The organism is Methanoregula sp. (assembly GCF_028679125.1).
Classification (GTDB): Archaea; Halobacteriota; Methanomicrobia; order Methanomicrobiales; family Methanospirillaceae; genus Methanoregula.
Window position 1 is genome coordinate 1 of the sequence record NZ_JAJRCG010000015.1, and the last position, 56,482, is coordinate 56,482.

Below are 56,482 nucleotides of genomic sequence, written 5' to 3' on the forward strand. Positions count from 1 at the left end.
CGGTCTTCTCCCTCCGCCATTCTTACTTGATTTTTCGGATCTAAAAAGTCGAAGTGCTGAAGCATCCGCCTTATCCATGGGTCCCTGTGAATCAGAGGTTCATGAAAACTCTTGGGGGCTCCGCGATGCTCCGCCCCCGCCAGAGTGAGCATCCCCAATTAGGAGGAGGCTGACCTGTGAGCAACCGGGGAAATGCTGAACAGGTAATGCAGAGGCATCGCAACCGGGGCGCCATGGCGGCGGGGCGAAGCTCCTGGAGCGTCAGAAAAAAGGGAGAAGATTATTCCAGTGACCGCGGGAAGTCGAGGTCAAACCGCAGACCGCCCGGGTACACAAAGTAATACCGCCAGCCGCAGGCCGGTGAATACACCCAGATCATGATCCGGTCTTTCACCTTCCCTGCCATACCGCGGAGGTAATCCACCTTCCCGGTGAAGAGCTCGCGAAGCTTTGCAGCGCTCGGCACCGGCAGCCGTGATCTCAGGGCAAGAATGAGCAGCGAGCCGCTCTTCTTCATCCCGATGATATTGATCGGGATCTTGGGCTCGCTCAGCCGCACCGGTAGGTACCCGTACGTTAGGAGCAGATCCATTGCTTCATACACAATAGGGTTGTTCCGCGTCCGGCTCGGTTGTACATCCTCTGATGTCACGTCAACCGGGGGATGGACGATAACGTCAGTCTCTGTTCTTTTCCGTACTATCCCTGCGGGTTTCCGGCGTTGTACCGGCACCGTGTTCCTCTGTCCCGAAGTCATTCTACTCACCGGGGAGGGTTTTGTCTTTCCTTTCCGGGAGACACTGCGGGGCCTCCCGGCGATCTTCTGTGTTGTAATTATGGAAATCACGTCCTTTGTCTCACTACATAATCCCACAATACCTGGAGAAGCACAACACGGACACCAGTCAATGCCACATCCAAACACCATGACGCAGATAGAAGAGATCCATCCCGTCATCCCGGCTATTGTCAGTGTGCAGACTTCGTGCGGTACTTGTGATTATTCTCTGGTTTCATAAAAATACTATAAATAATACTATGATGATGGCGGTTAGATAGGGAGTTGTGTCCGACGATGGAGCGGTCATTGTGAGAATCTGATGGTGAGGACTTGGAGATTGGAGGAATGCACTGCGGGAATTGGGAATTGTAGATACCAAGGAAATTCTCATAATCTCTTACAGGAGATAGAAAATCATCAGAAAATCACAGGAATATAATTCAACATCTTTAACGCGGTTGAGAACGACACTCAATTAATGGTAGCACCCGACACAATCCAGCCTCTTGTTGAACGGTACACCTTCCATCGCGATGCATATCTTCGCGGGCAGGAAAAATACAATGAAACCCAGCTCCGCCAAGATTTCACCGATCCGTTCTTCCATGCACTTGGCTGGGACGTGAACAACAACAAGGGACATTCGGAAGCGTATCGTGAGGTGCTGCACGAAGAGCCGGTCCGGATTCGCGGGGGCTATTTACGATTCTTCACACAAGACCTCGCTAAACTCCCCATCCGCACCATCAACTTTGCCGACCCGGCTGACAAAGCCCACCACGATCGCAGGGTTGCGCTCGTCATGCAGATGCTGGAGTTAAATAAAAAGTTGCAGGACACCTCACTCGATTACGACAAGGAGCTGCTCTCCCGGCAGGTTGAGGCTGCAGATGCTTCTATTGATAAATTAGTGTACGAGTTGTACGGGCTGACGCAAGAGGAGATTGGGATTGTGGAAGGCACAGGGAAATGAAAATCTACATGGATGTCTGTTGTTTATGCCGTCCCTTTGATGATCAGGCAATGGGGCGTATTCGTCTCGAAGTAACCGCCATCCAGGAGATCATCCGTTGCTGTGCCATAAAGGAATTCACGTTGGTTACCAGCGAGGCCATAACAGAAGAACTCTCACAAATCCCGGATATCCGGAAACGGCTTCGCGTGGAGAAGATCGTATCCGTGGCAAAGGAACAGGTACTCATTGACGATGCTATCATCTCCCGTATGAAGGAGCTCATCGCACTGGGCGGAGATGCAATGGACTCGCTCCATATTGCCTGTGCAGAACGGGCCGGTGCAATTCTTCTCACCACTGATGATGGTCTGGTAACATTTTTTAAGTTGCACCAGAACATACAGGTACATATAGAAAATCCGGTCACATGGTTAAAGGAGGAAAACAGATGAGCGCCAGAACATTACACCAGATCCAGCAGGAAGGACTTGACGTACTGGTTGAGAAGCTTGGTCCTGACGATGCGATCCGGTTCCTCCATATCTATGAGCCGGGTAGCGGTGACTGGACACAAGACCGGAAAAAAATCCTCAAAAACGATCCGGATAAAATTATCAAAAGCATCATGGCGCGAAGAAAAAAAGTCCCGGCTCCATGAACGCAACTCCTCTTTTTCCTGCGACAATTACCCTCCCTCTTCCCTGCCTTCGCCCCATCAACTTCTCCGATCCGGTTGACAAAGCCCGCCACGATCATTGATGTATCGTTTCTCCCACATGACAGGTAGGGATTCTCCCCTCTCAAAAAATAATAGGGAGGGGGGTCTCCCGCATACCCCCCCTCCCCCTCATCACCATCCCCAACCCCCTTCTCACCATCATCTCCCGACGTAAAACAACATCCAGGAAAGCTTCCGGCAACCCCCCACCCGGAGAAATTTCCGGTCGCAAGGGGGGGTATCAGCCATACCCCCCTGCCCCATGGTGGGGGGGTATGATCGGTTTGAAACGCAAAGGGGTGGGGGGGTCTCATGGATACCCCCCTCCTCAAAAACGGGATGTACGCAATATTGCACGCGTTTTTTGAGCGCAGCCCGGGGCAGAGTTATGGCGGAAGGGGGCGGTATTGTCACCTACTCAAATCCGATCAGGGGGGGTCTGATCCGGCCAAAGAGGGGGAGGGGTATCAACCATACCCCCCCTCCCCCATGGTGGGGGGGTATGATCGGTTTGAAACGCAAAAGGGGTGTGGGGTCTCATGCATACCCCCCTCCGGACAGGAAACCCGGTCGACATGTTTCCTGCCCGGCCCGGGGGATTCGCAGTACCGGGAACCGGGAATAATGAGAACAGGGTTGCCCAAAATGAGAAATACTTTTATCTAAATGAGAAACATATGTTACATTGAAGCCATATGAGAAAGAACACCTACTATGCACTGGTCGCCTGTGTCATTGTTGCCATGGTATTTGCCGTGGGACTCGCGATGACAACGGGCAACCCGTTGATCCCGGCAATCGTCATCATTGCCGGGATCGGTGTCGTCTACGTTGGGAAACAGAAGGTCAGCGACGTGATGCAAGACGACCTCTCAGACACCATCTATGGAAAAGCCGCATCAGGCGCCCTCCTCGTCACCATCGTCCTTGCCACCATCATCTTTGCCGGAACCATGACCTTCTACTTCAACTCCGGGTATGGCGGCGGTTTCCACACGTTCGCCAACGGATCGGTCAGCGTATCGTTCATTCACGATGCAGCGATACCGGGACAGGCAATCTACCACGACACCTACCTAATCGCCGACCCCGCCAATCCTACCGGGACGGATTACTGGGGACTCGACCAGCTCTTCAAAAACGGGCACCAGGCCCTGGAGTTCCCGTGTATATTCGGTATCGGCATGGGCTTCACGGTCGTCCTTCTCGCCGGCCTCTATGCGGCATTTTCTTATTATTACACCAGGAAATATGAGGTATAGGCCTGATGAAGAACAAGATCAAGGTGTACCGGGCAATGCGGAACATGACGCAGGAGGAGCTGGCCCTTCAGCTCCGCGTCACCCGCAGGACGATCAACTCCATCGAGGGGGGGAAGTACAACCCGTCCATCGAGGTTGCCTTCCGGATGGCAAAACTGTTCGCTGTCCCCGTCGAGGAACTGTTCAGCCTCGATGAGGACGAATAACTCTTCTTCCTTTGTTGCCTGACCCTGACCGCCACGGCCGGGGGAACTGAAGATCCCCGTCAGGAGGTGGTGGGATATACGGCAGGCCCGGGTCCCATGGAAGGGATCTTCGGGACCGGCGAGAGGGTGGCTGCCCAGTTCCCGGGATTATTCCGGGAGAGGACACTCAGGTAATAGGTGCCGTTCTCCGGGATGGTGACAATGACAAACGTGTGGGGCGAGAGTTCGCCAAAACCCGGCTGGACAACCGTGTTGTTGGCATCCATGAGTGATGACCCGTTTACGTACTGGAGGAAGTAATAGGGCGAAGCTATGCCGGTCTCGTTCCGCGAAAAGATATATTCACCGCGTTCCAGGTAGAAGACGGGAGTCACCTGCGTTCCCGTGCCCGAGAGATTCACCGGGGCCTTCAGGGGATTGGTGGCGACCAGCGGAGCAACCTCAGCGGTCCACGGGCCGCTGCCGGATATGTTCAGATGGTAGGTATCTTTCGCGGGGGTCTGGTAGGCTACCGATCCTGCATAGGGGCCGCTGGTTGCGAACCGGGTTCCTGCCCCGTATCCCAGCGACTGGTTGGAGAAATACAGTTCCATCGTCTGCGCACCATCAGCCCGGAACGACACGACAATGACCCCCGGATCAAGGGAGAGCGTGGCATTCGGCTTCTCTGAGGAGAGGGTGATCGCCGGTGTCGGGCCAGGGGAGGTCGGTACTGCCGCAGGGGCCGGTGCCTGGGTGCATCCGCAGGCAGCAAGGCAGAGCAGGATAAGGATGAGCAGGATAACGGGAGACTTCATACACGTTTACACGCCCTGATGAAATATCTGTCTTTCCAAATAATTTTCAGATACGGGGGAGCGTGGGATACTGCCCATAGAGTATCCCTGCATCAGAGGCTTCTGACCCCCACGTCCCGCATCACACAATGCATAAATCGCCGGTTCATAACTATACTGCATGGAGATCCGAACAATCAAAAAAGCCCTGCTTCTCTCCCTTATGGTCGCCGGCATCTTTTCTGGGATCGCCGCCCCGGCCCTTGCCCTGGAAGCATCGCATCCCTTCACGGCCGGGGACCTGGTGACCTTCCAGCGGGTCGGTGCACCATCCCCGTCACCGGAGGGATCCTGGATCGTCTTTCCCCTCCGCAGCACCGACCTGGCGGAGAACAGGGGGCAGACAAACCTCTGGATTATCAGGCCCGACGGAACGGGACTTCGCCAGCTGACATTCCCGCCGGGCAATGACTTCGAACCCTGCTGGTCGCCGGACGGTTCCACGGTCTATTATCTCTCGACCCGGTCAGGCAGTTCGCAGGTCTGGAAAATCTCCCGGGAGGGAGGCGATGCCGGGCAGGTCACGGATCTCCCACTGGACCTGTCAGCACTGAAGATCTCCCCTGACGGGAAGAGCCTTGCATTCACGATGGAGGTATTTCCCGGGACCGGTTACAATGCGACAGCAACGCAGCTGAAATCGATCGAATCGCAGAATGCATCAGGAAGAGTGTATGACACGCTCCCGGTCCGGCACTGGGACACGTATGAAGACGGGCGGCGGAACCATATCTTCGTCATGCCCCTGTCGACCGGCAGACCGGTTGATGTCATGCAGGCCATGGATGCCGACAGTCCCTCGGTGCCCTTCGGCGGATCGGAAGAGTATGCGTTCACGCCGGATAACGCCGGGATCGTCTTCTCTGCCGCCGATACCGGGCGGGTGGAGATGTGGAGTACCGAACACAGTCTCTATTATGCCCCGGTCTCCGGTACGGGCCCCGTGGTCAATCTCACACCGTCAAACAGGGCATGGATAACGCAGCCGGTCTTCTCGCCGGATGGCAGCAGTCTTGCGTATCTTGCCATGACCCGTCCGGGCTACGAGTCCGACCGGTACCGCATCATGATCCGGTCATGGCCTGATGGAACTGCCCGCGAAGTTGCAGCATCCTGGGACCACTCACCCTCATCCATCATCTGGTCGGAGGACGGAAAATTCCTCTATGTGACCGCCATGGACCAGGGGAACAGCGCACTGTTTGCGATCGATCCCGTAACCGGTGATGTCAGGACACTGGTCGGCAAAGGCTCTGTCTCTTCGGTCAGTACCGTTGGGAACCGTCTCGTGTACGGGTATGCCAACATGACCGCCCCGGCCGATCTCTTTACGATCGATCCCGATGGAACCCACGCCGTGCAGATTACGCAGGTCAACAGCGAGCGGCTGGCAACGGTGAGGATGGGGGAGTATGAGCAGTTCTCCTTTGTGGGATGGAACAATGAGACCGTGTACGGGTACGTGGTGAAACCCGTGGATTTTGACCCGGCAAAGAAATACCCGGTTGCGTTCCTGATCCATGGCGGCCCCCAGGGGTCATTCCCGGACGACTTCAGTTACCGCTGGAACCCCCAGGTCTATGCGGGACGCGGATATGCGGTGGTGATGATCGATTTCCACGGGTCGGTCGGGTACGGGCAGGCGTTCACCGATTCGATACGGGATGACTATGGTGGAAAACCCTTAGAGGATCTCCAGAAGGGCCTGAATGCAACGCTTGAGACGAATACCTGGATGGACAAAACAAAAGTCTCTGCACTCGGGGCTTCATATGGCGGGTACATGATCAACTGGATCGAAGGGGCCTGGCCCGACCGGTTCGTCTGCCTCGTCTCCCATGACGGCATGTTCGATACCCGGCAATCCTACTATGATACCGATGAACTCTGGTTCGAAGAATGGGATAATAATGGTACCCCGTGGGTGAACCCGGAGGCATATGCCCGGTACAACCCGGCCGATCATGTGGCAGCCTGGAAGACACCCATGCTGGTGATCCAGGGAGGGAAGGATTACCGGGTACCGGAGACCCAAGGGTTTGCAGCGTTTACGGCACTCCAGCGGAGAAACATCCAAAGCAGGCTTCTCTACTTCCCCGAAGAGAACCACTGGGTCTTAAAACCCCAGAACAGTATCCTGTGGCATCACACGGTCCTTGACTGGCTGGACCAGTGGTCCGGGAATACTGTCGCGTCAGGTAATGGAACGTCCGTAACGGTCGGGGCCGTTCCGGCACAGGCCGGTTTTCCGGAGATGCTCCCGACAGTCACAGGGAGCCGGTTTCCGGTTCTAGTCTGATCGTACAGTGACATGATACGAGGTTATTCACAAATCAAAAGGAGAGAGAGAATGCACCCGGCTGTGGCTCACGCCGTTATGCAGAAACAGGCAGTTCCGGGAGATCCGTCCGCAGTATCCCGGAATTAGACGCATCCGCAACAGGTATCTCCAGTCAGTTAAACGTCATCTCACGTTCATTTTTCAAGGATCCTGTACAGACCATGATACGAATAACAGAAATTTTGCTTTTCAATGATAGCCTTATCAGGCCACAACCGAATTCATGCACTATGTCTGCAAACGACAAAGCAAACGGTAAGTATGCAAAGACTCTGGGAGCCAAAGCAACTGCCAGTAACAATCCAACCTGGAAAACCCCATCTCACGTTACCGGCAAATCTCCCCGGATTAAAAAGTAATCTCTTTTCGTGGTCTCCGGGCTAATCCCCGGTAACGTATTTTTCCAGGGGCAGATACGGTTGATCCCGGTTGCTGATCTCCCGGGAACGGATAACAAAAAGGATCAGGTATTCGGGATCGCTGAATGCAGGCGTTACTGCACTCCCTCGAACATCACGCGCCAGAACGGATCTTCATACGGGATAGCCAGCGGCCTTACCGAACCATCGCGCCGCTTCAATACCCGTACCGCGGTTTCGTTCACGACCGTGCCGATGACCGAGGCCGGTATGCCTTCCTGCCCAAGGGCAGCAAGTATCGCATCACGGGATTCTTTGCGGGAGGTGATGAGAAGCGATCCCTCGGCAATCGCCTCAACAGGATCAAGGGAAAATGCCTCGCAGACTGCCCGGACTTCCTCCGGGTAGATGAAAAGCGACTCGTCGATCACCATACCGACCCCGCTGGCATTGGCAATCTCAAAGAGCCCGCCGATCACGCCCCCTTCGGTTGCATCGTGCATGGCGGTAACGCCCCCGGCCTTCATCGCCGTCAGGGCATCCTTCACCACCGACATCTGCGGACCCAGTGCCTGCGCCCGGCGCACAAGCTCCAAAGGAAGCGTCTTTAACAAGTCCGCCTCCCGGAACGTGGACAGGATCGCCGCGGTCTCGATGGCCGGCCCTTTTGTCAGGATAACATCATTGCCCGGCCGTGCCCCGGCTGGGGTCACATACTCCCCTTGTTGCGCAATGGCAAAGACCGTGATTCCGCCGATCGTGGGAGCGACAAATCCCGGGTAATAGCCGGTATGCCCGCCAACGATGGCAATCCCGAGTTCCTGCGCAGCACGGTGGATGGAGTCTACGATGGTCCGGAGATCCTGATCGCTCGTTCCGGGCGGGAGGAGCAGCGAGTAGGTCATATACTGCGGCGGTACCCCCATCACGGCTACATCGCTCGCCCCGATGTGCACCGTATACCAGCCGAACGCTTCAAGGGACTGCTGCGGGGCCGTGAAGATCGGGTCCTCGGCAACGATGAGGACGTTCCCGTTCCCGATATCGATCACCCCGGCATCGATGCCGGTCATGGGAGGGACCAGCACCGATGCGTTCTTGGCTCCCAGTCGCTGCAGGATAAACTCCGAGAAGGTCGCAAGATCGACCTTTCCAATCTTTGGACGTGACGGCTGCATCGTATCGTTGTCCTGTATCGGCTATTATGGGGATTTCCCGGAACCTGCTGGATAGTTCCGTGCGATCTCGCACAGTTCGAGGGATATATCGATAGGACTGCTTCCCAGGATCACGCTCACCGACTCTTTCCCGACCGCCCCGGTCTCGTAGGCGATCTTCGGGACGCGTCCTCCGGCAGCCCGGACCACTTCCGCTACCTTCCAGGGCATGGAAGCTCCCTCAGCCTCGCGGAGCTCTTCAGGTTCGTTGCTGCGATCGATGGCAGAGAAGATCCAGCCCTTCTCCTGACAGTACTGTTCGAGCCAGCGGGACAGGGCAGGGGTATTCGCAAAATCGATCCCTGCACGGATCGAGGGGTCGAACTTCCGTATCTCAAGGATGAAACGCGCCATGTGGCTCGACGCCCCGAACCGGGGCCGTCCTGCGGCACGCGGCATGCCCCCGAGGATCGTGATCCGGCCCTCGATTGCCAGAACGTCGTCCTTTGTCCGGGCATCCGGGAGTGCAAAGACCATGTTCGTCCGTACTTCCGGGATCAACCGGGAGAATTCCCGGCAGGATTCCAGGTTCTCAAGCGCAATCATCATCTGTCCATACGCATCGATCAAAGCTGGGCGCTGGTAGGTCATGGATCAATCCGGATGAACTGTTATGCCGCTCACCATATCACCCTTCTGAAACCGGTAAGCCCTGCCCAATTCCCGTGATGTATATACGATCATCTCCTCAGGCAGGCGCAATGTTTGTCAACGGATAGGATGTCGGTAATAACCCGGATCGCAAAAGAATCTGACATCCGCGAACATTTGCGAGGACACCGTTTCTCGTGCATCCATGACCAATTCTGCCGCAAAATACACGTTCTTTCACCATTCAGGGCCATTTTTACGGATTTCCCGACCTGTAAATACCATACCGCCCGATAAAGGTAGAGAGGATTTTGAAGAACCCCGGAATCTCCGATGATACGTCCATCATATCAGCATGATACTACAAGGGAGAATTCTTTGGGAGTGATCCAGAATCGTCTGTCGTGCATCAATCATTGGCACGACACAGAACAGACCACAACATGGAGTTGACAAAACATGGCAAAAGCATACTTAAAGATCGATATCGAGACCGGAAAAGAGACTGACGTAAAGACTGCACTGAAGAAAGTTACCGGCGTAAAAAGTGCAGAATTTGTCACCGGAACCCACGATCTCATCGCATCCGTTGAAGGGAAGAATTACGAAGAGATCGTCACCAAGACGCTGAGCGAAGTCCGGAAGGTCAAGGGAATCAGGAAGACGGTAACAGACTTTGTCTTTGAATGGGCCTGATCATCCACCTTTTTTCAATTGACCAAAAACGCCCTGATCTCTTCTGGAACAGGACAGGGCAGTCTCAAACACGAGGTCATCCGTGGTTTTTTCAATACGGATGATATCTGAAAGCACACGTCACCACGTTCAATCCCGTACTGCCGGATGATGCGGGATCTGCCATGGCAGAATCCATTCCAGAAGACACGATGGGGTCCTGCTGAAGGATTTTTCCGGGATTACCGCCGGCCACGCAGAAACTATATGCATAGACAACAGTGAATTACTAACACAATTCACGATTGTGAACTCCCCCGGAGTACCGATGAACGGCCCCGGGCAGATACAATAGCGGAGAACGTACCCTTGTCAAAACTTGTATGCCTTGTCTCGGGCGGCATCGACTCGCCGGTTGCTGCGTACATGATGATCCGCCGGGGTGTGGAGATCGTGGCAGTCCACATGGACAACCGCCCGTTCACCGACGACAAGAACCTGGACAAGGCCCTGCTCCTGGTCCGCCACCTGCAGGAAGTGACCAACAGTCCAATCAAGACTTACGTGGTCCCCCACGGACCCAACCATGTCACCTTTGCACGGAACTGCAACCGTCACCTGCACTGCCTCTTCTGCCGGCGGATGATGTTCCGGGTGGCAGAACGGATCGCGGAGCGGGAAGGGGCCGTCGGCATCCTGACCGGGGAGTCGATGGGGCAGGTGGCAAGCCAGACAGTCCAGAACTTAACCGTCGTCACCCAGGTCACGAAGCTGCCGCTCATCCGCCCCCTCATCGGCATGGACAAGCAGGAGATCATCGAGATCGCAAGAAAGATCGGTACATACGAGATCTCCATCCTCCCGGGCCTCTGCTGCACGATCGTCCCGAAACAGCCCTCGACCGCCGCAAAACTTGCTGACGTAATTGGGGAGGAGGAGAAAGTCGATATTGACGCTCTCGTGGAAAAGTCGCTGGAGGGGATGTATGTACTCGCTCCTGAAACCCTGTAAGACCACGGCCGCGATCGAGGCGATCCCCCGTGAACGTCTCGCCCTCAACCTCGACCTCTGCGAGGAGATCTTAAAGAAGAACTGTACGATCGTTGCCAATGCCGGCGTCATGCTGATCGTGAACGACCGGTGCGAAGTCTCGATCCACAGGGACGGGCGCCTCATCCTCAAGACCGATGCTGCCGGACTTGCAGAAGAGCAGGCCAGCCGTATTGCCGGCTGGCTTGCGGGATCGGCGGCAGTACGGAAACAGACGGGGTCCGGCAACGCAGGACAGCACTGCCGGAAATAAGTGAGACAAAACCTCAGGCCGTGGCCTGATACCGGAGAGATCGTTCCTGTTTCTGCCGGCCTATAACCCGATATACCGGGCATAGAGCGAGCGGGCGGTTACCTCGTCCTTCGTGCCCTTGATGATCGCCCGCCCGTCACGGAAGATCGAGAACTCCTCGGTTCCCGACCTGAAGGTGAGCATGTACGGCGTGAGCCGGACCTCGCCGAGACGGGAGAGCCGGGCTTCCAGCTCCGCAAGGGAGATCTCCATCTGCGTTGCCGGGGTGATCTGGATGGCATCCCTCCCGCAGAGGGAGGTTATCATCTCACGCGCTACCGCATCCAGGTAATCATACTTACCGTCATGGCAGCACGGGCAGCCGGCCCTCCGGGGAATCGTCATCCGGTCGAACGTCTGCCGCCATGCATCAACATGAACAAGATACGAAGTCTCCTCGCCAACATCAGGCTGGCCGGTCAGGATCCGGTATGCGAGCGTGCATTCAAGGGACGCGATGAGGGACGGGATCGTGTTCAGGACACCCGCGATATCACAGGTCTGGAGCACGCCCGGCCCGGGCAGCGACGGGACCAGGCACCGGAAGCAGGGAGTCTTTCCCGGAAGGATCGGCATCACCATCCCCCCGGTCCCGACCGCCCCGGCATAGACCCAGGGAATCCCGCGTTTCACGCAGACATCGTTGATCAGGAACCGGGTCTGGAGATTGTCGGTCCCGTCCAGCACCACGTCAGCACCGGTAAGAAGGCTCTCCGCGTTCGAGACATTGAAGTCCTTTGTGTGGGTCTCGATGGCAACGGACGTGTTGATCTTCTGAAGAATTTCTGCCGCAGCCACGGCCTTCGGGCGGTTCAGGTCCTCCTCGCTGTACAGGATCTGCCGCTGGAGGTTGTGGAGTTCAATTAGATCGCGGTCGATCAGCACAACCTGTCCCACCCCGGCCCTGACAAGATTGTTCGCCACGCAGCTGCCCAGGGCCCCAAGGCCTACAATGACAGCACGGCTCTCGCTCAACCTGCGCTGCCCATCCCTCCCGATCTCCGGGAGAAGACTCTGGCGGCAGTACCGGTCCTGCACCGGATTCATAGAGCGGTCTCCCGATCACGGGTAATTCCTGCCGGGGAGAACAAAAGGGGGATCATCGTTACCTCAGGCGTTCAGAAATTCGCTGCAATAATCCTGATCGTATCCACGAGCAGATCGGCATCTTCGATTGTATTATAGCAGTGCAGGCTCGCCCGGACCGTCCCGTCCGGGAGGTTCAGGTGCTCCATGAGGGGCATGCAGCAATGATGCCCCGACCGTACCATGATATCCGCCTCACCGTCAAGCATGACGGCAACGTCGTGAGGGTTGAGACCCCGGATGGCAAACGATACCACCCCGATCCGGTTCCCTCCCGGCCCGGGCCCGAAGACCTGCACGTTTTCAATGCCGGAAAGGCCGTCGATGATCCGCGTTGTGACCTGCTCCTCATGCTGCCGGATCTTCTCCATGCCGAGCGTTTCCAGGTACTCCACGGCCCGGGCAAGGCCGATTGCCCCCGAGATATTCGGCGTCCCTGCCTCGTATCGCTCGTACCCCGTGGTCAGCGTGTATCCCGCGGCCGTGACCTTCTCCACGCCCCCGCCCCCCACGAACAGGGGTTCAAGGCATGGCTCTTTCATGTACAGGACTCCTGTGCCGGTGGGACCGAGCATCTTGTGCCCCGAGAAGCAGAGGAAGTCACAGCCCATCCGCTCCACGTCGACCGGGATGTGGGGGACCGACTGCGACCCGTCCACAAGGAGGAGTGCCCCGTAATCATGGCAGATCTTCCCAAACTCGGCTACGGGCACGACATTGCCCAGCACATTGGATGCCTGGGAGATGGCAACGAGCCGGGTCTTCTTCGTGATGATCTCCGCAAGGGCGGCGGGGTCCAGCGTGCCATCCTGTCCCGGGGTGAGGAGCCGGAGATCGATTCCCTGCCGGTCGCGGATGCGCATCCAGGGGAGGAGGTTGGAATGGTGCTCAAGGAGGGTGGCGATCACCTGGTCGCCGGCCTGCCACGGGAACCCAAACGCCACCGCATTGATAGCCTCGGTGGAGTTCCGGGTAAAGACCACTTCTCCCTCCCGCACATTGATGAAATTCCTGACCGCCTGGTGGGCGTCCCGGTATTTCCGGGATGCCTGCTGGGCGATCCGGTGGACTCCGCGGCCGGCATTTGCACGGGAGGTACGCTCGTAGTCGAGCATTGCTTCAAGGACCGGCTCCGGGGAGAGGCTGGTTGCCGCGCTGTCCAGGTAACAGACCTCTGACAGGAGCGCGAAATCCTTCCGGATATCAGCGGGGATCATGGAACCTCCGGACAAGACAGACTATCACGGACAGCGGGCTCTGCATGAACGGCGCAGCGGTTACCGGATCGTGTTCTGGTGCAGGCATTCGGGCAATCCTTCGGTTGAATGTTTGTGTATCCCTGACGGATCGCAGAGACCCGGTCGCAGGGAAACAGGTTATACAGTATAGGAATTCACAATTGTTAATGTTTTGCCGGACTGGCTGGGAACCCAGATGGTTCACGCCACGTACCACGATTCATCCCCCGAGCACTTTCTGTTGTATCATCAGCAGTGCAATCACGATGAGCAGAATGCCAAACCCTTTCCTGATATGACCGGCCTGGATTCGCGGGGCAATGGTTGCCCCCGCATAAGCGCCGATTGCCGCCCCTGCGCCGTATATAACGAGAAATGGCAGGGAGATATTTCCCAGGACAGCATGCGTTGCAGCACCGGTGATTGATGTGGGGATGATCGTAAGGAGCGAAGTCGCAACAGCAACATGCACCGGGATGCCGATGACAACGAGCGCCGGGACGAAGAACGCCCCGCCGCTTGTCCCGGTAATTCCGCTGACAAGGCCGCCCATCGCCCCCCATACCAGAAGATGCAGGCAGGGGATCCGGATGGGTTCACCCTTGCCATCGCCGGAACGATTCACCTCGCACGATGGCCCCCACGGGATCACCGGGACCAGGTTCAGTGAGGGAACAAGCATCTGGAGGGACATGAGGATGAGCACGAGCGCGAAAAGGATGACAAGGATCTTCGCATCGAAATACACGGTGATGAGAGATCCGAGCAGGGAAAAGAGCATGGCAGGCAGGACCAGGAACGCAGCAAGCGTGATAAGGGTCTTCTTCTGCCGCCAGTATACGAGCGTGGCGGTGCATGCTGATAAGATCATCACCGCAAGGCTGGTCCCCACCGCCATCTTCGGATCAAAACCGAATATCAGCATGAGCGTCGGGACATAGAGAAAACCGCCCCCCATCCCGATGATGGAGGCGATCAGGCCGATCCCTGCTGCAATAAAGAACGCGATGATAGTTTCAGGCATGAGGCGTGGTTCCACGGGGTAAGATCCATACCGGTGTCATCCGGGGGTAATCACCGGGAGGCACTGATCGATCCGATAACGGAAGGGGAAGCTGCATTGTCCCTTTGCCGGATCATGATTGACGTTGCCCGCTGGCGGTATTTATGGAGTAATTTCCCGGCAAGGATTTCCTGAATCGTACAGTTTAAATAGCGGGTTTCCGCTGGACGCGGGGCGTACCGACGGTCAAATGTTGCACGGCGAAGATTTATTTCAGGGCATGCTGCCGAAGAGAAAAGTATTGGGCCGGGGGCGTGTGCAATCCCCGGCGATCAAGCGGTGAATATTCTTGATTTTGCATGGTGCGTTATTGTATTTTGAGGCGATAAGTCCCGGCAGCCTGTCCGAGGATGCTGGCGTGTGGTTGCCATATACTGCCGGAACATGCGTGAGGACGTGAAATCAGGATGTGAGTTTCACGGACACATACCATGGACAGCCATCATTCCGCGGGTTTCGCGGATTGCTGTCACAGGCGGGTCTTTTTCTGTCGGCACCGGGCGGCGACAATACTGCCCGGCGCCACGGATACCGCTGGACCGTTCCGCGGGCCATCCACGATGGAGGCCACGATAGGCACGGGGGGAAGTGCCGGTTGCATCGGCTTTTGCCCGGGTTCCAGCGATAATCGCATGGTAGGTGTTCATGTCTGCTTTTCCTGTTCACCTTTGTGAACACACAGTATGGGGCTGGAAGGGTAATATACCCTGATTTCCTGCCCATTTTTGCCGCTAATTCCGGGGTTCCGGCGGATATAAGGAAGATATCGGGGGAAATCCAGCAGGGCCTGCCATGGACACAAGACTAAAATATATATCAGGGCCCAACAAATTAACAATTGTGAAGTCGCAAATACCCCCGTACATCACGGGGTATTTCACGACTGCGGAGCATTCCCATGACAAACATCCATGACAATATTACCACAACGATTGGCGGCACCCCGCTCGTGCGGCTGAACCGCATTACCGGGAAATCCGGCGCAACTGTGCTGGCCAAGGTGGAGTCGTTCAACCCGGGCAGCAGCGTCAAGGACCGGATCGCGGTCTCCATGATCGAGGCTGCGGAAGCGGCAGGATATATCAAAAAGGATACTATCATCTTAGAGCCCACCTCCGGGAACACCGGCATCGGGCTCGCGATGGTTGCCGCGGCCAAAGGCTACAAGATCGCTCTCGTGATGCCGGAGACCATGAGCATCGAACGGCGCAAGATCCTCAAGGCATACGGAGCCGATCTCATCCTCACCCCGGGAAAAGAGGGCATGAAAGGAACGATCGCAAAAGCTGATGCACTCCTCAAGGAGAATCCGAACTACTATTACATCCCCCAGCAGTTCAGGAATCCCGCCAACCCGGCCATCCACCGGAAGACCACGGCCGAGGAGATCTGGAAGGATACCGACGGAAAGGTCGACGCGATCGTGGCCGGCGTCGGGACTGGAGGTACCATCACGGGTATCGCCGAGGTAATAAAACCCCGCCGGGCCGGTTTCAAGGTTATTGCCGTTGAACCCGATGCATCCCCGGTCCTCTCCGGGGGGCAGCCGGGACCGCACAAGATCCAGGGTCTTGCCCCGGGATTTATCCCGGAGGTTCTTAAAACAGATATTCTCGATGAAGTCATCCGGGTGACCTACGAGGATGCTGTTGCAACCGCACGCCGCATGGCAAAAGAGGAAGGAATCCTCATCGGCATCTCGGGCGGGGCAGCAACCTGGGCAGCACTCCAGGTAGCAGCACGCAGGGAATTTGCCGGTAAAACCATTGTCGTCATCCTGCCCGATACCGGCGAACGGTACCTGAGCACGGACCTCTTCGAATGACCCCGGGGCCCGACCATGGTGTTTGACCGCTTAAGGGAAGATATCCAGGCGATCACTGCACGGGACCCGGCCGCCCGTTCCTGGTGGGAGGTCCTCTTCTGCTATCCCGGGATCCATGCGCTCTGGTTCCACCGGAGGGCACACTGGCTCTGGACACACAATTGGTATTTCTCTGCCCGGTTCCTCTCGCATATCAACCGTTTCCTGACCGGCGTCGAGATCCATCCCGGAGCAAGGCTGGGACGGCGCGTCGTAATCGATCACGGCATGGGCATAGTCATCGGAGAGACCGCGATCGTGGGTAACGATGTACTTCTCTACATGGGCGCGGTGCTCGGGGCTTCGGTCCTCGAAAAGAAGAAACGCCACCCGACCGTGGAAGACGATGTGATCGTCGGGGCGGGGGCGATCGTGCTCGGCAACATCCTGATCGGGAAGGGAGCCAAGATCGGGGCCGGATCCGTGGTGGTCCGTTCCGTTCCCCCGGGTGCGACCGTTGTCGGCGTTCCCGGGAAGATTGCCGGACCAGAGGATGTCAATGGCGAAGAATTAGCCAACAATGTCATGCCCGACCCGGTGGTCCGGGTGATCAGCCGACTCCTCGACCGACAGAACCAGCTCGAAGAACAGGTCAGGAACCTCGAGCAGTCCCGTGCTGGCCCGTTCGCTGCGGTTCTCCGCCAGGAGTTCACCATCGAGAACCGGATCCGCGAGGCCTTGAAGGAGGTGATCGATCCCGAAGTGGGCATCGATATCGTGGACCTCGGGCTCATCAAGGAGATCCGGGTGAAGGGCACGAGTGCAGAGATCGACATGGTCCTCACCTGCAAAGCCTGCCCCCTCTCCGCTCACTTGTCGGAGCAGGTCCAGCGCAGGACACTCGGGGTGGCGGGGATCGAACAGGTGACGGTGAACGTGCTCGATGAACCGTTCAACTGGGACCGGTTCGTGAAGCAGCGGGGAAGTCTCAAAGGCTTCTGATCTTTTTTATTTTTAACAATAAGTTCACTTTTGTTGCACAATTACCTGGTTACACTATCCCGATACCGTCAAGGTAATGGTGCTGGCCGGTATGGATTGCATCAATGAGCGAGGTCTCGAAGATCTCGCCTTCGCCCACCAGCCGCTTTGTATACCCCAGTTCGTGGAGGACACGGGCGAACTTCATAGTCGAGGCACGGTATTCCGGGGGCAGGGCTGCGCAGTATTTCGGCGAGATCCGGTACGTGTCCAGAACGAAAGCCGGATCCACCATACCGGTTGTCCCGGCTACGATACCAGCGGCTCTCCGGGGATCCTGCCGGATCAGCTCGCAGGCAGTCTCGTGGGCAGCGAGAAAACGGGTGAGGACATCTTCTCTCTCCAGCATCTCCCGCATGACCACGATCCCGTAACTAGGATTGAAGGGCCAGAGCCGGTCCGGCGGCACGACCAGCCGCCCGTTGCCATACCGGGCGGCAGTGACCGCGAGCGCCGGCGTCCCGACGGCTGCGGCAATCTCTCCCTGCTGCAGCGCATCGGAGAGGAAGTCCGCCCACGGGTAATTCTCCACCGTAACATCATGAATGCCATGTTCACGCAACAACTCATTCACGATCACATCATGAATGGATCCTTTTGGCGGCGTCCCGATTGCTCTGCCGGAGAACTGTCGGAGGAACTCCTGCATGTCCCGGCATTCTGCCAGAGTACGGGTTCCGGGACCTGCGATCATCACCGTCCCTTCCACATGTCCTCCCGCGATACAGGCAAGCTTGAGGCCTCGGTCGATCCCGATGATAACCGGCGGAAGGCCGATGTAGCCGAGATCGAGCGTCCCCTCATGCATGGCATTGATGATATCCGGCCCCGAAGCAAAGAGCCGCCACGTTGCGTTCAGTCCTGTGTCTTCGAGGATGGAAGTGCCCCGCAGCAGGAACGCGGTATGGTACAGCGTTGAGAGATGGCCAATCTGTATCGTGTTCACTTCGCAAGACATGACTCACCCTATCTTCCGCGCAACCGTGCCGATCGCTTCATCGATCACCGCGAGATCCGGACGGAGCATCGCCACGGGGATGTCGACAATCTTCTCGACAATGGAAGCAAGGATCGGCGCGCAGATGATACCGGCCGCCCCATCCTTCTCCGCCCGCGCCGCGGCAATGATGCACTCCTCAAGTGAGTTTGCGGAATAACCCCGGATGGCAAACGTCCTGCCACCGTTCTCCACCTCGCGCCGTTCCATGGTGTCGAGGAGGAACCGGGCGGCAATGATGGCAATGAAACTATTCTTTGGCGGTTCAAGGAGCGCCACAATCTTCTTGATCGTGGAGAGCCGGGGATCCCGCTCACCAACCGTGATCTTGTAGAGCGTTGAAGACGGGATGCCAGTGAGTTCAGAGAGTTCCTTCACGCTCATGCCTTTTTTTGCCAGTTCCTCGTTCAGGGCCGTGGTGAAATCGGTCTCAAAGACCCGCTTTGACAACATATTATCCTTTATGTCTCATTTTAAAGATTTAAATTATTACTATAAGGTTAATTTTCTTGCTTATTTGGAAACGTATATCAACCAATTATTCCATGATCATGCGATGCACAGCGATCAGACGTACGAGATCACCATACTCCCCGGCACCAACCGCGACGGGGAGAAAGAGGGATTTGACCGGATCGTCATCCGCCCGGGCGACACACTTTCAATTGTCGGGCCCACCGGGTCAGGGAAATCCGCGTTTATCAACGATATCGAGGTGCTGGCACAGGACGACACCGTCACCGGCCGCACCATTCTTATGGACGATGCGGAGCCGCCGGAAGAGATGGTTCGCGATCCGGCAAAGAAGCCCATCGCTCTCCTCACCCAGAACACCCGGGTCATTGCCGACCTCACGGTGGCCCGTTTCCTCGCGCTCCACATACGCGCACGCGAGACAGAGGCACAACAGCTCGTCACCCGCACCGTGGACCTGGCGAACGAGTTCACCGGGGAAAAGATCCGTGAGACCATGCGGATGAGCGCACTCTCCGGGGGCCAGACCCGGTCGCTCCTGATCGCCGATGCGATCCTGATCGGCCGCACCCCCATCCTCCTGCTCGACGAGATCGAGAATGCGGGGATCAACAAGGAGCGTGTCATCACCTGCCTCCGCGAATACCAGAAAGCAGTGATCTTCGTCACCCACGACCCGTACCTTGCCCTGATCACAGACCGCCGCATCATCATGAGAAACGGGGCGGTATCAGCGGTGCTCGAACCGCAGGGAGACGAGCGGGAGATCCTCGCAACCGTCTCCGGTATGGACACGTTCCTCTGGGATCTCCGCGAGAAGATCCGTCGCGGAGACCTGATCAGCAAGTCCCGGGATTCACCAAAAAAGACAGGAGTCTATGCATGAAACTCGTTATCGTTGCCGGACCGCCGAGTGCCGGGAAGACCGCAGTCATCCGCCAGATCATCAGGAAGTTCAATAAAACAGACAAGACCGCATTCTTAAAGATCGATGTGGTCCGCGCCTTTGAAGATGAGGAACTCCACGAGGAGTTCGGTATCCCGACAAAGAAGGTCTACTCGGGCGACCTCTGCCCGGACCACATGGGGATCATGGTCCTGCGGGATGCAATCAAATGGGCCGAAGACCTGAAGGCCGGCATCCTGATCGTTGAGAGCGCGGGGCTCTGCCTCCGGTGCACGCCCTACACTACGCAGGCATACGGGATCGCCGTTCTTCCTGCCGTCTCCGGGAGCAACGCTCCCTTAAAGATGGCACCGCTCATCGCCCTTGCCGACTCAGCGGTCGTGACAAAGACCGCTCTCATCTCGCAGGCAGAGAAAGAGGTCTTCCGCGAGTGCATCCACAGCGTTGTCCCGGCCATCGACATCATCGAGACCAATGCGGTGCAGGGAACCGGCCTGCGCTACCTGATGCAGGCAATTGCAAAGCACCCGGCAATCTCTGACGCAGATACTATCACCCTCCGGGGCACGCCGCCTCTCGGGGTCTGCACGATCTGTATCGGCAAGAAAGAGATCGGGTGGCAGCACCACTTTGGCGTGATCCGGCCGCTGGAAGAGGCAGACAACATCTACCGGGGGGACTAGATTCCATGGCATGGGAACCCCCGGGAAAAGACTGCGGCGCATGTGGTCTTCCAACATGCAGCGAGTTCATCAAAGCGGTCGGGAAGAAGAAAAAGACCAATGAGGACTGCACGCTCTTCTCTGATGGCAGGACCGACAGAAAAACCGAGACCTGTTACTCAAGTACCGATGTGACCGGCGCAAACTATGACTTCATCATACGGGCCTTTCCGGGCGAACCCTCGGCCCGGAAGTTCATCGTGCCTTTCCGGGCGGATCTCGTCGAAAAATGGGACATTAAAAAGGGCGATCTGGTCACCGGTCGTCCGGCAGGTCCCGGCTGCCCGCTCTACCATGCCCTGCGGGTCCTCTCGGCCAACCCGGTCACCGGTGTGTTGGAGTGCCACACGGTCGGCCCGCTCGCAGCACGCAAAGAGAAGGCACACGACGTGCAGGCCTACCACGTCCATGCCTTCGAGGGCATTGCCGAGACCGTCCTCCGGCCGCCAACGCTCGGACTCCGGCAGCGGTTTCTCCCGGGCTACTGCATGATCAACCTCGCCCATACGGCGCTCGTCAACATGGTATTAAAGAAGAAAGACGGGGTGCACGTGCGGGTGGAAGACATCCGCATTCTCTAAATGATACCCAAGTACCGCGTCCGGTGTGTCGGGGGAGGGGAAATTGTGGAAGACCTTTCCACCCTCTCCTGCCCCCACAGGCACAACTCGCTTCTCAGGGCAGAGTACTGTAGCCGCCGGCTGCACCTTGCTCCCTACGAAGGGATGTACCGGTACCTTTCCTGGCTCCCGGTGACCTCCCCGCTGCTTCCCGCAGGGGGCCCGGTCTCATTTGACGGGGGTCCACTTGCCCGGGAACTCGGTCTCTCCCACCTGCAGGTCTCGTTCTCGGGATACTACCCGGAGCGGGGAGCCCACTTAACCTCGGGCTCGTTCAAGGAACTGGAGGCCTCGCCGACCATGCAGCGGCAGACGGAACTGGGCGGGAAGATCCTGGTGATCGCGTCCGCCGGCAACACCGGCCGGGCCTTTGCGGAGATCTCGGCCCGGTGCACCAGACCTGTTGTGATCGTTGTTCCCGAACAGGCTGTCTCCCGCCTTTGGACCACGACACCGGCAGAGAACGTCTTCCTTGTGGCTGTGCGTGGGGACTACACGGATGCCATCAGCGTAAGTAACACGCTTGCAGCAGTCCCGGGGTGCGTACCGGAAGGCGGGGCGAAGAACATCGCCCGCAGGGACGGTATGGGTACCGTGATGCTCGATGCTGCTGTCACGGTAGGAAGGATCCCGGACCAGTATTTCCAGGCGGTCGGGAGCGGCACCGGGGCGATAGCCGCGTGGGAAGCGGCACTCAGGTTGATCGGTGATGGCCGGTACGGTACCCGCCTCCCCCGACTCCATCTCGCCCAGAACGAGCCGTTCACCCCTATGGTCTCGGCATGGCAGGAGCACCGGCGGGAGATCGTCCCGGAAAAAGACATGCCGGACGCAGCGGAGCGGGTGAAGGGGGTCATGGCCGATGTTTTGACCAACCGCACCCCTCCATACGGGATACTGGGCGGGCTCTTCGATGCGCTGACAGCAACAGATGGGACGATGTATAGTGTTTCGAATGCGGCGGGGGCTGACGCAATGCAACTGGTGCAGGACACACTGGATATAGACTTGGACCCGGCAGCGGCTGTTGCCACCGCGGCACTGGTGCAGGCCATAGAAAAGCATATGGTAAAACCGGACGACCATATCCTCCTGAACCTCACAGGCGGGGGATACGAACGGATACGGGAAGATTTTACCCTGAATCCTCTTGCACCGGCCATAACGATAGGGTCGGATGAGCCCCGTGACGCACTCGTGGGACACCTCAGGGAATGGATCGTGCACCATGGACGAACGCCAGATCATCGCTGAACTCAAACACCAGGGGATCGACCTTGTCAGTTCCATTCCCTGCGACAAGGCAAAAGGGCTCTTCTTCGCGCTGCCGGAACAATTCCGGCACATAGGACTCACCCGCGAAGAGGATGGCGTGGGGATCTCGGCCGGGGCGTACCTGGCCGGCGCCCGCCCGCTCATTGCCCTCCAGAGTTCCGGCCTCGGGAATATGTTAAACGCGATCCTCTCGCTCACCGTCACCTATCACCTTCCGCTCCCGATCCTTGCCAGCTGGCGGGGCGGGGAGACGGAGACGATCCCGGCGCAGATCCCCTTCAACCGCCCGCTTCCTAAGATCCTTGCGGCAGCCGGGATCGGGTATACGATCCTCGCGGGCCCGGACAATGCGGGTGCAATCGGGGAAGCAGTTTCCGGGGCATACCGGGAGAAACTCCCGCATGTCATCCTGCTCAGCCCTGACTGTATCTGCGAAACGGGATATACGGGGAATCCATCAGCACACTCCCCGCACCCGTTTGCATTCTGTTACGAGCGGGACTGGCACACCCCGGTCATGACCCGGTTCGATGCGATCCGGGCCGTAACTGATCTCATCGATGATGAGATACTGATCTCCAATATCGGCGTGCCATCCAAGGAGCTCAATGCGGCAAGGGACCGGCCGGAGAACTTCTACATGCTGGGCAGTTACACGCAGGCCTCGGCAATCGGTCTTGGGATCGCCAAGGTCCGGCCCGACCGTCGGGTCATTGTGCTGGACGGTGACGGGAGCCTGCTGGGCTCATCCAATCTCCCGGTCATCGCAGCTGCCGCACCGAAAAACCTGACGGTGATCGGTCTTGACAACGGTGTCTTCGGGAGCACGGGCAGTCAGCCCCGCCCCGGCGTTGACACGGCAGACCTCCGGCTGATGGCTGCCGGGGCCGGGTTCGAGCAGACATTTACCGTGCACGAGCCATGGGAACTGGAAGCGGCACTCCGGGCATCGGCCCGTACCGGGCCGTCATTCATCCACCTGCGGATCCTGCCGGGCAACAGTACGGTGCCCAACATCCCGCTCAGCCCGGCACAGATCCGGGACCGGTTCATGGGAGCGCTGGCAAGGGGCCCGTAAGCCTGGCAGGTACACCTGCCAACTCCTGAACCGTGCTTCTTTCTTCAGCTATTACTTTGCAGGAGGCGCGGGCGTATTTTCCGGGTGGCCTGAGATCCGGTTTGCGGCAAAATTCACAATTGTGATTATATTTATCACCCCATCGGTCCAATAGTGTAGAATACTTCCGGGAGAACGGAGCACCCGCCGATTCGCGGGGATACCCCACCAATCCGGAACCGGAATACCCGGCACAGGTGAACAAAATGGAACTATCAGAACTCAGGCATGGCACCGAACTCCTCAAGAGGGGTTTTGCTTCCATGCAGAAAGGCGGCGTGATCATGGATGTCGTAAACGCCGACCAGGCACGGATAGCAGAAGAAGCCGGTGCCGTTGCAGTGATGTCCCTTGAACGGGTACCGTCCGATATCCGGAAGGCCGGCGGCGTTGCCCGCATGGCAGACCCCGAGAAGGTGATCGAGATCATCGAAGCAGTCTCGATCCCGGTGATGGGCAAGGTGCGGATCGGCCACTTCGTAGAAGCTCAGGTACTGGAAGTCCTTGGCGTGGACATGATCGATGAGAGCGAAGTGCTCACCCCTGCCGATGAGGAATTCCATATCGAGAAGACGAAGTTCACCGTCCCGTTCGTCTGCGGTGCCCGCAACCTGGGCGAGGCACTCCGCCGCATCAATGAGGGTGCGGCCATGATCCGCACGAAAGGTGAGGCGGGTACCGGCAACGTAGTCGAGGCCGTACGCCACATGCGGGCGATCCAGGGAGGCATCCGGGCAATTCAGAAACTCGAACCGCAGGAACTCGTGGCCTATGCCCGCGAGATCGAGGCACCGGTCGAGCTCGTTATCGAGACCGCGAAACGGGGCAGGCTGCCGGTTGTGAACTTCTCGGCCGGGGGCATTGCCACTCCTGCGGATGCAGCGCTCATGATGCAACTTGGGGCTGACGGAGTCTTTGTGGGTTCCGGCATCTTCAAGTCCGAGAACCCGAAGAAGCGGGCACGGGCGGTTGTGGAAGCGGTGAACAACTATACAGACGCCACGATCATCGCGAATGCAAGCAGGAACCTTGGCGAAGCAATGCCCGGCCTTGACGTGCACCTGCTGGCAAAAGAAGAGATCCTTGCAACACGCGGGAGGTAATTTCCCACAGGTTTCCTGTGAGAGGGGATCTGGGGAAATGCACCGGTATCGAAATATCACATCCCCTTTTTTTAAAACACGTTTCGGTAATCCCGGTTCATCAGCTGGCGGGTCTTCAGACACCCTGACAAAGGTGCACGGTTCGAGATGGTTGTGCCGGAAGGGGCATACCGCCAAGAGTGAGAACACGAACTGACCCGCCGGATAGCGTTTGTATATCCATCCTGAATTGGGAGAATCATCCGGCCATTTCATTTTTACAAAGAAACACCCGAAAAAAACCAGACACGGGGAGGAGGGCGCACTTCCCGCATCCACAGACCACTCCGGTTTTTCCCTGCCACCGGATTCCTTATCATACCGCAGACTAAATATGCCGTTTAATGAACCGGATGTCAGGTGACGGACAGAAATGTATCACAATCTGTTCCCGCAAGGGTACCTCTTACCTGATGATGTATGATTCACCACCCGGTGAGACGGGAGAGACCGTGTGCCTACACTTGACATAGAATCCATCAGAGGGTTATCCGAAACTGAAGCAACAGAGAAGATCCGGACCGATGGGTATAACGAGCTCCCGGAAGCAGAGAAGCACGGTATCGCCGGCATCATTCTTGATGTGATCAAAGAGCCGATGTTCATCCTGCTGGTTGCCGGCGGCCTGATCTATTTTATCCTCGGGGATGTGACCGAGGGCCTCATGCTGATGAGCTTTGTTGTTGTCATCATCGGCATCACGGTATACAAGGAGCAGAAGACCGAGCGGGCCCTTGAGGCGCTGCGGAACCTCGCGAGCCCCCGGGCACTGGTGATCCGCGACGGCGAACAGAAACGGATTGCCGGCCGCGAGGTGGTTACCGGCGACCTGCTCATCCTTGCCGAAGGCGACCGGGTCCCGGCCGATGGCATCCTCATCACCTGCAACAATGTCTCGGTGGATGAATCGCTCCTGACCGGTGAATCGGTCCCGGTCCGGAAATGCACCTGGACCCCGGGACAGCATGCGGATCGGCCCGGCGGCGACGACCAGCCATTTGTCTATTCCGGGACTCTGCTCGTGCAGGGCCAGTGCCTTGCCGAAGTCAGGGCAACCGGAGCCCGGACAGAGATGGGAAAGATCGGCACGGTCCTGCAGACCGTTGAACGGAACGAGACACGCCTCAAAGGGGAGGTCTCGCGGATTGTCCAGACCGTTGCACTCGCGGGTCTTGCGCTCTGCATGATCATCGTGGTTGTCTACGGGCTGACCCGGGGCAACTGGCTTGAGGGGCTCCTTGCCGGAATCACCCTTGCCATGGCGATCCTGCCCGAAGAGTTCCCCGTAGTCCTCACCGTGTTCCTTGCGCTGGGCGCCTGGCGGATCTCCCGAACGAATGTGCTGACCCGCCAGGTGCCGGCAATCGAGACCCTGGGGTCGGCAACCGTGCTCTGCGTGGACAAGACCGGCACTCTCACCGAGAACCAGATGACCGTCCGGTCTTTTTTTGCCGGCGGGCAGTTCTGCGAATACGATACGTTGGGGAAAAATACGGTGCCGGAGATCTGCCATGAACTGGCCGAGTTTGCGATCCTTGCCAGCAAGAAGGATCCCTTCGACCCCATGGAGAAGGCACTCCTCCGGCTCATTGAGGGGGACTTCGGGAGGTCCGAGCACATCCATACCGGGTGGGAACTGATCACGGAGTACCCGCTCTCGCCATCGCTCCTCGCAATGTCCAATGTGTGGCGGTCTCCCGATGGCAATGATTACATCATTGCAGCCAAGGGGGCTCCCGAGGCCATCGCGGACCTGTGCCATTTCACTGCGGCAGAGCAGCAGACACTTGCCGGCGATATCAATACCCTGGCCGCACAGGGACTCCGGGTCCTTGGTGTCGCAAAGTCGTCCTTCAAAGAGCCCCAGCTTCCCGAAGTCCAGCATGATTTCACGTTCACATTCCTCGGGCTCGTGGGCTTTATCGACCCGGTCCGCCCGCAGGTGGCAGAGGCAGTTGCCGAATGCCTCTCGGCCGGGATCCGCGTGGTCATGATCACCGGTGATTACCCGCTGACCGCGAAGATGATCGCCCGGCAGATCGGTCTTGCCGGTGCCGATACCTGCATCACCGGAACTGAGCTGGACGCGATGAGCAACGCGGAACTTCAGGAAAAGATCCGGTCGGTGAGTGTCTTTGCCCGGGTGGTGCCGGAACAGAAACTCCGGATCGTCAATGCCCTCAAAGCCGCGGGGGAGGTGGTGGCGATGACCGGCGACGGCGTGAACGATGCCCCGGCCCTGAAATCCGCGGACATCGGGATTGCCATGGGCAAGAGGGGGACCGATGTTGCCCGCGAAGCCTCGTCGCTCGTCCTGCTCGATGACAATTTCACATCTATCGTGGCCGCCGTGCGCCTGGGGAGGCGGATCTTCGACAACCTGAAGAAGGCGATGGCGTACATCTTCTCCGTCCATGTCCCTATTGCCGGCATGTCCCTCATCCCGGTCCTCTTCAACCTGCCCCTCATCCTCATGCCGGTCCATATCGTCTTCCTTGAGCTGATCATCGATCCGGCCTGTTCCATCGTATTTGAATCAGAAAGGGAGGAGGAGAACGTCATGGACCGCCCGCCCCGGAACCGGAATGAGAGGCTGTTTACGAAAAAAACACTTGCACTCAGCCTCATCCAGGGGTTTGTCGTGCTGGCCGTTGTCATGGGCATTTACCTGAATGCACTGGCCCGGGGACTTGGTGAGCCCGAGGTGCGGACCCTGACGTTCACCACCATCGTGATCGCCAACCTCAGCCTGATCCTGACAAACCGGTCCTGGTCCGGGATGATCGTCACCACCCTGCGCACACCCAACCGGGCAATGGCCTGGGTGTTTACAGGCACCCTGGTCTGCCTGCTCCTGGTCCTCTTCATACCGGCACTCCAGGATCTCTTCCGGTTCGGGAGCGTATCCCTTGTTGATCTCCTGATCTGTGCGTTGGCCGGTATCGGGAGCGTCATCTGGTTTGAGTGCTGGAAATACTGGAGGAGACGAGCAGGCACGCACGGGTAAAAGAGGGGGGACGAAACCGGGGGGGTTAGAGCAAACATACCCTGCCGGAGTTCCGTATTATGAGGTGACCGGTCAGGGCGAGCTGGATTTTTTCTTGTAATACGTGCAGAACGACCCGCACCGGGTACATCCCTCGTTGCAGGGCTCGATATGGATCGTCACGTTGGCCCGCGGGTACTCCAGCAGGAGATCGGCTTCCAGGTGATCGGCGAGATCGTGGGACTGGAGCACGGTGATAGTGCCGGGCATCACCAGGTGGAACTCGATGAAGATCTCCGGGCCCGAACGGCGGGTCTTGAGGCCATGGAACCCCGCATAGATACTGGCATGCTCGCAGATGATCTCGATGATGCGCTGGTTATCCGATTCCGGGAGGCTGTGGTCGATCAGGTCGGCAAGCGAGCGGCAGGTGAGATCGTACGCCGCCTTCAGGATGACCATGGCAACACAGAGGGCAACGATCGAGTCGATGAGGGCAATCCCGGTCAGCTTCATCAGCACGAGCCCGAACATCACACCCGCAGAGGTATAGACGTCCGTCCGAAGGTGCCAGGCATCGCTCTCGAGCGCAATGGACTCCGTGGCTTTGGCCACCTTCATGAGCCGGTTCGAGACGTACAGGTTCATGAGGGCCGAGATGCCCATGACAATAATACCGAGAATGAGCAGATCCGGGGAGGTGGCTTCGCTTTCCCCGCCCAGCAGTTTCTTGGCCGATTCCCAGATGATCAGGATCGCGGCGACAAAGATGAGCAGGGCTTCGATCAGGCCGGAAATATCCTCGAACTTCCCATGACCGAACGAATGGTCAGCATCGGGGGGTTCTGCGGCTTTCCGTACCGAGAAGAAGGCGATAACGGCAGCGATCAGGTCCATCGAGGAGTGGATCGCCTCGGAGATGATACTGACCGAGCCGCTGGCAAACCCGATAACAAATTTCATCAGGACAAGCCCGGTGTTGGAGATCACCGAGAGCCGTGCGGTATTGGACTTCAACTTGTCGAGAGATTGTTTATCGGGAGGTGGAGTATCCATAGATGTCTCATTACCAATCAGCGTCTGGTTTCATGAAGATATGGGAAAACCGGCAAAAATTTGTTCTTCCGGGCACCAGAAGGTGCTGCCATCGCATCGTTCACGCACCGGTCATTCTTTTGGCCGGGGAAGATCACGGGCCTGTTCCTGCCGCTTCCTGAGCCTCTCGATCAGCTCAAGCGCCTTCTTCTTGGCCGCCCGTTCCCCGTCATCAGCCGGCTCCCAATAGGGCTGCGTGACGGTCCACGTCAGTTTCCCGCTCAATGGAGGTTCCGGGAATGCGCCGGGATCAGAGAGCATCTGCCCACGGAACTCCACGGGCGTCTCCTGGAAGCAGGACCAGACCGCTTTTCTGATCACGGACTCATCCTGGAACTGGCAGTCCACGAGCGTCAGCTGCTCCCGGAACCGCGTGATGAACTCCATCGGGACATTGTAGAGTACTGCCGTCAGCCCCGTAGTATCGATGATACGTTTCTTCTCATCCACCCCGTTCTTCAAAAGAGCCTTGATCGCGTCGCCGGTCTTATGGCCCTCGGACTCGGGGCCTCCAAGGATGAGATAGCGGATGTTCGGGTTTGAGACAACATTGCAGATGAGTTTCTCGATGCCGATATTGGCCGTCTGCAATGTGCCGGAGAGCGCGGCCCCGGTCTCCACACCGGTCCGGACGAGTCTCTCGATCTCGGGCGGGATCGCTTCGGCATCGTACGTAAGGATGATGACTACCGCTGCCGGGGAATAATCATTCCCTCTCAGGTACCGCCCCTCTTCAGGAGGATACTCCGGATGGGGTTGTACTTTAAGCATGATCGCTTCCGGATGTCAGGTCAGGCCACAGGATAATCATGTTTTTCACACACCGGGATCCTTCGAGGTGCTGCATGTTCCCTCATTCTTTCCGCAATACCATTTTTCCCTGAGCCAGAGCGAGACGTTCACGAGCGCAATCAGCACCGGTACCTCGACAAGGGGCCCGATTACCGTTGCGAATGCAACCGGTGAGGCAATCCCAAAGACCGCGACGGCGACAGCGATCGCGAGCTCGAAGTTGTTGGATGCCGCCGTGAACGAGAGCGAGGCGGACTTCCCGTAATCGATCCCGAGCCGGTGCGCCATCCAGAAACTGACAAAGAACATGACCATGAAGTAACAGAGCAGCGGAATGGCGACCCGAACGACATCGAAGGGCACGTTGACAATATACTCGCCCTTGAGCGAGAACATCACGATGATGGTAAAGAGCAGGGCGATGAGCGTGACAGGTGAGATCTTCGGGATGAAGACCTGTTCGTACCATGCCTTTGACTTCACGCGGAGCAGGGCGTACCGCGTAACCATGCCCGCGATGAACGGGATGCCAAGGTAGATGAAGACGCTCTCCGCGATCTGGAGAATCGTGATCGAGACCAAAGAGCCGGCCCCGATGCCGAGCAGCGGGGGGAGGTACGTGATGAAGAACCAGGCATAGACCGAGTAGAAGAAGACCTGGAAGAGCGAGTTCATGCCGACGATGGCAGCGCAGTACTCCGCATCCCCGTCAGCAAGCTCGTTCCAGACGATCACCATTGCTATGCACCGGGCGATCCCGACGAGGATGAGCCCGTACATGAAGAGCGGCTGGTCGCGGAGGAAGATCACCGCAAGGGCGAACATCAGGACCGGGCCGACAATCCAGTTCTGGACAATGGAGAGGCCGAGCACTTTTGTGTTCCGGAAGACCTTTCCCAGTTCCTCGTACTTCACCTTCGCGAGCGGCGGGTACATCATGAGGATGAGGCCGATAGCGATCGGGATCGATGTAGTCCCGACCGAGAGTCCGGTGATGAGCGCCGGAACCGCGGGCGAGAAGTACCCTATGGCAATACCGGCCGCCATGGCAAGGAAGATCCAGAGCGTCAGGTAGCGATCAAGAAAGGAGAGTCTCTTTTGGGCATCCATGAGTCCACCAATTTATTTCAGCGCATATCGGGTTTATTTTTCACGGCACGGTACTCTGCCAGCAGGACGGGGCCATAGGCTTCCCGCAAGTGAGCCGGGATAAAATTGGCCTTCCCCGCTTCTTTCAGCAGTGCGGCAGTGATATGATCGTCGCGGGTCAGGTTCATGGCCTGCACGGTGGCGATCGCATCGCGGAGCCCGAGAAGGCCGAAGGTCTTTCCATTCACCGTGATCGCCTTTAAGTCGAAGAGTGCGTCCACCTCGCAGGGAGATCGTTCGTCATGCATCGTCATCACGGTTCACCGGTGGGCAGCCATCACCTTTTCAAGGACAAGCACGGCATCCGCAGTCAGGCCGGGGCAGAGCCGGGCGGCAATGTTTGCTTTCTTTGCCTCGGCGAACTGGACCGGGTCACTCATATCGTAGCCGAGCAGGTCGGGGCACATGACCGAACCGTGGAGGGCTGTGTATTCTTTCAGGAACTCATCCACGAGAGCATAGGTTTTTTCCCGGGCAGCATTGTCCTCCTTTGTTGCCTTACCGTATTTCATGCCTAAGACCAGGATCGCACCGCTCACGGCCCCGCAGATATGACCCGACCGGGCAATCCCTGCCCCGAATCCGCAGGATATCTTGTAGGCAGTCTCTTTATCCATTCCGAGTTCTTCCGAAAAACTGGCAAGCACGGCCTGCGAACAGGAGAAACCTTCTGTAAACAGGGTGCGTGCGTCCTCTGCTTTTGACATCGTTGTCATTTGAAGTCACATCCTTTCTTTTCAGTTCCGCATGATTCGGATTTTTCCTGAGAGCCACCACAGCAGGAACCATCGTCCCCGCCGCAGCTGCACTCCGTATCCATGTTTTTTCCCCGGAGTGCTGCCCCGATCATCGCCCATGCACACCCAACGCCGCTCTGTACCTCTATGGCCTGCACCGGGCAGTTCTTTGCACAGGCGCCGCACTCCATGCAGGCAGCCGGCCGTGCAAGTTCGACATGCCCGGTTCCTTCAGTAAAGACCGCGTGCGGGCAGACCTGCATGCACTTTTTACAATTGATGCACCGGTCGGTATGGAGGTGCAGGCTCGTTTCCGTGTATGAATCGAACATCAGATCACCCCGAGCAGACGGCTGATCCCCAGAATAACACCGAGCACGACACCAGCTCCCGCCATCGCTGCCATGAGTGGGACATACCGGAAGATCTCCTTCTTTACACCGGTCCGCGAGGTGAAGGTCGTGGCCCCGGTAAAGTTCAGGGCAATGTACGCGATCACCGCGGGGATGAGGAGAAGTGCCGCTGCCGCTGCCGCCGCATCCGCCCACAAGGGAAGATGCGGGTTTGTGCCGAACGACCAGGCAAAGGGAAGGGCAACGACAACCCCGAGGATCAACCCTTTGGTGGAGAAGTCCTGCGTGGGAATATACGGCAGGAGTGCCGGGATGAGCACGGTCCCCGCAAGGACGGTGGATATCGCGGCAAGCGCCGCCACCGGCCCGGCAAGGAACCAGAGGGCGATTGCTATGACAAGCATCGGAAGAGCAACATGGACAAACTCAACAGGGACCAGGACGAGACGGTCCACCAGCGGGAATTCAACCTGCCGCATGGCCGGCGTTGCCGTGTGCTCTTTGAGGTACTCGGGCAGGTCGCGGGCCCGGACCGGCCCGAACTCGACGAGGAACTTGGTTCTCCGTATAACCTCCGGCCATGAGATCCCCGGCGCTCCCAGCTGGGGCACGATGATCTTCCGGTGGCTGACGATACCGGAAAGACCCGTGGATTCAATGCTCCGGACCAGTTCGTCCGTGCCGAAAGTTCCCTTCCCCGCAGCGCACCAGACATTGATCCCTCTGGTGTCCAGCACGAGAATCCAGCCATCAGTACCGCCAAGTGCTGATCTCAGGGCATCGAAGCTGAGCGTGTAGTTTGCAGAGGCAAAAACCGGGGACTCCTGCGTAGGATTCCCGAGCCGGTACAGGCCGGGCTCCACCCGGTGACTCTCCCGTTTCCAGCCCCACCGGGCAAGGACGTGATCGAGCCGGTTGGCGGAGGTGATCGTGCTGGTTGTCGTGCGGACAGCGGGCATTGCACCGGTCCCACACTCGCTGCAGGAGCAGGCAGAGGATGTCCCGCATTCAGGTTTTTTCCCGTTTACCATAGGATCAGTCCTGTTTCTGGATGACCGGCCCGAGCAGGTCCTTTACCGCACCGCTCAGGTTCTCCACCTTCATGAGGGCGAGGCAGCAGACACTGCCGTTCTTCTCCCAGCTGATCAGCGCCAGCTTGTCGCTCGTGCTGATCCCTGCCTTTTCACGTACGTCTTTGGGGATTACCATCTGGCCGCGGTCATCGATGCTCAGCACCGCCTCAATCTTGCAGCCGGCACCGGAACCGCACCCGCAGGTGGAGCCCCCGGTTTTTCCACTGCCCTTTTCAGGTTTCTTTTCCGTCATCTTCATCGTGCATAGTATGTAGGATTTTCATTATATTTGAACTTATCAGAAAAATCAGAAATTTCCAAAAAATACTGAAATTCCAAAAACATGGATTGGGGTTGCCCGGAGTACAGCCGGGTCCGGCAGTATCTTCCGGGAAGTTACCGGACGTACATTTTCTGGTTGAGAATTTTCTCCATCTCATCCGTGAACTGCGTTACCCGTGCACCGGCAACGGGGGAAACCGCGCTCACCGCATGGACCAGTTCCCGGATATGGATCAACCCGGCCACTTCCTTGTCGCAGGTCTTCCCAAGTCGGGGAGCCCGGCAGAAATGGCAGATCCGCAGCCCGTAGTGCCGGAGCTGCTCCGGGCTCACCCGGGTCCCGGGAAGTTCCGCACTTGCCGCAACGGTCGAACCGCACTGCGATCCCCGGATCACGCGGACACTCTCGATAGTGCCGTCATCCCGTACGTTCACGTCGAATACGGGACGCCCGAAGACTTTTGCGAATTCATTGATCTCCGGAACCCACGTGGTATCCTCCAGCGAGCACATGGTCAGGGGAGCAACGATATTCTCATTGATCCCTTTCGCCTGCCGGAGGAAACCCTGGCCAAAACTGACGCCAAGAATCACCGGCTTCTGCTTCTCAAGGATCGCGAGAGCAACATCCGGGTGGCGGACATAAGAGATGTAGAGATCGCATTCCGGCAGCGTGAGTTCGATATCATCCGCTACCGGGCTCTGGATACAGGGCGCCAGGATCCATTCGGTGGGGAACTTTTCCCTGATGACCTCAAATGCCCGGTCGCCGAATTTCCCGTCGCTGACGATACCGATCTTCATCTGTATACTCCCCGCAGTTCATGAAGCCGGCGGTCTCAGGTCGATGACCGCCCGGACTACTTTCTCGATCTCCTCGTACTGGACATCGGCCATCCCATTCTTCGCGATCCCGATCTCGGTCGCGATAATATGGTGATGGGGGGAAAGGCCCGACGCGGCAATTTTCTTCCCCGCACAACAATCCGTACACCCGTCGATCACGATCACCTGATCCGCATCCCCGATCTCTGCTTCGAGGGTTGCAGCAGACTGTTTGGCATGCATCCAGACATATTGCCCCGGTTTTCGCTGGAGCAGGAGCTGCGCTGCCTGCATGGTGAGTTTGCCGGTGTTCGATATGCCGGAGCAGGTGACAAGTGCGAAGGTCATTTGGGTAATCCCTTCCGTAGTTCAGCAGGTTCCGCTGCACCCGCAGCCGCATCCGTTCTTTTTCCCGCCGGCCTTCTTGTCCAGTGTTGCAGCCGTCTTCGTACGGCCTTCGCCTTTCCAGCATGCGGCAACGATCTTCTCGATATCGTCATGGGTGTAGGTCTTTGACGGTCCTTTGGAAATGCCGAGTTCCGTCATGACAAGGTGCTGTCCTGCTGCAATTCCCTGTGCACCGGCAATCTTCTTTGCGCAGCACATCGGGCAGCCGTCGAGAACAACCACCTCATCCACCTGCATCGCATTCGCGATCAGGTTCTCCGCACCGGTTGCGAGCAGTGCAGCGCAGGCAATACTCCCATACCCTTCCTCCGTCAGCTGGATGGCTGCAAGGTTGCTCAGCTGCCCAACATTTGCCTGCCCGGCACAGGGAAAGATGATCCGTTTTTTCTCGTTCTGTCCGCACGTACAGCTTGGTTTTTCTGCCATTGTTTCACTCCGTAAGCATGGATTTGATCTCATTCACGTCAGGCACCCGGCCTTCAGAAACGATCTCGCCGTTGATGAAGAGCGCCGGTGTCATCATGACGCCGCTTTCAACAATTGCATCCAGGTCTTCGACCTTGACCACGTCCGCGGTGATCCCGAGGTCTCTGACTGCCTGTTCGGCATTGGCAAAGAGTCGTTTGCACTTTGCGCAGCCGGTTCCGAGTACTTCGATTTTTGTCATGGTTTCCCCTCACGTTTTCCGGTTTTTTTGTATTCATCCATCAGGGCGGAGGCATACGCCTCTTCCACACCCCTCGGGACATAATTGTAGATTTTGATCTTCTTCATCAGCGCATCCCGGGTATCCGTCTCGCTTTTCAGATCCTGTTCCTTCACAGCAGCAATGCTCTCATCAAGCATCGTGATGCCGGTCATGATCCCGTTAATCGGGATCTGCCGGATGCGGCGGAGTGCATCGGCGGCACAGCAGGGTATGTAGTCGTTGTTCATGGTCACACCGCAAGGAAATTCCCGAAGATGAACCCGGCGATGGTTGAAAATCCGATCACCAGGCCGGCATAGGCGAGCGTCTTCTTCCCTCCGATGATCCGGTAGAGGACGAGCAGGCTCGGCAGGCTGACGCTCGGACCGGTCAGCAGCAGGGCAAGGGCCGGGCCTTTTGCCATCGACCCGGTGAGGTAGCCAAGCGTTGTCCCGATGATCGGCACCTCGAGCAGGGTCGGCATGTAGAGGATCGCACCCACAAGCGCAGCAAGGAAGTTTGCGAGCAACGAGTTATCGCCAAAGAACGGCCGGAAGGTTTCAGGGGGGAGGAAGAAGGCAAGGACGCCGAGCGCGAACGTTCCGATGACAAGGATCGGGAAGATCTTCTTCGTGAGATCCCAGATCTCATATCCCCAGTCGGTCACCTCGTCCCGCGTGAAGTAGTAGATCAGCAGGAATGCCACCCCCATCGAGAGGAAGTACACGATCAGGAGCCGGAGGAAGAGATCGAGCGCCGAAGTCCCGACCAGCAGGATCGCGACCAGGAGGACGAAAAATGCCGGGACCACCCATTTCGGCCGGGTATCTTCCTTTGCCATCACGGCCCTGCGGGCAGCGGCATGGGTCTTTGTCGTCTCTTCATCATGGGCGGGGAAGAGTTTCATCATGACAAGCCCGATCACGATGGAGAGCACGATCGCCGATACGGCCCGGGCGATGCCGAGATCGATCCCGAGCACCTGTGCCGTGTAGATGATCGCAAGGACATTGATCGCCGGCCCCGCGTACAGGAATGTGATCGCGGGTCCAAGCCCGCTGCCTTTCTTGAGGATGCCGGCAAACATCGGGAGGATCGTGCAGCTGCATACGGCCAGCACGGCACCGGATACCGATGCGATGCCAAAGGAGGTGGTCTTCTTCGTCTCCGGGCTGAAGTATTTCAGGATCGCGTCCTTCTTCACGAATGCTGCGATTGCCCCGGCGATGAAGAACGCCGGGACAAGGCAGGTGACCACGTGCTGCGTGAGATACCCGAACAGGGTGTCCCAGCCGAGCAGGAGTGAACCGGTGAGAGGATCGGTCATGAGAATACCTCACACGAGCGGCGGGGAGAACGTGGCCAGGATGAGCATCCCGCCAGATCCCGCATCAACGCGGTGGACCTTGTCGGCAGGCATGACGCCAACGGTTCCCGGAACATACCGGAGTTTCTTTCCCTCAAGCATGCAGGTTCCCTCACCCGCGAGCACGTCATGGATCTCTACCTGACCGGCATGGGCATGATCCCCTATCGAGCAGCCGGGATCGATTCTGACATGATGGAGGCTCAAACGTCCCCCGCTGTCTTTTCCGGTCACCAGGTGCCGGAGAGAGACCCCGGCAAATTTCGGGTGCGGGTTCCACGGCAGGGATTCAACAGAGATCTTCTGTCCGGGCACGATGAGCGTGCTGTGCAGACCTGCATATTGCGGTGCTTCCATGAGTCACTCCATTTCAAATTTTATTGAATCAATGTGAACAGGGCAAGGTTATATATCTTACCATTTCAGATTTATTTGAAATGAAGCGGAAGACCTCATCCTGTTGCGGGACGCCGGCGCAAGCAGGGGACCCGGCAACGGAACTCCCGGAGCAGATCCAGAAGGATCTCGATGCCATGGGCGGGCTGGAAGCGCTTGCGGGACGCATCCCTTCTCCGGACGATCTTGAGGAGAAGAGCAGGGTCTACCACGCGCTCTCCGATCCGCTCCGGCTCACCATTCTTTATCTTATCAGGGATCAGCCACTCTGCGTCTGCGTCATCAACCGGTTCATGCGGCTTGCCGGCTCGAAACTCTCCTACCACCTGAACATCTTAAAGGAGAGCGGGCTTATCGAGGGGGAGTACCACGGCAACTGGATCATCTACTCGCTGACGGAGACCGGGCAGGCATTTATCCGGTAGAATACCCAGGTTAGTTCTGTACGGAAGCCGCGATATTCCGGAACGCCGGGACGATGGCGTCATGGATCGGGCGGTTGCCATGGATAGATCACGGATCCGGGAGAAAATAATTCGATCCTGGCGGGAACCGGTGCATTATTTCTCCCGCGATCCACCCTGTCACAGAAAAAACGGGATTCTGTATTTTGATCTCACCTGACGGGAGGCTGCCGGGAAAAATCTGCAACCAGCACCGGTTCAATGGTCAACATGGCTGCCATCGCAGAACGGCTTGTTATGGGACTTCCCGCACCGGCAAAGGGTGAGCCTGTTCCTGACCGTGTACGGTTTGCCATCAGCAGAAACCACCGGGATGCCACCACGCACCCACAGCGGCCCATGCTCGCCCTTTGCAGGATACTCGATGACAACAATGGATTTCTCCAGTCCCGGTTCGATCGCCTTGCCGGTTTCCTGATCCTTTATGACGAGCCGGCCTGACGGGCAGTTGGAGGCTTCTTCGATCGCCGTCTCCCTTGCCTCAGGGATATCGGACTGCTTGGTGAGGTTCCAGATCCCCCCGGCCCGCATGCAGAACCGGGCATGGACGCAGAGGTTCTCGTAGTCAAGCAGTTCCAGTTCCGGGCCCCGTATGATCCTTGGGTGCCGGAGGTAGGGCTCATTCCCGGCAGTCTCGGTGCCGTTGAAGCTGATCTTCGCATGTGTCCCGTCACAGAATGGTTTGTTCCCGGAGTGGCCGCACCGGCAGAGGGTATACTGCTCCTGCACGGGAAACCTCTTTTTTTCCTTCCAGGTCCGGCAGTAGCCTTCGTCATCATTACAGATCTCCTCCTGGATGAGCGGAACCCCTCCGGTCACGAGATAGGGGCCGTTTTTGCTCACGGTGATCTTCATGGAACCGTCGTCTGGTTCCCCGGATTTTTTTGTGGTTTCTGTCATGCGTGTATATTCCCGAGCCCTTTGAGTTAGTGCATGTTCATAAAAAAAGACGTTTTGCAGATTTGGACGCTCACATCAGCCCAATCTGCTGCATCATGGACATCTTGTCGTAGAAGAGTTTCTCCTCGATGATCTCCCCGTTCTTCCAGTGGGCCACCGTGCAGAACTCGACCCTGAATTTCTTCCCGTTTGGCTGTATCACGTTACCATCGGGAGTGGTCATCGCGCCCCTGAATGTCCCGGTGAAATCGGCAACAGAGCAGGTATAGTCGCCCTGGCCGAAGAATATCTTGTAAGGCCGGTTCCCGACCTTATTATCCGGGAATATTTTGAAGAAAGCGATCGCCTCTTCCTTGTGAGACAGCCGGCTGTGGGTCGGTGCCGGCTGGCCCGGCCAGAAAACGTCAACTTCTTTTGCATGGCGTTTCTCGAATACTGCCCAGTCCTGTGAATTCCAGGCATCATCCAGCGTCTGCATGAGACGCATATTTTCTTCAACAGTGGACATTCGGATTACACCGGCCAACAGTTACCTATGTGACTATATAATCATTAGGAACAGGACATTGTCACGCCGTAGAACAGGAATAATCGGCTGGATTTTACCGAGCCCTGCGGACACGTCTTCTCATCCGATTCTGGAAATTACCTGATTTCCATTATTTTGAGATCCCGTTCAAACAGGTCGAAGTGATGATGAAGAAGCCGGGGGATGGCAACCCATAGCATTTCACGGGCGGATCGTGTATCCTGGTGTTGTGGCGTTTTGAAAAACAAATGGGAGGGGGGGTCTCCCGCATACCCCCCCTCCCCCTATTTCCAGCGAAAACCCCCTTTTCACTATCACTTCCCGATGTAAAACCACGTTCAGGAACGCATCCACCAACTCCCATCCGGAGAAATTTCCGATCACAAAGGGGGGGTGTCAACCATACCCCCCCTGCCCCATGGTGGGGGGGTATGATCGATTTGAAACGCAAAGGGGTGGGGGGGTCTCATGGATACCCCCCTCCTCAAAACTGGGATGTACGCATTATTGCACGCGTTTTTCTATCACTGCCGACAGCAGGGTTCCGACGGAGTGACCTGCATTATCTCCTACTCAAATCCGATCAGGAGGGGTCTGATCCAGCAAAAGGGGGGGAGGGGTCTCGCGGATACCCCCCACCCCCATGCAGGGGGGGTATGATCGTTTTGAAACGCAAACGGGGGAGGGGGTATCCATGAGACCCCCCCCATGAACATTGGCGGACAGGACGGGTTCATACAACCAGCATACGTATTCGTTGGAGGAGAAGGGGCAGGGAGGCCTTACCGGGCGGACTGCTCACCTGCGAGCCATTCATCAAAATGGAATGCCCTGAACACGCTGCTGATGAGGAGGACGATATACCCGACAAGGAACATGGCAATGATCGTTCCCTCGCGGATGCCCTGGAGGGTCCCGAACAGGAACAAGGACGCGAGTAGTGCGGTACAGACAAGGGAGGTATCAAAAATGATTTTTATTATCCCGAACCGTATCCCGCTCTTTTTGGCAAGTGCTTTTACCACGCCCTCGCCGGGATTCATGATGACATTGGCCGTGACCTGTACATAGATCCCGAGCGCAAGAACGGTGCATCCGAGAAGCAGGACAATGACCTGTCCGGCATAAAAACCCGGATGTACCGGTGCGGATATGATCATCCCGATGTCAACAAAAATCCCGAAGAACAGGGCAACGAAAACCTGGAGATACTGCTGTTTTGGGAACGATCTTCCCAGGATCAGGATCTCGGCGAGTAAGAACAGGATGCTGAAGAAGAACGTGAGCTGCCCGAACGTGACCGGGATGGCCATACAGAGGACATAGGGAAGGCTTGAGATGGGCGGGGTTCCAAGAGATGATCGTGTGACAAGGCTGATCCCGAGGCCCATGAAAAAAAGGCCGAGGAGCAGGAAAAAATAGTGTTTTATCGATCGGGCGCCGGGCATGTGAGGTCTTCTTTAGTACCAGGGATTTCCCCCACGTTAAGGGTAGTGGGTGTATCGTGATTTCCTTAAACGAAAAGCCTAATCCTCCCAAACCTGATATTTCACCATGACTCCCCGGCTCTCCCTCACGGTCCTTGTCGATAACACCACCCTCGCCGACCAGGATTTCAGGGGCGAGGCCGGGCTCTCGTTCCTCATCGAGACGGCCGGAAAGAAGATCCTCTTTGACACCGGGTTGTCGGGGCTGTTCCTTGCCAATGCGGAAACGATGGGGCTCGACCTCATGGACCTTGACTCCATTGTCCTCTCGCATGGCCACATCGATCACACGGGCGGACTTCCCGCGTTCGCCCGACACCTAGCGGGAACGGGGACAGCCGACCGGAAATCCCGGGTTCCGGAACTCATTGCCCATCCCCGCTGTTTCTGGCAGAAAGAGAAAGAGGGCAGGAAAAACGGATCGCCATTGCGTGATGCTGAGATCAGGAACCTGTTCCCGGTCAGCCTGTCCGCAGAACCGGTCTGGATAACCGACGACCTTGTCTTCCTTGGTGAGATCCCGCAAAAGTTTGCCTTCGAACAGGGAGATCCTGAGAAGAGGCTGCTTCACACTCCGGAGGGGAACACCGAACCGGATTGCCTGACCGATGATTCGGCTCTTGCGTTCCGTTCGGATGCGGGGCTTGTCGTCATTACCGGCTGCTCGCATGTCGGGATCTGCAACATAACGGAGTACGCAAGAGAGGTCTGCGATGAAAAACATGTCCGGGACATCATTGGCGGGCTCCACATGCAATCACCGGAACCGAAACGGCTTGCAAAGACGGGAAAATACCTGAACCGCCTTCACCTCAACGCCCTGCATGCCTGCCACTGTACCTCGCTTCCGGCTAAACTCGCCCTTGCAGACTATTGCCCCCTGCAGGAAGTTGGTGCCGGGATGAAATTCGCATGGTAGATTAAAACTGAATGCATACAGACGGATAACTGTGTAAAACAACCCTCACGCTGTTTGTATTTTCAATTGGTCTCTCACGCAGGACTCCTTCAGACAGTGCTCTGGAGGGGCAAGGGATCATGGATCCAGACACTCCATTGAAGCGTTCCCTGCCGCACATCCCCCTTATTAAACGCGGGTTACCTCTCTCACTCCGTGCCCCGATTCCACGTCACCCCGCAGGTAACAGGGTGGATGGCGGACACCCGTGCAACACGTTCCGGATCCTCTGCTTATGTTCGTAAAGCCATCTACCGGTTTCTCCGGAATGCCGCCGCAGCAGCAACAAAACGCCGGCAGAAGGCATCGCTGAAATACGCGTGGGTGTACGCCCCGAGGGCGTTCTGTTCCGTGAGCCCGTCGTTCCCGCCCTGGATACCTTTCCCCTGGGTGAGCCGGATCGCAAACCGTGCATCCGGATCGCACTCGGCCCGGGAGTAATGGAACTCGTGCCCTCGGATGGATGCTGAACCTGCCCAGCCACCCTGACGGCCGGTAAAATTCCCTTTCACATAACCCAGGGCCTGGATCTTTTTTGTCATCTCAACACGGGCGGGCAGCACACCGGCCATCCGGTACTCGCGATCGATCGAGACCGACCCGCACAGGTACATAAGCCCCCCGCACTCGCCATAGACCGGCATGCCCTTGTCTGCCAGGTCATGTATGGCATGCCGGCACCGCGAATCCTCGAGGTTCTGCGCATACAGTTCCGGATAGCCCCCGCCAAGGTAGAGGGCATCCACTTCAGGAAGTGTGTCCTCCATGGGAGAGAAGAACCGGATCTCCGCACCGGCCCGGGCAAGACGATCAAGATTGTCCTGATAGTAAAAGCAGAACGCATTGTCGCGGGCCACGCCAATAACCACCCGTTCGTCGCCACCGGGGGTTTTCCCGGCCGGGGGGACTGCCAGGGGCGGAGCACTCCGGGCCACATCCAGGATCCTGTCGAGATCACACGATTCGCGAACTACCGGACCATACGACTTCATCCCGTCGGATTCGTGCGCCATGACAAGCCCGAGATGACGGCTCCGTACCTCCGGTCCCTGCTGGCGGGGAATCCACCCGAGGGCAGGCACAAACTCCTCGGTCGCAATCATCTCGCGGTGCTTCACCGACGCAATCCGGTTGAATAGGATGCCGGCGATCCTGATGCGGGAATCGAAGGTCTGAAAACCGCAAACCACCGCGTGGACACTCCGGGCTGCTGCACGTGCGTCCACAACCAGGAGAACCGGGGCCTGGAGGAGCCGTGCCACATGGGCGGTGCTGCTGAAATCGGTACCATTGATCCCGTCAAAGAGGCCCATCGCCCCTTCGATGACCGCGATATCCGCACCGGCGGAGGCAGAGGCAAACGTCCCAAGGACGCCGGATTCTCCCATCATAAAGGGATCGAGATTGCGGGAGGTCCTCCCGCAGGTAACCGAATGATGGGTAGGATCGATAAAGTCCGGGCCGGTCTTGAACGGCTGGACACGGAGCCCGCGTTCCGTGAGCGCCGCCATCAGGCCGCTGGCTATGGAAGTCTTTCCGCAGCCGCTGTTGGTTCCCGCGATAACGATCCGGGGGAGCGTCACCGTTTCCATCAGGGAGTCCTCCCCCATAACAGGCAGAGGATCAGGGCAGGAGGACGGATCGTCCCTGCCGCACATAATCCCGGGGATTTGACCTTATCACAGGGTACCATGCTGACCTCCGTGTTCATCTCCAGGAACGGGAGACTGATCAGAGAAATCCAGGCTGGCTACGCTGATAGTGTTACCGCTCTCTTTGCAGTACGTTTCCACCCGCACGGCAACCCGGCTGACCATACTGCCCGTTGTCAGGATCAGCGAGTCCTGCCCCCGCAGGGCCCGGAGAATGCACTTGTCGATCACGCCGTACGTGAACTCCAGCGCAATCTGTTCCTGTGCTGCACATTGTTTCGCCCGGGTCCCCATCGCCCCGGCAACAATGCCGGGCCGGGCCTGTACCCATGCAGGGATTGTGCCCGCAGTGATCCCATCGACATTGCAGACCGTGATGGTGCCGGGCTCCGGGTGGCAGCAGGATCCCCGGGCATGGTGTTGTTCGATGATGTGGACCATGTCGAGAACGCTCCGTGGCTTCCGTTCCGGGATTGTGAACCCCCGCTTCGCAAGTTCTGCCGAGAGTTCGAGGAGCGTCGGGACCGAGAGGTGGGCCATGCGGACAAACAACGTGTTCCCGAACGCAACATCCGGCACATCCTCCTTGATGATCTGGCCGTCCGCGAGAAGGATCGCCCGGTCTGCCCACGGGTAGGCGAGCTCGACATCGTGCGTGGAGATGACAATCGTCTTGCCGTCATGGTTCAGCTCGTCGAGGAGTTCCATCAGGTCCTCCGAGCCGGACGGGTCGAGTCCGCTGGTCGGTTCGTCAAAGACCAGCACATCCGGGTCCATCGCAAGCACCCCGGCGATTGCGACCCGCTTCTTCTCCCCGCCCGAGAGCTGGTGGGGCGGGCGGCGTTCGAAACCCACGAGGCCCACGTGACGGAGGGCGGTGGCAACCGCCTCTCTGACCTCAGCCTCGCTGTACCCGAGGTTGGTAGGCCCGAACGCTACGTCCTGGTACACGGTCGGGGCGATGATCTGGCGGTCCGGATTCTGGAGCACGAACCCGACTTTTCTCCGGATCCGGCGAAGGGAGGCCGTATCGTACTGCATCGGGACGTTGTCAAAGAGCATCATTCCCGAATCAGGACGGATCATGCCGTTGAACATCTGGAGGAGCGTGGACTTCCCGGCGCCGTTCGGGCCAACGAGCGCGATCTTCTCGCCCCGCCGGAAATGGAAACTGATGCCACAGATGGCCTCCCGGCCCCGGGGGTAGCGGTACCGGACATCCCGTGCTTCAAGAACAATGTGACTCATGATACCTCCCTACAACAACGTCATTCCCTGCGATGCGACAACCGCCACCGATCCCGCGAGCAGGAAGAGGGAAAGGGCTGCAAGTGGCCGGAGTTCAACCGGGCGGTTCTCGCCAAGGAGGGCAAACTTCCCGTTATAGCACCGGGCATCCATGGCCCGGATCAGGTCGTCCCCGGCATCCCAACTGGCAATGAAGGATGCCCCGCACATCATGGCAAAGGTGTTGATCGACTCGCGCCAGCCCGAGTACCCGAGGCGCATCACCTGGGCATTGTGGATCTGCCGCACCTGGTCCATGAGGAAGAAGATCGTCCGGTAGATGATCATCGCAAGGTCGATCACGAAATCAGGGATTTTGCATTTCCGCATCACCACGAAGAGATCGGTCATCGGGGTGGTCAGGGCAATGAAGAGGAGGGCGGACATGCCCCCGATCACCCGGCAGAGGATGAAGAAACCGGTATTGATACTTTCGCGGGAGATGGAGAGCGAGAGGAACGGGAGGGGATCCCAGCTCCAGAATACGTGCTCCCCTCCGGAGATGAGCACAATGACAACGGCGCTCATCAGGGCGAACCAGAGCGGGACAAGGAAGAGTTCCGCGTAGGTCCGGATATCCACCCGGGCGAGGAAGAGGACTGCTGCTGAAAGGACCAGGGCAATGAAGAGCGGACTGGCGTACCCGGTCGAGAGGAGGCAGAGGACGATGGCAGCAAGGCCGGCTGCCAGCTTCACCCAGGTATTGACCTCGCGCAGGCCGTTCTTCTGCGCAACGTCCTCCAGCAGTTCCTCAAACATGGATCATCAGTTGGACTTTGCCTCGGTTAGGCTTTTCTTCTGTCCCAGCCAGTAGCCGAAGACACCGCCAACAAAGATGCCGCCTATCGCTGACTGGAGGGCGAAGAGGCAGGCCTCGATCTCACCGCTCGGGGGCTGCCACTGGGGGATGAGCGGTGCGAAACTCTCCACCGGTTTTCCGGACAATTCCGCGATCAGCCCGGATCCCACATTGTCGGAACCGGCAAACTCTGCGCCGGTCATGGTCGAGCTGGTGTAGAGGAACACCCCGCAGAAGGCGAGGATCGCAACAGCCGCCAGGATCTCAAGCCGGTAATTCTTTGCCATCAGGCTTCCCCCCGGGCTTTATTGATCTGCGCCTCCGAGAAGACCTTCATCCGTATGAGGATGTCGGGCTTGAGGGCCACGATGTACTTGAAGACCAGGGCCAGCACAACACCCTCGACGATTGCGAGAGGCACCTGCGTGAGCGCAAAGATGGCCATGAACATGAAAAACGAGCTCGCAAATCCGCCGACCTGTGCCGGGTAGGCAAGCGCCAGCTCAAATGAGGTCACAACGTACGTGAACATGTCCGCAAGGGCTGTTGCAAGGAAGACCGTGAGGTAGATATTGACCGACGTGTCTTTCAGCAGCCGGTAAATCGTGTACCCGACCAGGGGACCGACAATGCCCATCGAGACGATGTTTGCCCCGAGCACAGAGAGGCCGCCGTGGGCAAGGAAGAGACTCTGGAAGAGGAGGACAATCGCGCAGATCACCGAGGTGATCCACGGCCCGAAACAGATGGCAGAGAGGCCGGTGCCGGTCGGGTGGGAGCAGCTCCCGGTGACCGAGGGGAGTTTCAGGGATGAGAGGATGAAGATGAACCCCCCCGTCACCCCGAGCAGGGGCAGTGCCTCGCGATCTGCTTCCATCACTTTTTTCAGACGCCATACACCATACGCCAGGCAGGGCAGCGCAACGAGCCACCAGACAACGCACCACTGCCAGGGCAGGAATCCTTCCATGATATGCATGATACTCAGGATCAATTTTACTTGCCTTAAGTAAATAAAATTTGCTTTGTGTGAGCGGGGGACTATATAAAGAACGATCCGAAAGGGACAATCAATCCCAGGGTGCGGCAGAAGGTAGTCACCGTTTGCCGAAGTCCCACCCATTATATCCCGCTCGTGCAAACCTGATCAGCATGAAGCATGCACCGGCCGGCGCGGGAACGATCCCGCCGGCACAATCCCCGGGAGCGTTCTTTTCCACCCACCCGTCCCGGGCCGACACCTTTACTGAATCGGTGATCCGGGAGATGACCCGGCTCGCGCTGAAGCACGATGCGATCAACCTTGCGCAGGGATTTCCTGACTTTCCCTGTCCCCCGGAACTCAAGCTTGCAGCCTGCGAAGCGCTGAATGATGATATTAACCAGTATGCGATCACGTGGGGCGCAAAGGATCTCCGCGAAGCACTCTCACAGCGGGTGAAGAAGTTCAATGCCATGCAGTTCGATCCCGAGACAGAGATCACGGTCACCTGCGGGTCGACCGAGGCGATGATGGCCTCGATGCTCGCGATCATCCAGCCAGGCGACGAGGTTGTGGTGCCTGAACCATTTTATGAAAATTATGGCCCGGATGCACAGATCTCCGGGGCATCACCGAAATTTGTCCCGCTCGCGGACGACTTCTCCATTGACGAAGAGGCGTGGAAGGCAGCATTCTCGAAGAAGACCCGGGCGATCATCCTCAATACTCCTAATAACCCGACCGGGAAGATCTTCACGAAAAAGGAACTCTCGTTTATCGCGGATCTCTGTATCGAGCACAACGCTGTCGCGATCACGGACGAGATCTACGAGCATATCGTGTATGACGGGCACAGGCACATCTCGCTCGGCTCGCTGCCGGGCATGGAAGACCGGACCATCACCATCGGCAGTTTCTCGAAGACCTACAGCGTCACCGGGTGGCGGGTCGGCTATGCCCTCGCGGATGCCGCCCTGACAAGCCGCATCCGGAAGATCCACGACTTCCTCACGGTCGGCGCCCCGGCTCCCCTCCAGCGGGCCTGCGTTGCGGCACTTCAACTCCCCGAATCATATTACAAAGAGCTGGCCGTTGAGTACGACCGCAAGCGGCAGATCCTCTACAAAGGACTGAAGAAGGCCGGGTTTGCCTGCGATCTCCCTGAAGGTGCTTATTACATGTTCACGGACATCAGCTCGTTTGGCATGAGCGACACGGCATTCGCCCGCCATCTCGTGGAGACGGCAGGCGTTGCCGCGGTCCCGGGCAGCTCGTTCTACCACACGGGAGGGGAGACGAAACTCCGGTTCACGTTCTCCAAGAAGGACGAGACGCTGACAGAAGCGTGCAGGCGGCTGGAGAGACTTACCTGATCCGCCATGAACGGATGTATACCCTGCTATTCTTTTTTCGCGAACTCTGCCGGTATTGCAGGGTCAGTCGTAGTTCCTGAACAGGGCAGGGTTCTGGCGCCGTATCCACCATCGTCGGATAAGCCAGATTGCCATGATCAGGATCACGAGCACGACCACCCATACAAGAATAGTCACGAACGGAAGACCTTCGGACGGGAAGAAGACCAGCATGATTGATGATTGTGCCGGAGTTACTACGGGCAGAGATAGTGCAGGGATTGTGGTCGTCGATACGGCCTTGACGAGGGGACGGGTCGGGTAGACTGATGAAGTACCTGATGCAGCATTGCTAGCAGCAGAGGGTACTTCAGTTACCGGCACTGTCGGCACATGAGTCACCAATCTTCCGACGGCCCCGTTCTTCTTTTCAGCAACAGCGAAATACGAGAATCCCGGTGTTGTCGCGATATACCCGTAGGACCTGGCGGATGTCTGGTCCAGCCTTGTTGGCAATTCGACCCACTGGTTGTTCGTGTACCGGAGCATCACCACATTCTCTGGTGCCACATGATGGGCTTCCAGCCAGGATTTGTCTACGGAGAAGGCGATCTCTGCATGATCTATTGCATCCGGACTGATCCAGTTCACCGTGATACTATGATAGCCGGCAACTGCCCGATCATTCAGCTGGAGTGCCGGGCCGGGGGCAGCTGATCGCAGGATACATTCCACCTGCCCGATAGCACGAGCCGGGGTGAGGGTGACTGCCTGGATGGTGATCCTGTCTGACGCTCCGGATGTGAAGGTGAATGCCACGGGCTGGCCGGTCGGCGCTCCAGGACTGATGAGAACCTGCGGTGCCCCGGCAGAGGAACTGTCGGAACTGCCGCTGTCAACCCCCGACATGGCAGTATCCGTTGATGTAAGTGATTTCACCTGCAGGGAGAAGGATCCGGTCGCACCGGAAACGGCTGAACCGGATACATCCGCGCCGGCAAGACTGACAGTATACAGCCCGGGAGGTAACCGTGAGGTAATTTCTGCCCCAAACTCAAAGAGCGAGTTATATTTCTGGTACGGGTTCCATGAACCGGGATAATTATTGTAGTACCGGGACAGGTTGACTGCATGCGTTGTGGTGGATACCGTATTGCCATACGCATCCGTGATCGTGCAGGTCAGGTTGGCGATCCGGTTATCGAAGGAGTACCAATAGGGAGTGGACGTTGACGAGACGGTGGCTGCAATTGGTTTTGTCACACCGTAGATCGTGAAATACTGGCCTTCGTTCATGCTGATCGTTCCCGAGAGATCGGTATAGACCCATTTCGAAACCGTATCATTGGGATCATAGAGATTCTCGTAACTCGAGGCGGTGGCATTCCGCACATCAACCCGGGTGAGGCCGAGCCGGGTACTCCCGCTGAACTGCTTGAGCGTTGAGGTCATTTCTTGGGAAGTACCACCGGAATCCCTGTACGTGAGCACCGGTTCTCCATTCGAATAATAAAGGAACGTCGTGTTCACCCCGTCTTCCAAGCCGAATTTCAGGATTGGGGCGAGTTCGACGCAATAGGTCGTGCTGGCACTGTTGAGGTTATAGATGAACATCGTGTTGTTTGACACCGCAACGGTATCCTTTGTCGTGCCGTAGAGATCATTCACGCTCTCAATCCCGTTGTTCGGGGCTGAAAGTTTTTTGAAATTGGACCAGTTGCCGTTCCCGCCATCAAAATAACCGGGGAACGCGTCGTAGTAGGTCCGGAGGCCGTGCTCGATTGCATATGAGGTTCGCACGTTCTTGTTCGATGTGGGACGGTTGGTCCCGAATGCGGTATCGGTGATCCCGAAATGGATGGATTTCGTCACGGTCTGGCCGGAAAATTCTCCCGAGAGCCCGATAACTTTGATCCGGTAATCCCCGTCGGTGATATTCTGGAGTTTTACCCCGTTGCTGCCCTTGTAAGTGGTATTGTAATCCTGCGTCACCCCTCCCTGGATGAGTCCTGCATAATAGGAGTGGGTGACCACGACCTTGTTGTTAGGGTCATTGAGACCTCCTCCACCCGTGTCGGTCTTGATGATATCCGGGACATATCCCCCTTTAACGGTTGATCCGTCCACAAATGACCAGTCAATCTGGCTCGCGTTGGTCACCAGGGTGACAGGATCGACATGGCTCCGGACAGCCCGCACGGGAGATCCGCTGCATGTATCCCCGGTGCAGGCGCTCTCCTGGTAGAGTTCAATACTGAAATCCCCTGGACTTACTGCCACGGGAGAAAAGACACCGTACACATAGAAATCCCTCATTTCGGCAAACGAGGTCTCGTTCGCGCTCGGCTGGGTGATGACAAGCGATGTTGCTGCATCGGCAACAGGAACAGATGACAGAAGTGCGATCAGGATGAGTGCAGCAAGGACATCCCGCATAGATAGGAGTGCTATGGGCCATATTTAATAATTATGGTGGATTCAGGAGAGGTGCCCCCGGTACATTCCTGTCAAAAGCCACAAAATTCCCTGGTTTTCTTAAGATCAAAACGACATATTTTTGTTTAACATATACAATATGTTAACAATAATAGATGAACAAAATCATTTGTGCTGCATATAAATAGTAAATTTTTCTATACAAGATGGTACCTGCATGTCAATTAGTAATACCCCCCTGCTTTTCAGTGTGCTGATCCTTGCACTGTTGGTCATTACACCGGTAACTGCGACGAATGTATCCGGTTCACTCTCGATTACATCCATCCCGGAGGGGGGTGTGGTGATAATCAATGGAACGAATTACGGCAACACTCCCGTCATGAATATCATCGTCCCTAGTGGGACCCACATCATCGAAGTACGGAAGGATGGTTATACCACCTATAATACCACGGTAAATATGACCGACGGGAAACACATGGATATTATTGCCAACCTCCAGCATCACCCGGACCGGGGCATTGCGACAATCCTGTCAGAACCTTCAGGAGGAGACCTGTATATTGACGGGAATATCCGGGGCGTAACCGATATCACCGTTGACAACCTGCTGCCAGGCCGCCATGAGATTCTTATCAAGAAGGAGGGGTACGAGGATTACCATGATGTCATTTCCGCTTCCACAGAGATCATAACAGAATATACGGAATATCTGGTCCCGTTACCGGGAACCGGCTTCTTAAGTGTAACCTCATTCCCGGACGGTGCTGCTGTACAGATTGACGGGAAATCCGCAGGAACGACACCAACACTCCTCAGGCGAATCACATCCGGGAACCATTCTGTTGTGATATGCAAGGACGGGTACTGGAATTTCACCGGCGTAGTAAACGTTAAAGGTGGAGAATCTTTGCAGGTAACCGCCGATCTTGCCCGGGTCCCAACCACCAGTACCCTTTATCTTGACTCATCTCCTTCGGGAGCAGGAATCTACCTGGATGGCACGTTCAAAGGCTCTGCTCCTCAAACAATGAATGCGCTGCCCGCGGGCAACTACCTGCTGGAATTCCGGTTCTTGGGTAATACATCACTGAACCAGTCGTTTACATTCACACCCGGTTCAACCCACGAGATCCTTGCCAGTCTCGATAGCGCAAACGAAGGATCAATCATTGACCGCGAATGGGAGTACGAGAACAGCAGCAGGTTGACAAAACAGCCCGGGTGGATACAGGTAAATGCAACCCCGGTTATTGAACAGACATTCAACTGGACATCCAATGGGCATGAAGCACAGATCACACTCGATATCCCACAGGATCTTTACGAGTATTACCAGATGCAGCCACATCCGACAAACATGACCGGAAGTACGCTGGCGGGATATGCCATCAGCGACAGGGACCGGGAATACCTCCATATCCTCATAAAAAGGCTCAAGGATGTCAGCGGGTTTGAGAGTTACAGTGCAAGGAATGATTATCATAATGTCGTTTCATTTGTTCAGGGCATTACCTACAGCAGCGATATTAATTTGAAAACAGGACAGACGAACGAATACTGGAAGTACCCCCTCGAGACACTTGCGGACAAGGGAGGGGATTGTGAAGATACCGCCATTCTTGCAGCAGCACTGCTCAGGGAGATGGGATATGACACTGCAGTCGTTTTCCTTCCAGGAGAGAACGAAGGGCACGCTGCCATTGCGGTAGCGTGTGATAACTGCAACGGGTATTACTATCCGATCAATGGCAAGAAATATTATTACCTGGAGACCGCCGGTGACGAGTGGTTTTCACCAGGTACGATGGAGAAAAAGTACCAGTCTGTGGTAGCCACGGTTATCCCGCTGGGTACGGAGGGATGACTATGATACAGCAGGATCCGCAATACCTTGGAGGAACACGGGATGACGCATAAAATATACACACCGGGATTAATGTCCGGCATGGTAATTCTGGTCCTTGTCGCTCTGGTTTTTTCCGGGGGCTGCATCAAGGGGTTTCTGCCAGGAGCAGAATCCACACAGACAACGGAGGTCATGTCGTATAATACGAATGGAACGGAGACCCCCGTTGCAATATCGGGTGCAGCCGCGAATGCCGGGATACAGTACCCGGCTGCAGAAATGACCCCGGCAAAGTCAGCGGCCGTGACAGAAGCCAGCCCGATCCTGACACCCGATCCCTACCCGATCCTTCATGGAACCCGGATCAACAGCACAGGTCTGGTCAACCCGATCTGGTGTGAGACCTGCGGATACGAGTTCGAAAAGAATTACAAACTGCGGGGCAACGCTACCGGCCTGATCGTGAATGTGGTAGAGGGACCGTTATACATCATCTACACCGTCACTCCCCAGAATGATTGCCTGGAAAACCCGGATTCCTGCCGGGGGGATCTCAAAAAGTCGGTTAACCGGCCTTACCTGACGATCACGGTCAGGGACAACCAGACGCAGGAAGTGGTAGCTGAAGATGGGTACGGAAGGGAATACAGTTCAGATACCGGCAAGTATGAATTTGAGATCACGAGATACGATGCTGAGGGTAACGAAATTACCACGACAACGACACCCGGCCCCCGGGCGATCAAGATATTCCGGGAGGGAACCTATCACCTGACAATCCAGGGTAACTTCATTGAAGTGAACGTGATGATCCGGACCGGTGCTTCGCCCACGGGTGTGATTGCAGCTGGATCAACGGTACCTGAACAACAACAACAGGATGAATGGGAGTGATCATGTTTCCGGATTGTCTGGTTATGGCATCGTGTGCGTTCACCCTCATCGGGCTGAACGGCATTTTTTCAACCCTGAAAAACCACCTTCATGGATCAAAAGATCCGCTCCCTCCCTCAACGGAACCTGCCTCCCGATCAGATATTCCAAAAAAAGAACTGCCATCCATGGTCATGCAGACTGCCCGTGCAACCGGTGAGTACGTTCTTTCAGTTCTTGCCGAACCCTCGTGGGAAGGAGTAATATCATTTGTCGCGGTCATTGCAGCAGCTCTGGTATCCGGCTTCATCGTCATGTTTATCGATCTCTCCCTCCCGGTCATGATCGGGCTCGCAATCCTCTCCCTTGCTGCTGCGGCAGTATCAGTAAACACAATACTCAGGCGACATGCAGAAGGTACCTGGCTTCCCACAAAAGGACAGGAAAAAAACAGCAACCAGATTTCCGTACCGGACCGGGTACCGGATACTTCTTCTGTTATGCAGGAATCCACTGCACCGCAGCAGGTAACTGAACTCCCGGAAGAGATGTCCCTCGCCACCATGGAGCGGTACTGGGTTGTGGAACCCTATTCCTTTGTGAAGATCGAACGGGTCAGGAACGAAGGATTCACGTACATCGTGGTTGAGCCTCCCATATCCCAGAAAGAGAAGACGATCCTGATGGAGACCTATGCACAACTCCGGGATATCATCATTTATGACAACACGGAGAAAGGGCGGAGCGAGCGGATCGATTCGGTTGCGGTGGCAAGGATCATCCGACAGTTCGATCCGGATATCACCGAGGACCGGGTCGCGATTCTTAATTATTACATCAAGCGGGATCTCTCCGGCTATGGTCCTCTCGAAGTCCCCATGCGAGACCCGGCACTGGAGGATCTCAGCTGCAATGGCCATGGTCTCCCGGTCTTTATCTTCCACAGGACATATGGCAGCCTCCCGACAAGTATCTATTTTAACGAGCGCGAACTGAACCAGTTCGTCCTGAAACTTGCCCAGAAAGCCAACAAGCAGACATCGCTCTCCAACCCGATGGTTGATGCAACCCTGCCGGACGGTGCACGTATCCAGCTCACCTACAGTGATGTCATCTCAACAAAGGGCAGCTCATTCACGATCCGAAAATTCCGTGCCGAGCCTATGACCCCGCTGGACCTCATCCGGTTCGGCACTTATGATGCACAGACCCTCGCGTTTCTCTGGCTGGCCATCGAATCGAGGAAGAGCATTCTTGTCGTCGGAGGTACTGCCAGCGGGAAGACCTCCACGATGAATGCGATATCGCTCTTTATCCCGCAGAATGCCAAGGTGGTATCACTCGAAGATACCCGTGAGATCCAGCTGCCGCACAAGAACTGGCTCCCCACCCAGACACGGGAACTCAATGCCGAAGGGATCAAGGGAGACATCGATCTCTTCTCGCTCCTGAAGGCCTGCATGCGGCAGCGCCCGGAATATATCATTGTGGGGGAGGTCCGGGGCCGGGAGGCACAGACCCTCTTCCAGGCTATGAACTCCGGTCACTCCACCCTCTCGACCATCCATGCCGGGAGTGTGTATGAAGCGATAAACCGCCTGACCCATGACCCAATCAACGTCCCGCCCGTGATGTTCCAGGCACTCGACCTTGTCGTGGTCCAGGCAATTTATACTATAGGGAAGACGAGAATCCGTCGCTGCCTCTCAATCCACGAGATTGAAGTCACGAAGAGCGGGGAAATTAACCCGGTCCTCTTGTTTGAATGGGATATCCAGCACGACACATTCACGAAGGTTTCCCCAAAATCCAAGGTCCTCGAAGAGATCGCCTTTCACAACGGATGGGATGAGAAAGAACTCGAACACCAGCTCAAAAAACGCGAGGAGTTCTTTACCTGGGCCCTTGAAGTGGAACCGCCAACCCTTCGGGATCTCGCGAATGCTATTCACGACCTGGGTGATTGATCCGTGATCCTGCCTCCCGCACTGAGAAGAGCTGATAAGAAGCTGACCGAGTTCGAGCTGATGCTCCACGGCAACACCCTGCGTGCGTCAATCAGGTCAGCCCATATGCCCATGACCGCAGAGGAGTATCTCAGGACGGTCAGGGTCAATCTCGCCTACACGCTCGTGATGTTCTTTGCCCTCTACTTTTTTTTCATGGTCAGCGGGTTTGAGATGGATATCTTCGGATTCCCGACAACCGGAACCCTTCTCTGGATTATCTTATTCATCCTTATCGTTCCCGGACAGTACGTAATGCAGATATATTACCCACAGGTCGTTGCACAGGGACGGAAAAGCCGGATTGATCTGGATATGCCCTATGCCATCTCGTATATGCAGGCTCTCTCCACCACCATGCCCCCGTACGAGATCATCCGCAAGGTGTACGAAGAGCATGACATGTTCGGGGAGATCTCAAAGGAGTTCGGCATGATCGTCCGTGACGTCGAACTCTTCGGTGATGACCTTGATGCGGCTATGAAGAACCTGCAGCGCACCACCCCTTCCACCAATCTCCGCGACTTTATCAATGATCTCGCAATCGTGTTCGACAGCGGGGGAAACATCACTACATACCTTGGGGCAAAGACCGAATACTACCGGGACCAGGCAAAACAGGAACTCGAACTGGTCTTAAAAACCATCGAGATCATGGCCGAGGTCTATGTGACAGCATTTGTTGCAGGGCCGATTGCTCTCATCATCATGATCGTTGCGCAGGGTATGACCAACAGTCAGGGAATGGATTGGATCGTCCCGGTGATGTATATCTGTATTCCTGCGGGTGCAATCGTCATGATATGGATCTTATCGATGATGCTTCCACCGGAGAATATGGAGATCTCCAGAAAGGAGACCATCGAGCATGATTTCGGTTCCAGCGTGCCGGGTGTTCCTCAGATCATCGCAGCAGAAGATGACCCGAAGAACAAGGAGTTCTTCCAGCGGATTGAGACAAACAAACGAAGGAATATCTTTCTTGCCCAACTGAAACACCCGTTCAGGACGTACATCAGGAGTTACTATTACGGGCTCGGTCTGGGGGCTGGATTTGCCGGTATCGTTGCCGCGATCTGGCTCACCGGGGGATTCGATATGCTGTTCCTGCACAACCAGGTCCAGGCAGTGATCTGCCTGGCCATCATCGCGTTCATGGCACCGCTTGCCCTCTCGTATGAAGGACGGAGATGGTACGTGCAGAACATCGAACAGCACCTGCCGGATTTCCTCAGGGAACTCTCGGATATGAAAGATATCGGAATCACCCTGCATGAGGCTATTCACCGGATATCCGGTGCAAAACTGGGCGTCCTGAGTTCCGAACTCTCGGTTGCATCCAGGGATATCGAATCCGGCGCCTATGTTAACTCCGCACTGGTGAAGATGGAAGAGCGGATTGGTCTCGTATCTGTCAAGCGTGCGATCTCGCTGCTCGTACGGGCCAGTGAGATCACCACGAACCTCCGGCAGATCTTCATCATCGCAATCACGGATTTCGAGTATTATCTCAAACTGAAACGCGAGCGGTCAAACACCACAATTGTTTACGTGATGATCATCTATCTCTCGTTTGGTATCTACCTGTATACAGCATACCAGCTGAACATTCCATTCCTTTCTGCCTTCAAAGGAATGGACGTCAGTGTCGATACTGCCGGCAACCTCACCAAAATGTTCAATATCGGGATCATTCTTGCCACATTCTCCGGTATCATGGCCGGACAGTTCAGTTCCAACAGCATCCTTGCCGGCTTCAAGCACAGCATTGTCCTTCTTGCAGCCACGATCGCCCTGTTCGTATTTATCATGTGATGTCCCGTTCATCCGGCACAGTACTGAACGACCGACCGCCAGTATCTGATTCCGTGAAGTTGCACTACTGACAGGCAGAACGATACGAACAGAAAAAAAGATTTAATCTTCAATCGCGATAGTCGTGAGTTTGACGGACTCGACACCCTTGTGGGCCATCAGTTTCTCGGC

The 56,482-nt window shown here is 56.8% G+C and carries 60 protein-coding genes (1 of these 60 cut by a window edge); 25 read left to right on the plus strand and 35 right to left on the minus strand.

Annotated features, from left to right (window positions below):
* Positions 1-280 precede the first annotated feature (280 nt).
* Positions 281-757 (minus strand): hypothetical protein, encoded by a 477-nt coding sequence (locus tag LUQ43_RS09865; protein ID WP_299966939.1) that lies wholly within the window; start codon positions 755-757, stop codon positions 281-283.
* A gap of 502 nt (positions 758-1,259) precedes the next feature.
* Between LUQ43_RS09865 and LUQ43_RS09870 the strand changes: the two genes are divergently transcribed.
* The 5 genes from LUQ43_RS09870 to LUQ43_RS09890 all read left to right on the plus strand — a co-directional run bounded on the left by LUQ43_RS09870 (position 1,260) and on the right by LUQ43_RS09890 (position 3,922).
* A complete protein-coding gene (locus LUQ43_RS09870; protein WP_299966942.1) occupies positions 1,260-1,754 on the plus strand; it encodes a hypothetical protein in 495 nt (164 codons plus the stop codon).
* A gap of 50 nt (positions 1,755-1,804) precedes the next feature.
* Positions 1,805-2,188, plus strand: coding sequence for a PIN domain-containing protein (locus LUQ43_RS09875; RefSeq protein WP_299966945.1), 384 nt, complete (start codon positions 1,805-1,807; stop codon positions 2,186-2,188).
* Positions 2,185-2,394: a hypothetical protein gene (locus tag LUQ43_RS09880; protein ID WP_299966947.1), complete on the plus strand. Its 210-nt coding sequence runs from the start codon at positions 2,185-2,187 to the stop codon at positions 2,392-2,394. The genes LUQ43_RS09875 and LUQ43_RS09880 overlap by 4 nt, the downstream gene beginning before the upstream one ends.
* A gap of 755 nt (positions 2,395-3,149) precedes the next feature.
* Positions 3,150-3,716 (plus strand): DUF2178 domain-containing protein, encoded by a 567-nt coding sequence (locus LUQ43_RS09885; RefSeq protein ID WP_299966949.1) that lies wholly within the window; start codon positions 3,150-3,152, stop codon positions 3,714-3,716.
* 5 nt (positions 3,717-3,721) lie between these two features.
* The gene (locus LUQ43_RS09890) at positions 3,722-3,922 is read left to right on the plus strand and encodes a helix-turn-helix transcriptional regulator (RefSeq protein WP_299966951.1); all 201 of its coding nucleotides are present in this window, start codon (positions 3,722-3,724) and stop codon (positions 3,920-3,922) included.
* 59 nt (positions 3,923-3,981) lie between these two features.
* Here LUQ43_RS09890 and LUQ43_RS09895 read toward each other — a convergent pair whose 3' ends face one another.
* A complete protein-coding gene (locus LUQ43_RS09895; RefSeq protein ID WP_299966954.1) occupies positions 3,982-4,719 on the minus strand; it encodes a hypothetical protein in 738 nt (245 codons plus the stop codon).
* 160 nt (positions 4,720-4,879) lie between these two features.
* On the opposite strand from LUQ43_RS09895, the gene LUQ43_RS09900 reads away from it, so the two are divergent.
* Entirely contained in the window at positions 4,880-7,057 is a 2,178-nt protein-coding gene (locus LUQ43_RS09900; protein ID WP_299966956.1) for a S9 family peptidase, read from the plus strand.
* 535 nt (positions 7,058-7,592) lie between these two features.
* Here LUQ43_RS09900 and LUQ43_RS09905 read toward each other — a convergent pair.
* Entirely contained in the window at positions 7,593-8,636 is a 1,044-nt protein-coding gene (locus LUQ43_RS09905) for an AIR synthase family protein (RefSeq protein ID WP_299966958.1), read from the minus strand.
* A gap of 24 nt (positions 8,637-8,660) precedes the next feature.
* Complete coding sequence (locus LUQ43_RS09910; protein ID WP_299966960.1) at positions 8,661-9,266, minus strand: thiamine-phosphate synthase family protein; 606 nt, start codon at positions 9,264-9,266, stop codon at positions 8,661-8,663.
* Between the two features lie 459 nt (positions 9,267-9,725).
* Here LUQ43_RS09910 and LUQ43_RS09915 point away from each other — a divergent pair, with 459 nt between their 5' ends.
* The 3 genes from LUQ43_RS09915 (at position 9,726) to LUQ43_RS09925 (ending at position 11,244) form a co-directional block, all read left to right on the plus strand.
* Positions 9,726-9,962, plus strand: a complete 237-nt coding sequence (locus tag LUQ43_RS09915; protein ID WP_299966963.1) for an Lrp/AsnC ligand binding domain-containing protein — start codon at positions 9,726-9,728, stop codon at positions 9,960-9,962.
* A 348-nt stretch (positions 9,963-10,310) separates the two neighbouring features.
* The gene (locus LUQ43_RS09920) at positions 10,311-10,952 is read left to right on the plus strand and encodes a hypothetical protein (RefSeq protein WP_299966966.1); all 642 of its coding nucleotides are present in this window, start codon (positions 10,311-10,313) and stop codon (positions 10,950-10,952) included.
* Complete coding sequence (locus LUQ43_RS09925; RefSeq protein ID WP_299966969.1) at positions 10,927-11,244, plus strand: hypothetical protein; 318 nt, start codon at positions 10,927-10,929, stop codon at positions 11,242-11,244. Before LUQ43_RS09920 ends, LUQ43_RS09925 begins: the two co-directional genes overlap by 26 nt.
* A gap of 60 nt (positions 11,245-11,304) precedes the next feature.
* Here LUQ43_RS09925 and LUQ43_RS09930 read toward each other — a convergent pair whose 3' ends face one another.
* The 4 genes from LUQ43_RS09930 to LUQ43_RS09945 all read right to left on the minus strand — a co-directional run bounded on the left by LUQ43_RS09930 (position 11,305) and on the right by LUQ43_RS09945 (position 15,317).
* A complete protein-coding gene (locus LUQ43_RS09930) occupies positions 11,305-12,330 on the minus strand; it encodes a ThiF family adenylyltransferase (protein ID WP_299966972.1) in 1,026 nt (341 codons plus the stop codon).
* Positions 12,331-12,401: 71 nt separating this feature from the next.
* A complete protein-coding gene (locus LUQ43_RS09935; RefSeq protein WP_299966975.1) occupies positions 12,402-13,586 on the minus strand; it encodes a cysteine desulfurase in 1,185 nt (394 codons plus the stop codon).
* Positions 13,587-13,827: 241 nt separating this feature from the next.
* On the minus strand, positions 13,828-14,631 hold the full coding sequence (locus tag LUQ43_RS09940; protein WP_299966980.1) for a sulfite exporter TauE/SafE family protein: 804 nt from the start codon (positions 14,629-14,631) through the stop codon (positions 13,828-13,830).
* A 455-nt stretch (positions 14,632-15,086) separates the two neighbouring features.
* A complete protein-coding gene (locus LUQ43_RS09945) occupies positions 15,087-15,317 on the minus strand; it encodes a hypothetical protein (RefSeq protein ID WP_299966983.1) in 231 nt (76 codons plus the stop codon).
* A gap of 251 nt (positions 15,318-15,568) precedes the next feature.
* Here LUQ43_RS09945 and cysK point away from each other — a divergent pair, with 251 nt between their 5' ends.
* Together cysK and cysE are read left to right on the plus strand one after the other, a co-directional pair.
* Complete coding sequence (cysK, locus tag LUQ43_RS09950; RefSeq protein ID WP_299966985.1) at positions 15,569-16,495, plus strand: cysteine synthase A; 927 nt, start codon at positions 15,569-15,571, stop codon at positions 16,493-16,495.
* Positions 16,496-16,510: 15 nt separating this feature from the next.
* Positions 16,511-17,476, plus strand: coding sequence for a serine O-acetyltransferase (gene cysE, locus LUQ43_RS09955; RefSeq protein WP_299966987.1), 966 nt, complete (start codon positions 16,511-16,513; stop codon positions 17,474-17,476).
* Between the two features lie 49 nt (positions 17,477-17,525).
* Here the strand turns inward: cysE and LUQ43_RS09960 are convergent, their stop codons facing one another.
* Both LUQ43_RS09960 and LUQ43_RS09965 read right to left on the minus strand, forming a co-directional pair.
* Positions 17,526-18,473, minus strand: a complete 948-nt coding sequence (locus tag LUQ43_RS09960; RefSeq protein WP_299966990.1) for an ABC transporter substrate-binding protein — start codon at positions 18,471-18,473, stop codon at positions 17,526-17,528.
* Positions 18,474-18,476: 3 nt separating this feature from the next.
* On the minus strand, positions 18,477-18,965 hold the full coding sequence (locus LUQ43_RS09965; protein ID WP_299966993.1) for a helix-turn-helix domain-containing protein: 489 nt from the start codon (positions 18,963-18,965) through the stop codon (positions 18,477-18,479).
* Positions 18,966-19,068: 103 nt separating this feature from the next.
* Between LUQ43_RS09965 and LUQ43_RS09970 the strand changes: the two genes are divergently transcribed.
* The 7 genes from LUQ43_RS09970 (at position 19,069) to LUQ43_RS10000 (ending at position 27,776) form a co-directional block, all read left to right on the plus strand.
* On the plus strand, positions 19,069-19,872 hold the full coding sequence (locus LUQ43_RS09970) for an ATP-binding cassette domain-containing protein (protein ID WP_299966995.1): 804 nt from the start codon (positions 19,069-19,071) through the stop codon (positions 19,870-19,872).
* Positions 19,869-20,576 (plus strand): GTP-binding protein, encoded by a 708-nt coding sequence (locus tag LUQ43_RS09975; protein WP_299966998.1) that lies wholly within the window; start codon positions 19,869-19,871, stop codon positions 20,574-20,576. The genes LUQ43_RS09970 and LUQ43_RS09975 overlap by 4 nt, the downstream gene beginning before the upstream one ends.
* A gap of 5 nt (positions 20,577-20,581) precedes the next feature.
* Positions 20,582-21,196 (plus strand): (Fe-S)-binding protein, encoded by a 615-nt coding sequence (locus LUQ43_RS09980; RefSeq protein ID WP_299967001.1) that lies wholly within the window; start codon positions 20,582-20,584, stop codon positions 21,194-21,196.
* Complete coding sequence (locus tag LUQ43_RS09985) at positions 21,197-22,489, plus strand: cysteate synthase (RefSeq protein WP_299967004.1); 1,293 nt, start codon at positions 21,197-21,199, stop codon at positions 22,487-22,489.
* Positions 22,464-23,588 (plus strand): sulfopyruvate decarboxylase subunit beta, encoded by a 1,125-nt coding sequence (gene comE / locus LUQ43_RS09990; RefSeq protein WP_299967007.1) that lies wholly within the window; start codon positions 22,464-22,466, stop codon positions 23,586-23,588. The genes LUQ43_RS09985 and comE overlap by 26 nt, the downstream gene beginning before the upstream one ends.
* Before the next feature lie 245 nt (positions 23,589-23,833).
* Entirely contained in the window at positions 23,834-24,730 is an 897-nt protein-coding gene (gene pdxS / locus LUQ43_RS09995; protein WP_299967010.1) for a pyridoxal 5'-phosphate synthase lyase subunit PdxS, read from the plus strand.
* A 493-nt stretch (positions 24,731-25,223) separates the two neighbouring features.
* Entirely contained in the window at positions 25,224-27,776 is a 2,553-nt protein-coding gene (locus LUQ43_RS10000) for a cation-translocating P-type ATPase (RefSeq protein WP_299967013.1), read from the plus strand.
* Between the two features lie 72 nt (positions 27,777-27,848).
* On the opposite strand, the gene LUQ43_RS10005 is transcribed toward LUQ43_RS10000, so the two are convergent.
* The 15 genes from LUQ43_RS10005 to LUQ43_RS10075 all read right to left on the minus strand — a co-directional run bounded on the left by LUQ43_RS10005 (position 27,849) and on the right by LUQ43_RS10075 (position 36,880).
* Entirely contained in the window at positions 27,849-28,811 is a 963-nt protein-coding gene (locus LUQ43_RS10005) for a cation diffusion facilitator family transporter (RefSeq protein ID WP_299967015.1), read from the minus strand.
* A 111-nt stretch (positions 28,812-28,922) separates the two neighbouring features.
* Entirely contained in the window at positions 28,923-29,621 is a 699-nt protein-coding gene (locus LUQ43_RS10010) for a tetrahydromethanopterin S-methyltransferase subunit A (RefSeq protein ID WP_299967018.1), read from the minus strand.
* 45 nt (positions 29,622-29,666) lie between these two features.
* Complete coding sequence (arsB, locus tag LUQ43_RS10015) at positions 29,667-30,752, minus strand: ACR3 family arsenite efflux transporter (RefSeq protein ID WP_299967021.1); 1,086 nt, start codon at positions 30,750-30,752, stop codon at positions 29,667-29,669.
* A gap of 17 nt (positions 30,753-30,769) precedes the next feature.
* On the minus strand, positions 30,770-31,045 hold the full coding sequence (locus LUQ43_RS10020; protein WP_299967023.1) for an NAC family transcription factor: 276 nt from the start codon (positions 31,043-31,045) through the stop codon (positions 30,770-30,772).
* 6 nt (positions 31,046-31,051) lie between these two features.
* A complete protein-coding gene (locus LUQ43_RS10025) occupies positions 31,052-31,507 on the minus strand; it encodes a C-GCAxxG-C-C family protein (RefSeq protein ID WP_299967025.1) in 456 nt (151 codons plus the stop codon).
* Positions 31,504-31,860, minus strand: coding sequence for a mercury methylation ferredoxin HgcB (hgcB, locus tag LUQ43_RS10030; RefSeq protein ID WP_299967028.1), 357 nt, complete (start codon positions 31,858-31,860; stop codon positions 31,504-31,506). The genes LUQ43_RS10025 and hgcB overlap by 4 nt, the downstream gene beginning before the upstream one ends.
* Entirely contained in the window at positions 31,860-32,912 is a 1,053-nt protein-coding gene (gene hgcA, locus LUQ43_RS10035; protein ID WP_299967030.1) for a mercury methylation corrinoid protein HgcA, read from the minus strand. The genes hgcB and hgcA overlap by 1 nt, the downstream gene beginning before the upstream one ends.
* A 4-nt stretch (positions 32,913-32,916) precedes the next feature.
* Complete coding sequence (gene hgcC / locus LUQ43_RS10040; RefSeq protein WP_299967032.1) at positions 32,917-33,213, minus strand: HgcAB-associated protein HgcC; 297 nt, start codon at positions 33,211-33,213, stop codon at positions 32,917-32,919.
* Between the two features lie 137 nt (positions 33,214-33,350).
* Positions 33,351-34,040, minus strand: a complete 690-nt coding sequence (locus LUQ43_RS10045; protein ID WP_299967034.1) for a DUF166 family protein — start codon at positions 34,038-34,040, stop codon at positions 33,351-33,353.
* Between the two features lie 18 nt (positions 34,041-34,058).
* A complete protein-coding gene (locus LUQ43_RS10050; protein ID WP_299967037.1) occupies positions 34,059-34,409 on the minus strand; it encodes a putative zinc-binding protein in 351 nt (116 codons plus the stop codon).
* A 21-nt stretch (positions 34,410-34,430) separates the two neighbouring features.
* Positions 34,431-34,895 carry a putative zinc-binding protein gene (locus LUQ43_RS10055; protein ID WP_299967039.1) on the minus strand — a complete coding sequence of 155 codons (465 nt, stop codon included), beginning with the start codon at positions 34,893-34,895 and terminating at the stop codon, positions 34,431-34,433.
* A 4-nt stretch (positions 34,896-34,899) separates the two neighbouring features.
* Entirely contained in the window at positions 34,900-35,136 is a 237-nt protein-coding gene (locus LUQ43_RS10060; RefSeq protein ID WP_299967041.1) for a thioredoxin family protein, read from the minus strand.
* Positions 35,133-35,405, minus strand: a complete 273-nt coding sequence (locus LUQ43_RS10065; protein WP_299967044.1) for a hypothetical protein — start codon at positions 35,403-35,405, stop codon at positions 35,133-35,135. The genes LUQ43_RS10060 and LUQ43_RS10065 overlap by 4 nt, the downstream gene beginning before the upstream one ends.
* 2 nt (positions 35,406-35,407) lie before the next feature.
* Positions 35,408-36,484 (minus strand): permease, encoded by a 1,077-nt coding sequence (locus tag LUQ43_RS10070; protein ID WP_299967046.1) that lies wholly within the window; start codon positions 36,482-36,484, stop codon positions 35,408-35,410.
* A gap of 9 nt (positions 36,485-36,493) precedes the next feature.
* The gene (locus tag LUQ43_RS10075; RefSeq protein WP_299967049.1) at positions 36,494-36,880 is read right to left on the minus strand and encodes a cupin domain-containing protein; all 387 of its coding nucleotides are present in this window, start codon (positions 36,878-36,880) and stop codon (positions 36,494-36,496) included.
* Positions 36,881-36,960: 80 nt separating this feature from the next.
* Between LUQ43_RS10075 and LUQ43_RS10080 the strand changes: the two genes are divergently transcribed.
* Positions 36,961-37,344 (plus strand): metalloregulator ArsR/SmtB family transcription factor, encoded by a 384-nt coding sequence (locus tag LUQ43_RS10080; RefSeq protein ID WP_299967052.1) that lies wholly within the window; start codon positions 36,961-36,963, stop codon positions 37,342-37,344.
* 237 nt (positions 37,345-37,581) lie between these two features.
* On the opposite strand, the gene LUQ43_RS10085 is transcribed toward LUQ43_RS10080, so the two are convergent.
* From LUQ43_RS10085 to LUQ43_RS10095, 3 genes are all read right to left on the minus strand, one after another.
* The gene (locus tag LUQ43_RS10085) at positions 37,582-38,283 is read right to left on the minus strand and encodes a CDGSH iron-sulfur domain-containing protein (protein WP_299967054.1); all 702 of its coding nucleotides are present in this window, start codon (positions 38,281-38,283) and stop codon (positions 37,582-37,584) included.
* 70 nt (positions 38,284-38,353) lie between these two features.
* Entirely contained in the window at positions 38,354-38,791 is a 438-nt protein-coding gene (locus tag LUQ43_RS10090; protein WP_299967057.1) for an ester cyclase, read from the minus strand.
* Positions 38,792-39,594: 803 nt separating this feature from the next.
* Complete coding sequence (locus LUQ43_RS10095; RefSeq protein ID WP_299967059.1) at positions 39,595-40,260, minus strand: DUF6198 family protein; 666 nt, start codon at positions 40,258-40,260, stop codon at positions 39,595-39,597.
* 106 nt (positions 40,261-40,366) lie between these two features.
* On the opposite strand from LUQ43_RS10095, the gene LUQ43_RS10100 reads away from it, so the two are divergent.
* Positions 40,367-41,218 carry an MBL fold metallo-hydrolase gene (locus LUQ43_RS10100; protein WP_299967062.1) on the plus strand — a complete coding sequence of 284 codons (852 nt, stop codon included), beginning with the start codon at positions 40,367-40,369 and terminating at the stop codon, positions 41,216-41,218.
* Positions 41,219-41,508: 290 nt separating this feature from the next.
* On the opposite strand, the gene LUQ43_RS10105 is transcribed toward LUQ43_RS10100, so the two are convergent.
* The 5 genes from LUQ43_RS10105 to LUQ43_RS10125 all read right to left on the minus strand — a co-directional run bounded on the left by LUQ43_RS10105 (position 41,509) and on the right by LUQ43_RS10125 (position 45,974).
* Positions 41,509-42,849, minus strand: coding sequence for a cobyrinate a,c-diamide synthase (locus LUQ43_RS10105; protein WP_299967064.1), 1,341 nt, complete (start codon positions 42,847-42,849; stop codon positions 41,509-41,511).
* 87 nt (positions 42,850-42,936) lie between these two features.
* Positions 42,937-44,157: an ATP-binding cassette domain-containing protein gene (locus LUQ43_RS10110; RefSeq protein ID WP_299967066.1), complete on the minus strand. Its 1,221-nt coding sequence runs from the start codon at positions 44,155-44,157 to the stop codon at positions 42,937-42,939.
* A 9-nt stretch (positions 44,158-44,166) separates the two neighbouring features.
* Positions 44,167-44,955, minus strand: a complete 789-nt coding sequence (gene cbiQ / locus LUQ43_RS10115; protein ID WP_299967068.1) for a cobalt ECF transporter T component CbiQ — start codon at positions 44,953-44,955, stop codon at positions 44,167-44,169.
* 6 nt (positions 44,956-44,961) lie between these two features.
* Positions 44,962-45,282 carry an energy-coupling factor ABC transporter substrate-binding protein gene (locus LUQ43_RS10120; protein WP_299967071.1) on the minus strand — a complete coding sequence of 107 codons (321 nt, stop codon included), beginning with the start codon at positions 45,280-45,282 and terminating at the stop codon, positions 44,962-44,964.
* Positions 45,282-45,974, minus strand: coding sequence for an energy-coupling factor ABC transporter permease (locus LUQ43_RS10125; protein WP_299967073.1), 693 nt, complete (start codon positions 45,972-45,974; stop codon positions 45,282-45,284). Before LUQ43_RS10125 ends, LUQ43_RS10120 begins: the two co-directional genes overlap by 1 nt.
* 173 nt (positions 45,975-46,147) lie before the next feature.
* On the opposite strand from LUQ43_RS10125, the gene LUQ43_RS10130 reads away from it, so the two are divergent.
* Positions 46,148-47,350: an aminotransferase class I/II-fold pyridoxal phosphate-dependent enzyme gene (locus LUQ43_RS10130; RefSeq protein ID WP_299967076.1), complete on the plus strand. Its 1,203-nt coding sequence runs from the start codon at positions 46,148-46,150 to the stop codon at positions 47,348-47,350.
* Between the two features lie 63 nt (positions 47,351-47,413).
* Here LUQ43_RS10130 and LUQ43_RS10135 read toward each other — a convergent pair whose 3' ends face one another.
* Entirely contained in the window at positions 47,414-49,765 is a 2,352-nt protein-coding gene (locus LUQ43_RS10135; protein WP_299967079.1) for a PGF-pre-PGF domain-containing protein, read from the minus strand.
* Between the two features lie 217 nt (positions 49,766-49,982).
* On the opposite strand from LUQ43_RS10135, the gene LUQ43_RS10140 reads away from it, so the two are divergent.
* The 4 genes from LUQ43_RS10140 to LUQ43_RS10155 all read left to right on the plus strand — a co-directional run bounded on the left by LUQ43_RS10140 (position 49,983) and on the right by LUQ43_RS10155 (position 56,311).
* Positions 49,983-51,635 (plus strand): PEGA domain-containing protein, encoded by a 1,653-nt coding sequence (locus LUQ43_RS10140; protein WP_299967082.1) that lies wholly within the window; start codon positions 49,983-49,985, stop codon positions 51,633-51,635.
* Between the two features lie 81 nt (positions 51,636-51,716).
* On the plus strand, positions 51,717-52,511 hold the full coding sequence (locus LUQ43_RS10145) for a hypothetical protein (RefSeq protein WP_299967085.1): 795 nt from the start codon (positions 51,717-51,719) through the stop codon (positions 52,509-52,511).
* A gap of 23 nt (positions 52,512-52,534) precedes the next feature.
* Entirely contained in the window at positions 52,535-54,457 is a 1,923-nt protein-coding gene (locus LUQ43_RS10150; protein ID WP_299967088.1) for a type II/IV secretion system ATPase subunit, read from the plus strand.
* A gap of 3 nt (positions 54,458-54,460) precedes the next feature.
* Positions 54,461-56,311 carry a type II secretion system F family protein gene (locus LUQ43_RS10155; RefSeq protein WP_299967091.1) on the plus strand — a complete coding sequence of 617 codons (1,851 nt, stop codon included), beginning with the start codon at positions 54,461-54,463 and terminating at the stop codon, positions 56,309-56,311.
* A gap of 102 nt (positions 56,312-56,413) precedes the next feature.
* On the opposite strand, the gene nikR is transcribed toward LUQ43_RS10155, so the two are convergent.
* On the minus strand, positions 56,414-56,482 hold the 3' portion of the coding sequence (gene nikR, locus LUQ43_RS10160) for a nickel-responsive transcriptional regulator NikR (RefSeq protein WP_299967093.1). The gene runs 354 nt beyond the window's last position; only the last 69 of its 423 coding nucleotides appear in the window; its start codon lies beyond the right edge, outside the window; it ends in the stop codon at positions 56,414-56,416.

Bases quoted from the DNA above. Each gene is read 5' to 3' on its own strand.
- LUQ43_RS09865 (WP_299966939.1), bottom strand. From the start codon at position 757: ATGACTTCGGGACAGAGGAACACGGTGCCGGTACAACGCCGGAAACCC.
- LUQ43_RS09870 (WP_299966942.1), top strand. From the start codon at position 1,260: ATGGTAGCACCCGACACAATCCAGCCTCTTGTTGAACGGTACACCTTC.
- LUQ43_RS09875 (WP_299966945.1), top strand. From the start codon at position 1,805: ATGGGGCGTATTCGTCTCGAAGTAACCGCCATCCAGGAGATCATCCGT.
- LUQ43_RS09880 (WP_299966947.1), top strand. From the start codon at position 2,185: ATGAGCGCCAGAACATTACACCAGATCCAGCAGGAAGGACTTGACGTA.
- LUQ43_RS09885 (WP_299966949.1), top strand. From the start codon at position 3,150: ATGAGAAAGAACACCTACTATGCACTGGTCGCCTGTGTCATTGTTGCC.
- LUQ43_RS09890 (WP_299966951.1), top strand. From the start codon at position 3,722: ATGAAGAACAAGATCAAGGTGTACCGGGCAATGCGGAACATGACGCAG.
- LUQ43_RS09895 (WP_299966954.1), bottom strand. From the start codon at position 4,719: ATGAAGTCTCCCGTTATCCTGCTCATCCTTATCCTGCTCTGCCTTGCT.
- LUQ43_RS09900 (WP_299966956.1), top strand. From the start codon at position 4,880: ATGGAGATCCGAACAATCAAAAAAGCCCTGCTTCTCTCCCTTATGGTC.
- LUQ43_RS09905 (WP_299966958.1), bottom strand. From the start codon at position 8,636: ATGCAGCCGTCACGTCCAAAGATTGGAAAGGTCGATCTTGCGACCTTC.
- LUQ43_RS09910 (WP_299966960.1), bottom strand. From the start codon at position 9,266: ATGACCTACCAGCGCCCAGCTTTGATCGATGCGTATGGACAGATGATG.
- LUQ43_RS09915 (WP_299966963.1), top strand. From the start codon at position 9,726: ATGGCAAAAGCATACTTAAAGATCGATATCGAGACCGGAAAAGAGACT.
- LUQ43_RS09925 (WP_299966969.1), top strand. From the start codon at position 10,927: ATGTACTCGCTCCTGAAACCCTGTAAGACCACGGCCGCGATCGAGGCG.
- LUQ43_RS09930 (WP_299966972.1), bottom strand. From the start codon at position 12,330: ATGAATCCGGTGCAGGACCGGTACTGCCGCCAGAGTCTTCTCCCGGAG.
- LUQ43_RS09935 (WP_299966975.1), bottom strand. From the start codon at position 13,586: ATGATCCCCGCTGATATCCGGAAGGATTTCGCGCTCCTGTCAGAGGTC.
- LUQ43_RS09940 (WP_299966980.1), bottom strand. From the start codon at position 14,631: ATGCCTGAAACTATCATCGCGTTCTTTATTGCAGCAGGGATCGGCCTG.
- LUQ43_RS09945 (WP_299966983.1), bottom strand. From the start codon at position 15,317: ATGAACACCTACCATGCGATTATCGCTGGAACCCGGGCAAAAGCCGAT.
- cysK (WP_299966985.1), top strand. From the start codon at position 15,569: ATGACAAACATCCATGACAATATTACCACAACGATTGGCGGCACCCCG.
- cysE (WP_299966987.1), top strand. From the start codon at position 16,511: ATGGTGTTTGACCGCTTAAGGGAAGATATCCAGGCGATCACTGCACGG.
- LUQ43_RS09960 (WP_299966990.1), bottom strand. From the start codon at position 18,473: ATGTCTTGCGAAGTGAACACGATACAGATTGGCCATCTCTCAACGCTG.
- LUQ43_RS09965 (WP_299966993.1), bottom strand. From the start codon at position 18,965: ATGTTGTCAAAGCGGGTCTTTGAGACCGATTTCACCACGGCCCTGAAC.
- LUQ43_RS09970 (WP_299966995.1), top strand. From the start codon at position 19,069: ATGCACAGCGATCAGACGTACGAGATCACCATACTCCCCGGCACCAAC.
- LUQ43_RS09975 (WP_299966998.1), top strand. From the start codon at position 19,869: ATGAAACTCGTTATCGTTGCCGGACCGCCGAGTGCCGGGAAGACCGCA.
- LUQ43_RS09980 (WP_299967001.1), top strand. From the start codon at position 20,582: ATGGCATGGGAACCCCCGGGAAAAGACTGCGGCGCATGTGGTCTTCCA.
- LUQ43_RS09985 (WP_299967004.1), top strand. From the start codon at position 21,197: ATGATACCCAAGTACCGCGTCCGGTGTGTCGGGGGAGGGGAAATTGTG.
- comE (WP_299967007.1), top strand. From the start codon at position 22,464: ATGGACGAACGCCAGATCATCGCTGAACTCAAACACCAGGGGATCGAC.
- pdxS (WP_299967010.1), top strand. From the start codon at position 23,834: ATGGAACTATCAGAACTCAGGCATGGCACCGAACTCCTCAAGAGGGGT.
- LUQ43_RS10005 (WP_299967015.1), bottom strand. From the start codon at position 28,811: ATGGATACTCCACCTCCCGATAAACAATCTCTCGACAAGTTGAAGTCC.
- LUQ43_RS10010 (WP_299967018.1), bottom strand. From the start codon at position 29,621: ATGCTTAAAGTACAACCCCATCCGGAGTATCCTCCTGAAGAGGGGCGG.
- arsB (WP_299967021.1), bottom strand. From the start codon at position 30,752: ATGGATGCCCAAAAGAGACTCTCCTTTCTTGATCGCTACCTGACGCTC.
- LUQ43_RS10020 (WP_299967023.1), bottom strand. From the start codon at position 31,045: ATGACGATGCATGACGAACGATCTCCCTGCGAGGTGGACGCACTCTTC.
- LUQ43_RS10025 (WP_299967025.1), bottom strand. From the start codon at position 31,507: ATGACAACGATGTCAAAAGCAGAGGACGCACGCACCCTGTTTACAGAA.
- hgcB (WP_299967028.1), bottom strand. From the start codon at position 31,860: ATGTTCGATTCATACACGGAAACGAGCCTGCACCTCCATACCGACCGG.
- hgcA (WP_299967030.1), bottom strand. From the start codon at position 32,912: ATGGTAAACGGGAAAAAACCTGAATGCGGGACATCCTCTGCCTGCTCC.
- hgcC (WP_299967032.1), bottom strand. From the start codon at position 33,213: ATGAAGATGACGGAAAAGAAACCTGAAAAGGGCAGTGGAAAAACCGGG.
- LUQ43_RS10045 (WP_299967034.1), bottom strand. From the start codon at position 34,040: ATGAAGATCGGTATCGTCAGCGACGGGAAATTCGGCGACCGGGCATTT.
- LUQ43_RS10050 (WP_299967037.1), bottom strand. From the start codon at position 34,409: ATGACCTTCGCACTTGTCACCTGCTCCGGCATATCGAACACCGGCAAA.
- LUQ43_RS10055 (WP_299967039.1), bottom strand. From the start codon at position 34,895: ATGGCAGAAAAACCAAGCTGTACGTGCGGACAGAACGAGAAAAAACGG.
- LUQ43_RS10060 (WP_299967041.1), bottom strand. From the start codon at position 35,136: ATGACAAAAATCGAAGTACTCGGAACCGGCTGCGCAAAGTGCAAACGA.
- LUQ43_RS10065 (WP_299967044.1), bottom strand. From the start codon at position 35,405: ATGAACAACGACTACATACCCTGCTGTGCCGCCGATGCACTCCGCCGC.
- LUQ43_RS10070 (WP_299967046.1), bottom strand. From the start codon at position 36,484: ATGACCGATCCTCTCACCGGTTCACTCCTGCTCGGCTGGGACACCCTG.
- LUQ43_RS10075 (WP_299967049.1), bottom strand. From the start codon at position 36,880: ATGGAAGCACCGCAATATGCAGGTCTGCACAGCACGCTCATCGTGCCC.
- LUQ43_RS10080 (WP_299967052.1), top strand. From the start codon at position 36,961: ATGAAGCGGAAGACCTCATCCTGTTGCGGGACGCCGGCGCAAGCAGGG.
- LUQ43_RS10085 (WP_299967054.1), bottom strand. From the start codon at position 38,283: ATGACAGAAACCACAAAAAAATCCGGGGAACCAGACGACGGTTCCATG.
- LUQ43_RS10090 (WP_299967057.1), bottom strand. From the start codon at position 38,791: ATGTCCACTGTTGAAGAAAATATGCGTCTCATGCAGACGCTGGATGAT.
- LUQ43_RS10095 (WP_299967059.1), bottom strand. From the start codon at position 40,260: ATGCCCGGCGCCCGATCGATAAAACACTATTTTTTCCTGCTCCTCGGC.
- LUQ43_RS10100 (WP_299967062.1), top strand. From the start codon at position 40,367: ATGACTCCCCGGCTCTCCCTCACGGTCCTTGTCGATAACACCACCCTC.
- LUQ43_RS10105 (WP_299967064.1), bottom strand. From the start codon at position 42,849: ATGGAAACGGTGACGCTCCCCCGGATCGTTATCGCGGGAACCAACAGC.
- LUQ43_RS10110 (WP_299967066.1), bottom strand. From the start codon at position 44,157: ATGAGTCACATTGTTCTTGAAGCACGGGATGTCCGGTACCGCTACCCC.
- cbiQ (WP_299967068.1), bottom strand. From the start codon at position 44,955: ATGTTTGAGGAACTGCTGGAGGACGTTGCGCAGAAGAACGGCCTGCGC.
- LUQ43_RS10120 (WP_299967071.1), bottom strand. From the start codon at position 45,282: ATGGCAAAGAATTACCGGCTTGAGATCCTGGCGGCTGTTGCGATCCTC.
- LUQ43_RS10125 (WP_299967073.1), bottom strand. From the start codon at position 45,974: ATGCATATCATGGAAGGATTCCTGCCCTGGCAGTGGTGCGTTGTCTGG.
- LUQ43_RS10130 (WP_299967076.1), top strand. From the start codon at position 46,148: ATGAAGCATGCACCGGCCGGCGCGGGAACGATCCCGCCGGCACAATCC.
- LUQ43_RS10135 (WP_299967079.1), bottom strand. From the start codon at position 49,765: ATGCGGGATGTCCTTGCTGCACTCATCCTGATCGCACTTCTGTCATCT.
- LUQ43_RS10140 (WP_299967082.1), top strand. From the start codon at position 49,983: ATGTCAATTAGTAATACCCCCCTGCTTTTCAGTGTGCTGATCCTTGCA.
- LUQ43_RS10145 (WP_299967085.1), top strand. From the start codon at position 51,717: ATGGTAATTCTGGTCCTTGTCGCTCTGGTTTTTTCCGGGGGCTGCATC.
- LUQ43_RS10150 (WP_299967088.1), top strand. From the start codon at position 52,535: ATGGCATCGTGTGCGTTCACCCTCATCGGGCTGAACGGCATTTTTTCA.